Origin of the sequence: Acinetobacter sp. XS-4 (assembly GCF_023920705.1) — a bacterium.
Classification (GTDB): Bacteria; Pseudomonadota; Gammaproteobacteria; order Pseudomonadales; family Moraxellaceae; genus Acinetobacter.
Genome location: NZ_CP094657.1, coordinates 1,556,557 through 1,614,227, shown reverse-complemented (window position 1 = coordinate 1,614,227; position 57,671 = coordinate 1,556,557). Strand labels below are relative to the sequence as shown.

General features: G+C 37.8%; 60 protein-coding genes, 1 other RNA gene and 1 riboswitch (2 of these 62 only partly in view). Of the genes, 21 read left to right on the top strand and 40 right to left on the bottom strand.

The window, feature by feature from the left end; translation table 11 throughout:
• Window positions 1-151: the 3' end of a SulP family inorganic anion transporter gene (locus MMY79_RS07575; RefSeq protein WP_252612763.1), read on the top strand. 1,304 nt of this gene lie to the left of the window's left edge; only the last 151 of its 1,455 coding nucleotides appear in the window; the start codon falls outside the window, past its left edge; it ends in the stop codon at window positions 149-151.
• A gap of 280 nt (window positions 152-431) precedes the next feature.
• On the opposite strand, the gene MMY79_RS07570 is transcribed toward MMY79_RS07575, so the two are convergent.
• The 5 genes from MMY79_RS07570 to kynU all read right to left on the bottom strand — a co-directional run bounded on the left by MMY79_RS07570 (window position 432) and on the right by kynU (window position 5,060).
• On the bottom strand, window positions 432-545 hold the full coding sequence (locus MMY79_RS07570) for a hypothetical protein (protein WP_252612762.1): 114 nt from the start codon (window positions 543-545) through the stop codon (window positions 432-434).
• Window positions 546-736: 191 nt separating this feature from the next.
• The gene (locus tag MMY79_RS07565) at window positions 737-1,003 is read right to left on the bottom strand and encodes a DUF6527 family protein (RefSeq protein ID WP_252612761.1); all 267 of its coding nucleotides are present in this window, start codon (window positions 1,001-1,003) and stop codon (window positions 737-739) included.
• A 607-nt stretch (window positions 1,004-1,610) separates the two neighbouring features.
• Entirely contained in the window at window positions 1,611-2,357 is a 747-nt protein-coding gene (locus tag MMY79_RS07560; RefSeq protein WP_252612760.1) for an alpha/beta hydrolase, read from the bottom strand.
• A 7-nt stretch (window positions 2,358-2,364) separates the two neighbouring features.
• A complete protein-coding gene (locus MMY79_RS07555; RefSeq protein ID WP_252612759.1) occupies window positions 2,365-3,771 on the bottom strand; it encodes an amino acid permease in 1,407 nt (468 codons plus the stop codon).
• A gap of 38 nt (window positions 3,772-3,809) precedes the next feature.
• Entirely contained in the window at window positions 3,810-5,060 is a 1,251-nt protein-coding gene (gene kynU / locus MMY79_RS07550) for a kynureninase (RefSeq protein ID WP_252612758.1), read from the bottom strand.
• 147 nt (window positions 5,061-5,207) lie between these two features.
• Here kynU and gigD point away from each other — a divergent pair, with 147 nt between their 5' ends.
• Window positions 5,208-5,657, top strand: a complete 450-nt coding sequence (gene gigD, locus MMY79_RS07545; protein WP_238611544.1) for an Lrp/AsnC family transcriptional regulator GigD — start codon at window positions 5,208-5,210, stop codon at window positions 5,655-5,657.
• A gap of 29 nt (window positions 5,658-5,686) precedes the next feature.
• Window positions 5,687-6,223 (top strand): GNAT family N-acetyltransferase, encoded by a 537-nt coding sequence (locus MMY79_RS07540; RefSeq protein ID WP_252612757.1) that lies wholly within the window; start codon window positions 5,687-5,689, stop codon window positions 6,221-6,223.
• Here MMY79_RS07540 and MMY79_RS07535 read toward each other — a convergent pair.
• Window positions 6,205-6,498 carry a hypothetical protein gene (locus MMY79_RS07535; RefSeq protein ID WP_252612756.1) on the bottom strand — a complete coding sequence of 98 codons (294 nt, stop codon included), beginning with the start codon at window positions 6,496-6,498 and terminating at the stop codon, window positions 6,205-6,207. The two genes, MMY79_RS07540 and MMY79_RS07535, sit on opposite strands and share 19 nt — an antisense overlap.
• 402 nt (window positions 6,499-6,900) lie before the next feature.
• On the opposite strand from MMY79_RS07535, the gene MMY79_RS07530 reads away from it, so the two are divergent.
• From MMY79_RS07530 to MMY79_RS07515, 4 genes are all read left to right on the top strand, one after another.
• Window positions 6,901-7,587 (top strand): HAD-IA family hydrolase, encoded by a 687-nt coding sequence (locus MMY79_RS07530; protein ID WP_252612755.1) that lies wholly within the window; start codon window positions 6,901-6,903, stop codon window positions 7,585-7,587.
• Window positions 7,571-7,999 carry a S4 domain-containing protein gene (locus MMY79_RS07525; protein ID WP_252613473.1) on the top strand — a complete coding sequence of 143 codons (429 nt, stop codon included), beginning with the start codon at window positions 7,571-7,573 and terminating at the stop codon, window positions 7,997-7,999. The genes MMY79_RS07530 and MMY79_RS07525 overlap by 17 nt, the downstream gene beginning before the upstream one ends.
• 145 nt (window positions 8,000-8,144) lie before the next feature.
• Entirely contained in the window at window positions 8,145-9,191 is a 1,047-nt protein-coding gene (recA, locus tag MMY79_RS07520) for a recombinase RecA (RefSeq protein WP_252612754.1), read from the top strand.
• 59 nt (window positions 9,192-9,250) lie between these two features.
• A complete protein-coding gene (locus tag MMY79_RS07515; protein ID WP_252612753.1) occupies window positions 9,251-9,733 on the top strand; it encodes a regulatory protein RecX in 483 nt (160 codons plus the stop codon).
• Between the two features lie 15 nt (window positions 9,734-9,748).
• Here the strand turns inward: MMY79_RS07515 and ffs are convergent.
• An RNA gene (ffs, locus tag MMY79_RS07510) (signal recognition particle sRNA small type) lies at window positions 9,749-9,845 on the bottom strand.
• A 314-nt stretch (window positions 9,846-10,159) separates the two neighbouring features.
• Between ffs and MMY79_RS07505 the strand changes: the two genes are divergently transcribed.
• Window positions 10,160-11,020 carry a YbgF trimerization domain-containing protein gene (locus tag MMY79_RS07505; RefSeq protein ID WP_252612752.1) on the top strand — a complete coding sequence of 287 codons (861 nt, stop codon included), beginning with the start codon at window positions 10,160-10,162 and terminating at the stop codon, window positions 11,018-11,020.
• A 58-nt stretch (window positions 11,021-11,078) separates the two neighbouring features.
• On the opposite strand, the gene lpxA is transcribed toward MMY79_RS07505, so the two are convergent.
• The 12 genes from lpxA to rimO all read right to left on the bottom strand — a co-directional run bounded on the left by lpxA (window position 11,079) and on the right by rimO (window position 23,430).
• Complete coding sequence (gene lpxA / locus MMY79_RS07500) at window positions 11,079-11,867, bottom strand: acyl-ACP--UDP-N-acetylglucosamine O-acyltransferase (RefSeq protein ID WP_252612751.1); 789 nt, start codon at window positions 11,865-11,867, stop codon at window positions 11,079-11,081.
• Window positions 11,864-12,349: a 3-hydroxyacyl-ACP dehydratase FabZ gene (gene fabZ / locus MMY79_RS07495; RefSeq protein WP_003652176.1), complete on the bottom strand. Its 486-nt coding sequence runs from the start codon at window positions 12,347-12,349 to the stop codon at window positions 11,864-11,866. Before fabZ ends, lpxA begins: the two co-directional genes overlap by 4 nt.
• Window positions 12,350-12,355: 6 nt before the next feature.
• Window positions 12,356-13,426 carry a UDP-3-O-(3-hydroxymyristoyl)glucosamine N-acyltransferase gene (gene lpxD / locus MMY79_RS07490; protein WP_252612750.1) on the bottom strand — a complete coding sequence of 357 codons (1,071 nt, stop codon included), beginning with the start codon at window positions 13,424-13,426 and terminating at the stop codon, window positions 12,356-12,358.
• 4 nt (window positions 13,427-13,430) lie between these two features.
• On the bottom strand, window positions 13,431-13,931 hold the full coding sequence (locus tag MMY79_RS07485) for an OmpH family outer membrane protein (RefSeq protein ID WP_003652178.1): 501 nt from the start codon (window positions 13,929-13,931) through the stop codon (window positions 13,431-13,433).
• A gap of 40 nt (window positions 13,932-13,971) precedes the next feature.
• Window positions 13,972-16,494: an outer membrane protein assembly factor BamA gene (bamA, locus tag MMY79_RS07480; RefSeq protein WP_252612749.1), complete on the bottom strand. Its 2,523-nt coding sequence runs from the start codon at window positions 16,492-16,494 to the stop codon at window positions 13,972-13,974.
• A 37-nt stretch (window positions 16,495-16,531) separates the two neighbouring features.
• Window positions 16,532-17,887 carry an RIP metalloprotease RseP gene (rseP, locus tag MMY79_RS07475; protein WP_252612748.1) on the bottom strand — a complete coding sequence of 452 codons (1,356 nt, stop codon included), beginning with the start codon at window positions 17,885-17,887 and terminating at the stop codon, window positions 16,532-16,534.
• Between the two features lies 1 nt (window position 17,888).
• Window positions 17,889-19,085 (bottom strand): 1-deoxy-D-xylulose-5-phosphate reductoisomerase, encoded by a 1,197-nt coding sequence (gene ispC / locus MMY79_RS07470; protein ID WP_252612747.1) that lies wholly within the window; start codon window positions 19,083-19,085, stop codon window positions 17,889-17,891.
• On the bottom strand, window positions 19,086-19,910 hold the full coding sequence (locus MMY79_RS07465; protein WP_252612746.1) for a phosphatidate cytidylyltransferase: 825 nt from the start codon (window positions 19,908-19,910) through the stop codon (window positions 19,086-19,088).
• Window positions 19,910-20,662 carry a polyprenyl diphosphate synthase gene (gene uppS / locus MMY79_RS07460; protein WP_004791854.1) on the bottom strand — a complete coding sequence of 251 codons (753 nt, stop codon included), beginning with the start codon at window positions 20,660-20,662 and terminating at the stop codon, window positions 19,910-19,912. Before uppS ends, MMY79_RS07465 begins: the two co-directional genes overlap by 1 nt.
• Before the next feature lie 5 nt (window positions 20,663-20,667).
• Window positions 20,668-21,222, bottom strand: a complete 555-nt coding sequence (gene frr / locus MMY79_RS07455) for a ribosome recycling factor (RefSeq protein WP_252612745.1) — start codon at window positions 21,220-21,222, stop codon at window positions 20,668-20,670.
• Between the two features lie 85 nt (window positions 21,223-21,307).
• Window positions 21,308-22,036, bottom strand: a complete 729-nt coding sequence (gene pyrH / locus MMY79_RS07450) for a UMP kinase (RefSeq protein ID WP_004791851.1) — start codon at window positions 22,034-22,036, stop codon at window positions 21,308-21,310.
• 50 nt (window positions 22,037-22,086) lie between these two features.
• Complete coding sequence (gene rimO / locus MMY79_RS07445) at window positions 22,087-23,430, bottom strand: 30S ribosomal protein S12 methylthiotransferase RimO (protein ID WP_252612744.1); 1,344 nt, start codon at window positions 23,428-23,430, stop codon at window positions 22,087-22,089.
• A gap of 342 nt (window positions 23,431-23,772) precedes the next feature.
• On the opposite strand from rimO, the gene glnL reads away from it, so the two are divergent.
• The 5 genes from glnL (at window position 23,773) to MMY79_RS07415 (ending at window position 29,015) form a co-directional block, all read left to right on the top strand.
• A complete protein-coding gene (gene glnL, locus MMY79_RS07435) occupies window positions 23,773-24,882 on the top strand; it encodes a nitrogen regulation protein NR(II) (RefSeq protein WP_004791847.1) in 1,110 nt (369 codons plus the stop codon).
• Complete coding sequence (gene glnG, locus MMY79_RS07430) at window positions 24,869-26,362, top strand: nitrogen regulation protein NR(I) (protein WP_252612743.1); 1,494 nt, start codon at window positions 24,869-24,871, stop codon at window positions 26,360-26,362. The genes glnL and glnG overlap by 14 nt, the downstream gene beginning before the upstream one ends.
• Before the next feature lie 252 nt (window positions 26,363-26,614).
• Entirely contained in the window at window positions 26,615-27,268 is a 654-nt protein-coding gene (locus MMY79_RS07425) for a TetR/AcrR family transcriptional regulator (RefSeq protein ID WP_252612742.1), read from the top strand.
• Window positions 27,269-27,380: 112 nt separating this feature from the next.
• Complete coding sequence (argF, locus tag MMY79_RS07420; RefSeq protein ID WP_252612741.1) at window positions 27,381-28,298, top strand: ornithine carbamoyltransferase; 918 nt, start codon at window positions 27,381-27,383, stop codon at window positions 28,296-28,298.
• Window positions 28,299-28,490: 192 nt separating this feature from the next.
• Window positions 28,491-29,015 (top strand): protein tyrosine phosphatase family protein, encoded by a 525-nt coding sequence (locus tag MMY79_RS07415; RefSeq protein WP_252612740.1) that lies wholly within the window; start codon window positions 28,491-28,493, stop codon window positions 29,013-29,015.
• Here MMY79_RS07415 and ispF read toward each other — a convergent pair.
• Window positions 29,003-29,494: a 2-C-methyl-D-erythritol 2,4-cyclodiphosphate synthase gene (gene ispF / locus MMY79_RS07410; protein WP_004791837.1), complete on the bottom strand. Its 492-nt coding sequence runs from the start codon at window positions 29,492-29,494 to the stop codon at window positions 29,003-29,005. The genes MMY79_RS07415 and ispF overlap by 13 nt on opposite strands.
• A gap of 99 nt (window positions 29,495-29,593) precedes the next feature.
• Between ispF and MMY79_RS07405 the strand changes: the two genes are divergently transcribed.
• A complete protein-coding gene (locus MMY79_RS07405) occupies window positions 29,594-30,238 on the top strand; it encodes a hypothetical protein (protein ID WP_252612739.1) in 645 nt (214 codons plus the stop codon).
• Window positions 30,239-30,282: 44 nt separating this feature from the next.
• Here MMY79_RS07405 and MMY79_RS07400 read toward each other — a convergent pair whose 3' ends face one another.
• The 7 genes from MMY79_RS07400 to galE form a co-directional block, all read right to left on the bottom strand.
• On the bottom strand, window positions 30,283-31,527 hold the full coding sequence (locus MMY79_RS07400; RefSeq protein ID WP_252612738.1) for a D-amino acid dehydrogenase: 1,245 nt from the start codon (window positions 31,525-31,527) through the stop codon (window positions 30,283-30,285).
• 175 nt (window positions 31,528-31,702) lie between these two features.
• Window positions 31,703-31,790: riboswitch (glycine riboswitch) on the bottom strand.
• Between the two features lie 150 nt (window positions 31,791-31,940).
• Complete coding sequence (locus MMY79_RS07395; RefSeq protein WP_252612737.1) at window positions 31,941-32,432, bottom strand: hypothetical protein; 492 nt, start codon at window positions 32,430-32,432, stop codon at window positions 31,941-31,943.
• Window positions 32,433-32,751: 319 nt separating this feature from the next.
• Window positions 32,752-33,297 carry a cysteine hydrolase family protein gene (locus tag MMY79_RS07390; RefSeq protein ID WP_252612736.1) on the bottom strand — a complete coding sequence of 182 codons (546 nt, stop codon included), beginning with the start codon at window positions 33,295-33,297 and terminating at the stop codon, window positions 32,752-32,754.
• Between the two features lie 299 nt (window positions 33,298-33,596).
• The gene (locus tag MMY79_RS07385) at window positions 33,597-33,827 is read right to left on the bottom strand and encodes a hypothetical protein (protein WP_005306296.1); all 231 of its coding nucleotides are present in this window, start codon (window positions 33,825-33,827) and stop codon (window positions 33,597-33,599) included.
• A gap of 409 nt (window positions 33,828-34,236) precedes the next feature.
• Window positions 34,237-34,554, bottom strand: coding sequence for a hypothetical protein (locus tag MMY79_RS07380; protein WP_252612735.1), 318 nt, complete (start codon window positions 34,552-34,554; stop codon window positions 34,237-34,239).
• Window positions 34,555-34,757: 203 nt separating this feature from the next.
• Window positions 34,758-36,152, bottom strand: coding sequence for a class II fumarate hydratase (fumC, locus tag MMY79_RS07375; RefSeq protein WP_004643127.1), 1,395 nt, complete (start codon window positions 36,150-36,152; stop codon window positions 34,758-34,760).
• A gap of 116 nt (window positions 36,153-36,268) precedes the next feature.
• Window positions 36,269-37,276: a UDP-glucose 4-epimerase GalE gene (gene galE / locus MMY79_RS07370; protein WP_252612734.1), complete on the bottom strand. Its 1,008-nt coding sequence runs from the start codon at window positions 37,274-37,276 to the stop codon at window positions 36,269-36,271.
• Window positions 37,277-37,341: 65 nt separating this feature from the next.
• Here galE and tusD point away from each other — a divergent pair, with 65 nt between their 5' ends.
• From tusD to MMY79_RS07350, 4 genes are read left to right on the top strand one after another with little or no spacing between them, the layout of a single operon-like run.
• The gene (tusD, locus tag MMY79_RS07365; protein ID WP_004791822.1) at window positions 37,342-37,710 is read left to right on the top strand and encodes a sulfurtransferase complex subunit TusD; all 369 of its coding nucleotides are present in this window, start codon (window positions 37,342-37,344) and stop codon (window positions 37,708-37,710) included.
• A 44-nt stretch (window positions 37,711-37,754) separates the two neighbouring features.
• Window positions 37,755-38,105: a hypothetical protein gene (locus MMY79_RS07360; protein WP_016137867.1), complete on the top strand. Its 351-nt coding sequence runs from the start codon at window positions 37,755-37,757 to the stop codon at window positions 38,103-38,105.
• A gap of 17 nt (window positions 38,106-38,122) precedes the next feature.
• Window positions 38,123-38,407: a DsrH/TusB family sulfur relay protein gene (locus MMY79_RS07355; protein ID WP_252612733.1), complete on the top strand. Its 285-nt coding sequence runs from the start codon at window positions 38,123-38,125 to the stop codon at window positions 38,405-38,407.
• 18 nt (window positions 38,408-38,425) lie between these two features.
• The gene (locus tag MMY79_RS07350) at window positions 38,426-38,737 is read left to right on the top strand and encodes a TusE/DsrC/DsvC family sulfur relay protein (RefSeq protein WP_005306315.1); all 312 of its coding nucleotides are present in this window, start codon (window positions 38,426-38,428) and stop codon (window positions 38,735-38,737) included.
• Window positions 38,738-38,739: 2 nt separating this feature from the next.
• Here the strand turns inward: MMY79_RS07350 and MMY79_RS07345 are convergent, their stop codons facing one another.
• Window positions 38,740-39,603: a DMT family transporter gene (locus MMY79_RS07345; protein WP_252612732.1), complete on the bottom strand. Its 864-nt coding sequence runs from the start codon at window positions 39,601-39,603 to the stop codon at window positions 38,740-38,742.
• Window positions 39,604-39,726: 123 nt separating this feature from the next.
• Between MMY79_RS07345 and MMY79_RS07340 the strand changes: the two genes are divergently transcribed.
• Window positions 39,727-41,118, top strand: coding sequence for a PLP-dependent aminotransferase family protein (locus MMY79_RS07340; protein WP_252612731.1), 1,392 nt, complete (start codon window positions 39,727-39,729; stop codon window positions 41,116-41,118).
• A 16-nt stretch (window positions 41,119-41,134) separates the two neighbouring features.
• Here the strand turns inward: MMY79_RS07340 and MMY79_RS07335 are convergent, their stop codons facing one another.
• From MMY79_RS07335 to MMY79_RS07280, 12 genes are all read right to left on the bottom strand, one after another.
• Window positions 41,135-41,617, bottom strand: a complete 483-nt coding sequence (locus MMY79_RS07335) for a helix-turn-helix domain-containing protein (RefSeq protein WP_252612730.1) — start codon at window positions 41,615-41,617, stop codon at window positions 41,135-41,137.
• Window positions 41,618-41,833: 216 nt separating this feature from the next.
• On the bottom strand, window positions 41,834-43,069 hold the full coding sequence (locus MMY79_RS07330) for a molybdopterin molybdotransferase MoeA (protein ID WP_252612729.1): 1,236 nt from the start codon (window positions 43,067-43,069) through the stop codon (window positions 41,834-41,836).
• Entirely contained in the window at window positions 43,069-43,992 is a 924-nt protein-coding gene (gene moaCB, locus MMY79_RS07325) for a bifunctional molybdenum cofactor biosynthesis protein MoaC/MoaB (RefSeq protein WP_000799986.1), read from the bottom strand. Before moaCB ends, MMY79_RS07330 begins: the two co-directional genes overlap by 1 nt.
• A gap of 23 nt (window positions 43,993-44,015) precedes the next feature.
• Window positions 44,016-44,501, bottom strand: a complete 486-nt coding sequence (locus tag MMY79_RS07320; RefSeq protein ID WP_252612728.1) for a molybdenum cofactor biosynthesis protein MoaE — start codon at window positions 44,499-44,501, stop codon at window positions 44,016-44,018.
• Window positions 44,502-44,504: 3 nt separating this feature from the next.
• Window positions 44,505-44,759, bottom strand: coding sequence for a MoaD/ThiS family protein (locus MMY79_RS07315; protein WP_252612727.1), 255 nt, complete (start codon window positions 44,757-44,759; stop codon window positions 44,505-44,507).
• Window positions 44,760-45,800 (bottom strand): GTP 3',8-cyclase MoaA, encoded by a 1,041-nt coding sequence (gene moaA / locus MMY79_RS07310; RefSeq protein ID WP_252613471.1) that lies wholly within the window; start codon window positions 45,798-45,800, stop codon window positions 44,760-44,762.
• Between the two features lie 227 nt (window positions 45,801-46,027).
• The gene (locus tag MMY79_RS07305; protein WP_252612726.1) at window positions 46,028-48,301 is read right to left on the bottom strand and encodes a molybdopterin-dependent oxidoreductase; all 2,274 of its coding nucleotides are present in this window, start codon (window positions 48,299-48,301) and stop codon (window positions 46,028-46,030) included.
• Window positions 48,302-48,429: 128 nt separating this feature from the next.
• Window positions 48,430-49,059 carry an NTP transferase domain-containing protein gene (locus MMY79_RS07300; protein ID WP_252612725.1) on the bottom strand — a complete coding sequence of 210 codons (630 nt, stop codon included), beginning with the start codon at window positions 49,057-49,059 and terminating at the stop codon, window positions 48,430-48,432.
• Window positions 49,056-51,839: a nitrate reductase gene (locus MMY79_RS07295; protein ID WP_252612724.1), complete on the bottom strand. Its 2,784-nt coding sequence runs from the start codon at window positions 51,837-51,839 to the stop codon at window positions 49,056-49,058. Before MMY79_RS07295 ends, MMY79_RS07300 begins: the two co-directional genes overlap by 4 nt.
• An 18-nt stretch (window positions 51,840-51,857) precedes the next feature.
• On the bottom strand, window positions 51,858-53,480 hold the full coding sequence (gene nirD / locus MMY79_RS07290; RefSeq protein WP_252612723.1) for a nitrite reductase small subunit NirD: 1,623 nt from the start codon (window positions 53,478-53,480) through the stop codon (window positions 51,858-51,860).
• 14 nt (window positions 53,481-53,494) lie between these two features.
• Window positions 53,495-56,041: a nitrite reductase large subunit NirB gene (gene nirB, locus MMY79_RS07285; RefSeq protein WP_252612722.1), complete on the bottom strand. Its 2,547-nt coding sequence runs from the start codon at window positions 56,039-56,041 to the stop codon at window positions 53,495-53,497.
• An 11-nt stretch (window positions 56,042-56,052) separates the two neighbouring features.
• Window positions 56,053-56,394, bottom strand: coding sequence for a hypothetical protein (locus tag MMY79_RS07280; protein ID WP_252612721.1), 342 nt, complete (start codon window positions 56,392-56,394; stop codon window positions 56,053-56,055).
• Window positions 56,395-56,779: 385 nt separating this feature from the next.
• On the opposite strand from MMY79_RS07280, the gene MMY79_RS07275 reads away from it, so the two are divergent.
• Window positions 56,780-57,370: an ANTAR domain-containing protein gene (locus tag MMY79_RS07275; RefSeq protein ID WP_252612720.1), complete on the top strand. Its 591-nt coding sequence runs from the start codon at window positions 56,780-56,782 to the stop codon at window positions 57,368-57,370.
• Window positions 57,371-57,671 carry the 5' portion of an ABC transporter substrate-binding protein gene (locus MMY79_RS07270; protein ID WP_252612719.1) on the top strand. Its footprint extends 722 nt past the window's final position, so only the first 301 of its 1,023 coding nucleotides appear in the window; it begins with the start codon at window positions 57,371-57,373; its stop codon lies off the right edge, out of view.

Here is a 57,671-nt window from a genome sequence, read left to right as displayed (position 1 = left end):
CCATTCTCATATTTGGGATGTCACTTCAGTTGCCATGCTAGATTCAGTAGTGAATAAATTTCAAAAGAACGGTATTGAGGTAACGGTTCGCGGTTTAAATGAAGCCAGCTCAATCATGATTGATAAATATGGTACTCATGCAAAAATTTAAGAAAGGTCCTTCGGGACCTTTTCCTAATTTTAAAAGTGAATTTTCCATTAAATAGACTTTTCTTCTTTTTACTTATTATTTTTGGAAAAGTCTTCATAAAGTTCATCGATCCAGTATTTAATAGATTAGCCAATTTACAAATATTATTAAGTAAAAATTAGGAGAGATTTATAAAATCTACATACTTTACGTCAAAGTTTTTCCATTAGCATAAATACATTAAAATTAAAATATCAAAAAACTTACCAATTAATAAAATTTCATAATAATTAAAATAAAATTATGCAGGCTTAATAATGTAAAAATATATAATAATTAAAAATAACATAGAAGTAGAAACAACAAGATATGTTTCAACAGTGTTAAAGCTTTTTAAAAATTTCCAGATATCCATACTTATATAACAAAAAAATTAGCTATTAAAATTATTTCAATTTTCCATTTAATCTGCAACATCAAGATTTTTACAATTTTTTAAACTATAAAAGTTCAGTATCAAATACGTAAAGATATATTTCAAAAAGCCCATTACTTAACGATCTAATAATTTTTTAAAAACTATGAATCTAGTAAATAGCTTATAAATTATGATTTTAAATCTGGCAACTCGATCTTGCATCCTGCCAAGTGATGTCTACAATCAGAACTATACTCAATGAAGCCATCTTTAATAAAATAATTGCAATAACCGTTCATACTTATGCTTGGATCAAATGTTGGTTTTTCAAAGTTACCATTAAAAATCCACTGACTCCCATTCGAGAACGGATAATGTACAGGAATATAATGAAGGTATCCGCAACCTGGGCACATATGTTCATACATACCACCTTCAAAATATTGTACTTTCATAAAGACTCCTTTATAAAAAACAATTTATAGAAGCTGAACAAATCCAATTACTTAAAAATTCTATATATTATTTAATTATTTTCTATAGCTCTCTGTTTTTTATTCTTTGAATGTATCTAACGTATATGACAAATTGATGAAGAATAGAAATTAACGTCTGCACTATCTTAATTTTCAATCAATCCAACTATTAAACCAGATAAAATACAAATAATTACCACCCTCTAGATAATTATATATTTTAAAAATAGCATTTAATTTAGAATTTTTTTATTTTAAAAATCTTCATTAGAGATAAAGCGATTATAAAAGCATATTTAAAATAAAAATATTGTGAACCACATCACACTTCCCCTTAAAAAAGAAGTAAAAAAGCCCGTATCTTGGGAAGCTACGGACTTAAAAACTCAACTAAACAACAGCTAAACAATTTATTGTCTAGTGAGAAAGCACTATCTTTTTAATCTAATTAAATTCAGTAGTCAGGTCAACAATAATAAATAATTTCTATAAAAAAACAGCTTAAGATGTGATTCATCTCACACTTTATATTTTTATATAATTAATTACCTATACAATCACATTGCATATATTATCATTCAACTTCTTAAACTAATATCGACTTAAAATAGCACTCTAAAATAGAATAATGATTAGTTTTAGAAATAAGCTTAAAAGAAACAAAATCCTGATTTTGCTCCTTTTTACTTTTAAAATAATTTTGGCTCTGCCACCTTAATTCTTCAAGCTCAAGTTCGCCACATAAAATTGAACATGGAACAGTAATTCGATCGCTGTAATGAATAGGACTATATTTTAAAATATCTTCGTTTGAAAGATTAAGAGCATGGTTTAAATGAGTCCTCTGTATAGGTTGTAAATCATAAATTCCACTTAACAAAACCATCTCTGATATGAGTGGATGACCTAGGGATAAACCAGCCAGATGCGCTCCCGCTGAATGCCCAACCAAAACAACCTCATCGGTTCTCCAGCCTTGCTCTTGAATATAATCGAGAGCTTGATTAACTTGAGAAGCAATATCTGAAATTTTGCTTTGTGGGGCTAGATCATATTCTAAAAGAACACACTGGGCTCCTTTTGCTAGAACATATGGTACGACAAATGCAAAATCTGATTTATCACACCATTGCCAATAACCACCATGAATAAAAACAATAGTTTTATTAGCTTTCTCTAAAGGAAAGAAATCTAAGGTTGATCTTGAGTGTATGCCATATTGGATATCTCTAATATGAGTATATTCTTGGTACGCTGCTAAGCTTTTTCTTTGAAATTCTGTCAATATTTCATGTTCATTCGCCACAGTTCTAGCATTGTCATATGGTCTCATAAGTCTCTCATTTCAACGATTCTTCATGAGTATTTAAAGCAAGCTTGGCTGACGAACGCTTTAAATAGTAGAAAACTGTAAGAACAACAACTAGTGGGATTCCAAATTGTAAGGTTGACTTAAATTCATTTGTAAACCAAGTTGTGATCGTGATGCTTAAAATTGCGATTAATCCTAAGAATGAAATTAACTGACTCGCTGGCACCTTAAACTTTAACTGCTCTCCTTTTCGCGCCATATTCCTTCTAAAAAACATATGGGTAATGAAAATACTGCCCCAAGTGAACAATGCGCCAAACATAGATAAAGCAATCATGATCGGAAAAGCAGAAGCTGGGTTAATCGTGTAAACAATACTCGCAATACCAATACCGACCGCTGACAATAACAACGCGTTAATTGGTACACCATTATGACTAATACGACCAAATAGTTTCGGTGCGTCACCTGCGCGTGACAAACTAAATAGCATACGTGTTGAGATATACAACATACTATTCATGGCGGATAAGGCCGCGACAATTACAATAAAATTTAAAATACTGTCCGCATATGGAATACCTACAATTTTCATCACCATCACAAAAGGGCTAGTTGCATCGGCTCCAATTAAAGTTGTCCATGGAACAAGCGCCACAATGAGAAATAAAGACAGTAAATAAAATAGGATTAAGCGAATTGCAGTACTTTTAAAAGCTTTTTTTACAGCTCTTTCTGGATCTTTAGCTTCACCTGCCGCAACAGCGATCATTTCAATACTTAAATAACTAAAGATTGAAATGATGACCCCGATCCAGACCCCACTAAAACCATGAGGAAAAAAGCCCCCATGCTCGGTTAAATTGGATAGAATCTGATCTGTTCCTCCATGACTTTGAGTCAAAATACCAATTGCTAAAAGAATAAATACAATAATTGCAAAGACTTTTATCGTAGAGAACCAATATTCAACTAATCCAAAAGCTTTAACGCTATAGGCATTAACCACGAGTAAAGTCAGCGAAAAAAAAGCAATCCAGATCCATGACCCTACATGTGGAAACCATAGCTTCATGTAGTCGGCAACTGCTGTAATTTCCGTACCGACTGCTAATACAATACATGCCCAATAACAATAACGGACTAAAAACCCAGCAAGAGGACTTACATAATGCTCTGCATATGCTCCGAAAGAGCCTGATGTAGGATGCTGAACTGTCATTTCAGCCAAACAAGCCATAATAGCAAAGGCAATTAGTCCACCAATCGCGTAACTCACAATGACAGCAGGGCCAGCAAAGCTGATTGCAAACTTGCTTCCCATAAACAGTCCTGTACCTATCGCTCCACCAATTGCAATCATTCCCATCTGTTTTGCGGATAATTTTTTATGTAAACCCGCTTCTCGATTTTGTATTTCATCAAAACTGCTCATAGGCCCTCCTAGCCATTCTTCTGATATAGACCTAAATATCAGGTCACTTCACTACGCACCAAATAACGCTCATTCTTCCATTCACTATTCAGCATAATCTGCTTAAGTTGCTGTACAGCATTCCAGATATCTTCAAAACCTAGATATAAAGGTGTAATTCCGAAACGTAGTACTTCTGGCTCTCGGTAATCCCCAATCACACCACGAGCAATAAGAGCCTGAATAATTTCATAGCCAAATTCATGTCTATAACTGACATGGCTGCCACGATATTTATGGTTTAGAGGTGTAATCAGTTCAAAATCAAACTGAGCACATTCCTGTTGAACAAGTTGAATAAACAAATCGGTTAATTTGAGTGATTTCTCACGTATTTGTTGCATATCGACTTCTAAGAAAATATCGACGCCACATTCGATTAGACTCATAGAAATGATAGGCTGAGTTCCACATAAATAACGACGAATGCTGTTTGCTGGCTCATAGTGCTGGGACATATCAAATGGTTTTTTGTGGCCCCACCAGCCTGATAAAGGTTGCCAGAATTGATCACGATGCTTTCGATTTACCCATAGCAACGCAGGAGAACCTGGACCGCCATTTAAATATTTATAAGTACAACCAATCGCAAAGTCACTATTACTCTGATTAAGATCCATAGGTACCGCACCAACTGAGTGACATAAATCCCAAATAATCAAAGCATTTTTAGCGTGAATTTGTTGATTAATAGATTCCATATCATAGAAATATCCAGTCCGATAATTCACATGAGAAAGAACAACTACAGCTACATCTTTTGCCAAAACACGAGACAAATCATCGGCACCATTAATCAACTCAATTTGATAACCTTGATTAATCAAGTCGATAAAGCCTTCAATAATATAAATATCGGTTGGGAAGGCATCTTTTTCTGCAACAATAATTTTATGTTCTGGGAATTTTTCAGCTTGAATTTTTACCGCTGCTGATAAAACTTTAAATAAATTTAGAGTCGTTGAGTCTGAAATAATGACTTCCTCTTTTTCGGCACCGATAAGCTTCGCAACTTTATCTCCGAGTCTAGTCGGTAGCCCCCACCAATCTGCTTTATTCCAACTATTAATGAGGTCCTCACCCCACTCTTTGGCAATAATATGCTGGGCAACTTCTAATGATTTCTTTGGTCTTGCACCTAAAGAATTACCATCTAAATAAATGACATTTTCTGGCAGCTCAAATTCATCTTTAAACTTTTTGAGTTCATCTTCCTGATCCCAATAGAGGCATTGTTCGCGAGTAATCATTTGTTATTTCACCTATTTTCAACATTTCCTTTGTATTTGAATTTTATCATGCCAATTCTTTCGATTTATTCGATAATATTTGATTAAAATTAGCTATTTTCGTATAAAATTCGAATTAAAATTAAAAAACATGGATGGAATTCGAAAATGAATATAGATGCAATAGACCTAAAAATTCTGAAGTATTTACAAGATAATGCTCGGTTAAGTAACCAAGAACTGGCCGATCTCGTTAACCTTTCGGCTTCAGCTTGTCATCGGCGAGTTAAAATCCTAGAAAGCAATGGTGTAATTGAAAAATATCAAGCGAAAGTTAATTATGAAAAACTAGGCATAAAAATTGAGGCAATCGTCGAAATAAAACTTGCCCAACTCACAGAAAATGATCACAACTTCTTTTTAAGTCAGATCAAAAATTTTGATGAAGTCATTAATGCATATATTATTACTGGCGAATCTAATTATGTTTTACACGTTGCAACCAAAGATTTGAGTTCTTTTTCTCATTTCGTCATTAATACCTTAAATAAAATAAAAGGTGTAGTGAGCATCAATTCCAAGATCATTTTACAGAAGATTGTGCAAAAACCACTTTAACTTCTCATTTTCAATTAAAGAGCCATCTCATGATCGAAACAAAGCGTTTAATTTTAAGACAGTGGAAAGAAAGTGATTTTGAGCCTTTTATAAAAATGGGCTTAGATCAAGAGGTTATGCAATTTTTCCCAAATGTCTTAACGCCCCAAGAAAGTGTTAATTTAATCCAAAAAATCTCATCTCTCATTCATGAAAATGGTTGGGGCTTTTGGGCAGTAGAATTAAAAGAAACCCATCAGTTTATCGGGTTTATTGGTTTACACAGTCAACCTGAACAATTTGACTTCTCTCCATGTGTGGAAATTGGATGGCGACTTGCAAAAGAATTTTGGAAACAAGGTTATGCAACAGAAGGAGCAAATGCAGCTTTAGATTATGGTTTTAATATACTGAATTTAGATAAAATCGTTTCATTTACCGCTACCATTAATACCCCCTCTCAAGCTGTAATGGAGCGAATAGGAATGCACAAAGTTAAAAACTTTGATCATCCTAAAGTTCCTCTTCATCACGAATTAAGAGCACATGTGTTATATGAAATCACAGCTTACTCATCAAAATCATAGCCGACGGAGGTCGAGCATTCCCAGTATTCATGGAGTTTATCTGCTATTTCTTCTTTCTCCATAGTAGTGAGCACATAGAAAAGTTTAGCCTCTTTATTTTTTCTTAGAATTAATAAATTGTAATAATCATACTCAGGTCCATTCAACCCTAAAGTAAGTTGTGAGTCACAGTGTTTTTCTGCTTTGTAGTGCCATTCAAGTTTATAAGTATCGAGGCCATCGGCGGCATTGATTACGATACCGTCATTGGTTCCACCAATAAATCCAATTTTCATTGCTTTCTCTAAGTTCTTATAGGAATAATTTTAAATATAACTTTAAATAAGTATCCTTCAATTTATAAAATGTTTGTCAATACGTATCCTATGTAAGCAAACTTAATCATAAGGGCAAAAAACCTTAAATAAATTCTAAATATTTTTCATTTAAGGGAAGAATTTTCTACTAAAACTGCCTCATTATTATTTTTTGTTTTACAAAATTCCACGTTATAATTTTAAATCATTTATCTCCCCTATCCATCCTATGAATCTGCACACATTTTAGAAAAATTATTGGATGGAGCTTTAAATTAGTTTGAGTATTTATAAGTTTATTTAATTTATGATTTTAAAAGGATATAAGGTAGATGTGTTTTAAAAATTTTGCTTTGAATGATTTTGGAGATATTCAAAAAAATGTCTAAAATCATAATGTTTGATATGGATGGTACACTCTTAGATCTCGCTTTTGATGATTTCATTTGGAATGAATGTCTTCCAAAAAGACATGCGAAAACACATCAAATTCTCCTCACTGAGAGCAAAGAAAAGCTATATCAATTTTATCAATCACATCGCCATACGCTTGTTTGGTATTCATCAACTTATTGGACTAAAACTGTAGGAGTTGATGTCCTCAAACTACAACAAGAATTTCAATCTAAGATCCAAGCTCGTTCTGGCTGTATTGAGCTTTTGCAACAACTTAAAGAACAGGAATACACGTGTTGGCTAGTGACTAATGCTGACCGCGCGAGCTTACGCTTAAAACTCGATAATATTGCAATTGAACATTACTTTGATGTCATCATATCAAGTGAACAAGTGGGATATGCCAAAGAAGATATTAATTTTTGGCAAGAACTTCAAAGATTACATCCTTTCAATCCTGATGAAACGATTTTTATTGACGATACGGCCCCTGTATTAAAAACAGCAGAAAAATTTGGTATTCAACACTTGTTTACTATCTCACAGCCCTCAAGTCTAAAGGATATAAAACAGCATCAAGATTTAGAATATAAAGCACTAAATCGACTTACAGAATTACTGTCTATATTGAATCAAATTGATAGAAAGGATAATGATGTCAAAATTGCATGAAAACGATGCTGTAGAGACCATGCGTGTCGACAAGTGGTTATGGGTTGCTCGTTTTTTTAAAACTCGTTCAATTGCTAAAGCAGCGATTGAAGGAGGTAAAGTACATCACAATAATGAGCGTGTAAAAGTTTCCAAAGAAATTCGAGTTGGAATGGAACTGATTATTCAGCAAGGTTTTGATAAAAAAACTGTTGTGATAAAAGCTCTTTCGAACACACGCGGTCCAGCTCCAGTCGCACAACAACTTTATGAAGAAACCGAAGTGAGTATTGCTAGACGGGAGTTGATTGCATCCCAACGAAAATTGCATAATCTAGCTCGGCCTGACCATAGACCGGGTAAAAAGGATCGTCGACAAATTATTCGGTTTAAACAGGAGAATGATCAAAATTGGTCATACGGTGATGAATAAAAACGTCGAGTTGTGTCGCACACACACATACAACACATAGAAGCTATAGAAAAAATCTGTCACTATTAACCCAGTGAAACAAGTTGAGATTCAATGCATCCACTTGGGTTAAACGTGATGAACATAGAGTATTGAGGTTTTTGAGATGGATGAGAATAAAAGCAAAGCATTACAAGCCGCGCTAAGTCAAATTGAGAAACAATTTGGCAAAAATACGGTGATGCGTCTCGGTGACAACACTGTTCAAGCTGTTGAAGCTGTATCTACAGGCTCTTTGACTTTAGATATTGCATTGGGGATTGGCGGTTTACCAAAAGGTCGTATTGTCGAGATTTATGGTCCAGAATCTTCTGGTAAAACCACAATGACTCTACAAGCGATTGCACAATGTCAAAAAACTGGCGGCACTTGTGCATTTATCGATGCAGAGCACGCTTTAGATCCACAATATGCACGTAAGCTTGGTGTAGACATTGATAACCTGCTTGTATCACAGCCTGATAACGGTGAACAAGCACTTGAAATTGCAGATATGTTAGTTCGCTCTGGCGCAATTGACTTAATCGTTGTCGATTCAGTCGCAGCACTTACCCCTAAAGCAGAAATTGAAGGCGAGATGGGTGACTCTCATATGGGCTTACAAGCTCGTCTAATGAGTCAGGCACTTCGTAAAATTACTGGTAATGCTAAGCGCTCAAACTGTATGGTTATTTTCATTAACCAGATCCGTATGAAGATTGGGGTAATGTTTGGTAGCCCTGAGACCACAACTGGTGGTAACGCATTGAAGTTCTACGCTTCTGTACGTTTAGATATCCGCCGTATTGGTCAAGTAAAAGAAGGCGATGAAATCGTCGGCTCTGAAACTCGTGTTAAAGTTGTTAAAAACAAAATGGCTCCTCCTTTCAGAGAAGCTCTTTTCCAAATCCTATATGGTAAAGGCACAAACCAACTAGGCGAACTTGTAGATTTAGCTGTACAGCAAGATATCGTACAAAAAGCAGGTGCTTGGTACTCATATCAAGGTAATAAAATTGGTCAAGGTAAGAACAATGTTATTCGCCACTTTGAAGAGAACCCTCAAATGGCAGGAGAGATTGAACGCAATATCCGTGAGCAACTGTTAACAACAGGCACGACTACTGAGCAAATTGAAGATGAAGAAGAAGCTGATCTTTTATTAGAATCTTAATTATTCATGCGCTTTAAAACGCCCTTCGGGGCGTTTTTTTACAAGGGAATCCTAATACTATGTTCAAAAGAACTGAAGAACAATCTCAACAACGAGCTTTGCTTACAGGTCAGCGTTTACGGTCTTATGCTTTTGCTTTATTGACTCGTCGAGATTATTCCAAAGCAGAGCTTATTGAAAAATTAACTCGTTATGCACAAAACCCTGAAGAGGTTCATCAACTTGTTGAAGAATTATCTGAAAAAAACTATCAAAGTGATCAACGCGTTGCTGAACAGATGCTTGCTAGCCAGATTCGTAAAGGCAAAGGGCCAAAACGTATTAAGCAAGCTTTAAAAATAAAACAAATCGAAAATGATTTAATCGCAGAGGATATTCACAATATTGACTGGATAGAACAAGCGTATCAACTGAAAGTGAAAAAATTTGGCGAAGAAGTAGAAAAAGATCCAAAACTTAAAGCAAAACAGATTAGATTTTTACAATATAGAGGATTTGACTTAGATGTAATTATAAAAGCAGTCCAACGGAGAATGGACTAAGAGCAATGGTGGCAGCCCCACTAGCAAAACTTCGGCACATCATAGATCTGCTACCGTTGCTACCTTCCGGTCCTGGCGGGGTTCACAGAGTACAATTGCGAAGCCACCAGCGGGGCTACCATTGCAAAACAGAGTATAGAGATTTTTTAAATAGTTGCAAGCCTTCTTGACCGTTTTAAGCAAGTTTATGTTTCAATTGATTAATTCATCAGCAAAAACCTATAAATTTTTATACATCTCATTTCTATATTCTTTCTTGTATCTTCTTTTGAATAAAATATGCTTGAAGATTGTAAACTATTCTTGCATTTATATTGTTAGCTGTTTTAATTGCATTGACCAATTAAAATCTTAGATAGTTAAGTGAATAGTTTATATATTCCTTTTTTTAAGTTGGCTTTTACATAAAATTATGGACCTATACTCATGCGATTGATGAAGCATTCTTTCTTATTTATTGCCTTAATGAGCACCACCTCTCTCTATGCCAACATTCCAATTGAGTCTCGCGGTTTAAGCCAAAGTGGTGGTAGCTCAACTAACACTTCTTCTAATAATGTTTCGGTACCTAGTAATTTAAACTGGGAATTAATGCAAAAAAACCAACAATTAGAAAATGATGTACGTACCTTACGTGGGCAGTTAGAAGAACAATCAAATGATATTGAGCAATTGAAAAAAGATCTATCTAATCGCTATACGGATCTAGATCAACGTTTAGAGCTACTCAATCAGAAGGTCGATCCAGAAAGTGCACCATCAGATAATTCTGGGAACAGTGATACTCCTGCTACAGCAAGCACAGAAACTTCTGCTGAAAATAAAGTAGTGAATGCTGCTCCAACAAACACTCCTTCCGCTAGTCCCCCACCACAGTCGGAAACGTCTCAACCACCTTCACAAAACCAATCAAACCCTGTAGAGCTTGAAAAGGCAGCTTACACTGTAGCTTTAGATGCCTATAAGCAAGGTGGCGCAAAAAAAGCGATTGCTCCAATGCAAAACTTTATCAAAAATCATCCAAATAGCGTCTATACAGGGAATGCTTATTTTTGGTTAGCTGAATTTAATTTAGCAACTGATCCAGTAAACTATAATGAAGCTAAAAAGAACTACAATGTAGTAGCAACTCGATATCCAAATTCGAGTAAAGCTCCTCGTGCTCTTTATCAACTCTATAGCATTGCTAAAGATGTTGATAAAAATACAGCTTCAGCAAACCAATATAAAACTAAAATCTTAAGTCAGTATCCAAAATCGGAAGAAGCTAAATTTTTTAATAAATAATAATTTTAAGAAAAAAAAAGACACTGCAATATGCAGTGTCTTTTTTTAATAAATTTTCTTAGCGAACAATACCACGCTCTGACTTTTCAACAGAGTCAATTAATAATTGAGCTTCTGGAACATTCGGAAGAATATCGCTTTTAATCTGTGCAACAGCTTGAACAGAGGTAAGTCCTGATTTAAAAATTAATTTATAAGCCTCTCTGAGGCCTTGAATTGTATTTTTAGACCAACCCTTTCTACGCATTCCTTCGGTATTAATACCAAATGCATGGGCTGGGTTACCAGAAGCCATAACGTAGGCTGGTACATCCTTTAAAATTAGTGATGCTCCACCCACCATACTGTAAGAATCGATTTTACAGAATTGATGAATGCCAGAATTACCACCAATAATCGTGTGATCACCTATGTGTACATGTCCAGCAACACCAACATTATTCGCGAAAATATTATGGTCACCAACAATACAATCATGTGCAATATGTGTATTAACCATCAATAGGTTATGACTTCCTATTTTAGTTAAAGCATTATCTTGCACAGTTCCTCTATGTAAACTGCAATGTTCACGAATTAAATTATGATCACCAATCTCTAACCAGGTTTCTTCACCTTGATATTTCAAGTCTTGACAAACTTCACCAACACTTGCGAACTGGAAAATCTCATTATTTTGACCAATTTTGGTAAAACCACCCACCACTACATGTGAATGTAGCTTAGTACCCGCGCCAATCGTCACATTTGGACCGATAACGCAATAAGGTCCTATCTGGACATCTGGAGCAATCACTGCAGATGGATCAATAATGGCCGTAGAATGAATTAAGTCGTGATTGCTCATGCCTGCTCTGTTTTTTGGTGTGAAATCATAATTTCAGCGGTTGTTGCTACAATACCGTCCACGGTAGCTGTACAATTATATTTGTAGATACCGCGTTTTTGCATTACTAATTCAGATTTTAATACAAGTTGGTCACCAGCAACTACTTGTTTTTTAAATCTAACCCTTTCCGCACCAGCAAAGAGGAATAAAGAACCTGGTTTTGGCGTTTCATTGTTCATAATAAACCCTAGAACACCTGAAACTTGAGCTAATGCTTCTACAATTAGAACACCAGGCATAATTGGATATTCTGGGAAATGTCCCTGTAGGAACTCTTCATTGATAGAAACATTTTTATAACCAACAATACTATTGTCAGTAACTTCAGTCACACGATCAACCAATAAGAAAGGATAACGATGCGGCAAATATTGACGAATCGTTTGAATCTGCATTGGTAATTCAGGGATGGCAAATTTAGGTGTAGTTGACTCGGTCATAATATTCTATTTACGCAAATTAAAGGTTGATTCAAGAGACTCTATTTGAGCTTGTATATGATCAAGTCGTTTAGTGATTTGGGTCAATGGCACATCTGCTAATTGTCGTAAGCGTACAATTGTCTTTTTCCAATGGCTATTTTCAAATAATCCAATCCCTGAAGAGTAAGTACCAGCTTCAGAAATATTTTTTGTGACCATTGACATTCCGGTCAAAGTCACATTATCAGCAATAGAAAGGTGCCCTGATACACCGCAAGCCCCTGCTAGAATACAGTTTTTGCCAATTTTAACACTGCCAGCAATTCCACATTTAGCAGCGATAGCTGTATTCGAACCAATATGAACGTTATGTGCGATTTGCACAAGGTTATCAATAATGACCCCATCTTCCAAAATTGTGTTATCGAGTGCACCTCGATCAATACTACAATTTGAACCAATGCGAACATCATTACCAATAATAACTGAACCCAATTGAGCAATGCGATGCCACTTTCCTTGATATGGTGCAAAGCCAAAGCCCTCACTACCAATTACAGTACTTGCATGAACTCGCACACGATCAAATAATTTAGATCCACCAGTAATAGTGACATGAGCATCAATAAAACAATCTTTTCCAACTTCCACATTATCATCCAGTCGAGTATGAGACTGAATAATTGTGTTATCACCTACCACACAATTTTCGCCAATTACGACATAATGACCAATATATGCTGTTTCAGAAACGATCGCAGAAGGATGAATTTGAGCAGTACTTTCTATACCTACCGATGTAATTTTTTTATCAAAAACATGTGTAAGTATTGCAAAAGCTAAATAAGGATTATCAACAATAATAAAATTTTGTTTGTCAGGAAGCTGTTCTTTAATAGGGCTTGTAACAATGTACGCACCCGCACGGCTAGCCTTTGCTTGATCAATATACTTTTCGCCATTCACGAAAGCAATTTGATGAGTTTCAGCATTTTCTAAACTTGCTAAGTTTATAAATTGAAGACTACCCGTACCTACTAGCTCACCATTTACCAGGTGAGCTAGTTCATCTAAACGATAATGTTGCACTTTCATTAATTTATTTCATTGAATTAACCTTTTGTATCATTTTATCAGTTAAATCATATTTAGCGTCATAGGCAACAGTTGAATTTTTATTCAAAATGAAGTCAAGATTATTTTCTTTTCGTAATTGTTCAGCTGCTTGCTTCACACGAGTCTCAAAAGTTGAGTTCATTCCTTGCAAACTAGTTTGAACTTTTGACTGCAAACCTTGTTGAGTAGAATTAAATTCATTGAGTTTTGTCTGATATTGCGCCTGAAGCTTTTTAATATCATCTTCTTTCATTTTTTGCCCTTGAGTTTGGGCTTGACGCTGAAGACCTTCCAATTCTTTACCCAACTGCTCAAGACGAGTTGTAGTTGGCTTAACTGATTGATTTAAACTTGCGTTTTGTTGCTTTAAATAAGCACTATTTTCAACAACTTTAGCAAGATCAATAACGCCATAACCAGCAGCGTTAGTCATAGCAGAAACTGTCAAACCTAGTCCCAACATTAATATATTTAATTTTTTCATTTAAATTTGTGTCCTTATTTCATGTTTAGTCAAGTCGTACTTAGAAAGTACGACCGATTTCAAACTGGATCTCTTTAGTTTCATCACCAGGCTTATCATTTAGAGGGAATGCATAGCTAAGAGATAATGGTCCGATCATGGTGATCCATGTGAAGCCAACACCTACGCTATAACGCATATTACCTAAGTCGAAACCATAGTTATCTTCACAGTATTTTTTAGCATCTGCAATTTGCTGACCATTCATAATCATAGAATAAGAACCAACGTCACACTTGGTATCGAATACCTGACCACCTTCAGCAAAAAGAACTGGTCGTACTTGACGAGTCCAATCTCCCTTGAATGGCAATGGCAAAGCCAACTCTGTGCCAAACTGCACTAGAGCATTACCACCGACTTCTTCTGGAGAAGAGTCATCTTTACCTTCTTCTTGTAAATTTACACTTGAATATTTCGGACCCAAGGTACTGTTATCATAACCACGAACTGAGCCATAACCACCGGCATAGAAGTTTTTATAGAATGGTAAATCATTACCATAGCCTAACTTACCATAGCCACGCAGTACAAAGCCTGTAGTACCAATAGGGAAAAATGCCTGAGCATCATAAGTTGCTTTTTGATAGTCAACATCACTACCTGGTAAACCAATTTCCAAACCTACACGATGTGACATACCTGAAGTTGGGAAAATTGGGCGGTTTAATGTGTTATATGACCAACCTAAATTCAGATTATAGGTAAAGAACTCACCTTCAAATGCATTTTCATAAGTTCTTTGGCCACCCTCTTTACATTCAGTGCCAGTGATAACACCATTTTCATCTTTTATAGGAATTTGATTATCAATTGGGCAATAAGTTTCTGTACCTGTTGCTTTACCACCATTTGCCTTCAAGTAGTCACGGACATAGGTAGAAACAAAGGGACCTGTGGTTACTTTAGTATTATCAATACCAACTGAGGCACTTAAACTTTGATTTTCATCAATTGGATAACCAAAACTTAAACTACCACCGAAACTATCGGTAACGTAGTTATTAACGTTATAATCATCATTTAGCTTTGTTTTACGATAGTAAACGTTATAACCTCGGCTTACCCCATCAATTGTAAAGTAAGGGTCGGTAACACTTAAGTTATAGTAATCTTGAGTTTCAGAACGAGATAAATCGATCGCAACACGGTTACCCGTTCCCATAAAGTTAGTTTGGCTCAAACCTGCCTGGAATGTAATACCACCACTTTGTGAGTAACCTACCGCTAATGTTGTAGTTCCCGAGTGTTGTTCTTCAACATTTACGTTTAAATCCACCTGATCTGGTGAGTTTGGAATACGTGCTGGTTTAATATCAACAGTTTTAAAGAATCCTGTGCGCTCTAAACGAACTTTAGACAAGTCAATTTTTTCATTACTCGCTAAAGCACCTTCCATTTGACGCATTTCACGACGCAATACTTCATCGGCAGTTTTACTGTTACCTGTAAAGTTAATACGACGCACAGTAACTTGCTGACCTGGATTTACATAGTAATTTAAGTCAACAAGACCTGTATCATTATTAATTTGTGGAACAATATTCACATCTGCAAAGTAATAACCAGCATTACCGTATTTACGCAATAATAATTGCTTAACAGCATTTACTTTTTCTTGCGAATAAGTGTCACCGTCTTTATAGATTTTTAAAGCTTGTAACTCTTGTGGCTTATAAAGTGCATCACCCAAAAATTTGGTTTGTCCAAATTTAAATTGACTGCCTTCCTCTACAGCAACTTCAATAAAGATATTCTTTTTATCTTCACTAATATTAAGCTGCGAGTTATTGATATGGAAATTAATATAACCCTTATTCAGATACATCGCACGCAAAGCTTCAAGACTCGCTGCCATTTTCTCTCTAGCATAACGGTCATTACGAGTTACAACTGAAGCCCAACCGCTTTCTTTAACTGCGAAAGCTTGCTTAATTTCACTGTCTTTAAAAACAGTATTACCAATAATATTGATATTAAAAACTTTAGCGGCTGTACCTTCATTAAAATTTAATTTAAGTTCAACACGGTTATTTGGACGAGCTATCGTATCAACCGTTACATCAGCATCGTAACGACCTTGCTGGGTATATTGCTGTTCTAATTCAGTTTCAATTGTTTGTAAAGCTGACTTCTTAAAAACTTCGCCTTCAGCAATGCCCATTTTTTTAAGGCCTTGCTCTAAAGCCTCTTTAGGAATAAGTTTGTTACCCTTAAATTCAAGTTTTGAAATAATTGGGCGCTCTACGACATTAAAAACTAAAGTATCGTTGTCTCTTGAGGCTTTAATATCGTCAAAAAGTCCAGTGGCATACAATATTCGAATTGCTTCTGCGATCATCGGTTCATTAACGCGATCACCACTGTTGATTGGCAACATGGTAGAAACATTTGCAGGAGTAAGACGGACTAAACCATCTACACGAATATCTCGAACAACGAAATCATCAGCTGCATATGCTTGTTGTACCGCTGCCATAGCGCTAACAAGTGCCAAAGGCATTAAAAAATGTGTGTGCCGCATGCCAGTTTTTTCCAGTAAGTTATAAATCCATATACGTTTACAAACGCATAAAATCGTTAAATAAAGCCAAAAGCATCATACTACCGAGCAGTACCATACCAATTTTTAGACCAAACATTTGTATTTGTTCAGAAACAGGCTTCCCACGAATAGCCTCAATAATGTAATAAACCAGATGTCCGCCATCTAGCATTGGAATTGGTAATAAATTTAAAATTCCAAGACTTACACTCATTAAAGCCATAAATGAGATAAAAGTCTGCCATCCCATTTCTGCACTTTGTCCCGCTACTTTTGCGATTGTAATTGGACCAGAAAGATTCTCTAAACCGATTAAACCCTTAACCATTTTTACTATTGAACTCAATATCATGCTAGAAATTTGACCAGTTTTATCTAGTGACATCTCGAAAGCTTGTATTGGAGTATATTGAATTGTTTGCTTATATTCGTCAGGAATTGTAATTTTTCCCGCATCACTTTTCACACCCAAAACACCACTCACTTGCCCCATGTTATCTCGTTTTCCTTGAGGCATGACTTGCAAATGAACTAACTGACTATTACGCAACACATCAATATTGAGTAATTTTTCTGGAGAATGTTGTACTACCTCAACAACATCAAACCAGTCTTTCATAGCTTGACCATTAATTGAAACAATACGATCGCCTACTTTCATTCCTTGACGAATTGCAGCTCCATCTTGAGTTAATTCAGTGACAATAGCAGGAATAACAGGACGGTATGGTAAAAAACCTAACACATCTAAAGCTGATTCATTCTGGTTTTTTAGGAAGTCTTTAATTGGTAAAACAATATTTTTTTCAGTACCTGCACGGTCTACATCAACATTTACACTACCAGTTTCGCCTACACGATCAATCAAAGCAAAGTTAAGTTTTTCCCAAGTTTGCGTTTCTTTCCCATCAATCGCAATAATCTTGTCACCAACTTGCATTTGTGCAGTTGCTGCTGGTGAGTTCGGTATAACTTTACCGACTCTAGTATTCAATTGTTCTTGGGCTGGTAAAAATAAAATCCAGAAAAGTAAGACAGCAAAAATCAGGTTAATTAATGGGCCAGCTACAACAATTGCTATACGTTTCCATGGTTTTTGACGGTTAAATGCATAAGGTAAATCATGCTCTGCAACATTACCTTCACGCTCATCGAGCATTTTTACATAGCCGCCCAATGGAAGAGCTGAAAGTTGATATTTAATTCCAGATTTTTTTGATGTCCACTTGAGTAATGTAGGTCCAAAACCAATGGAATACACTAAAACTTTAACACCTAATTTTCGTGCCACCCAATAATGACCGAACTCATGAATTGCAATTAAAGGACCAAGTAAAAGAGCCGCTGCTGCAATCATAAATAATGCACTCATTTCAGCCTCCTATACTTGATATATATTGCTGTGCTACACGTCGTGCTATTTCATCTTTAGCTAAAATGCACTCAATATTTTCAGCAACTGAATTTTCCAATTTTTGCAAAGTATGCTCTACCACTTGTGGGATATTTGTAAATCCAATCTGTTCCTTTAAAAATGCAGCAACAGCAACTTCATTTGCAGCATTTAAAATAGTAGGCGCCAAACCTCCCGCACGCATTGCTTGACGAGCCAAATCAAGTGCTGGGAATTTTTGAATATCTGGCGCTTGAAAATTAAGCTGAGAATATTCAAATAAATTTAAAGCAGGAACACTTGTCTGTAAACGCTCAGGCCATGCTAAAGCATGTGCAATTGGCGTACACATATCTGGATTACCCATTTGTGCCAATGTTGAACCATCCACGTATTGCACCATAGAATGAATAATACTTTGTGGGTGGACAACAACTGTAACAAAATGTTCAGATATTGAAAACAAATGGCACGCCTCAATCAACTCCAATCCTTTGTTCATCAAAGTAGCTGAGTCAACTGAAATTTTCTGCCCCATAGACCAATTGGGATGTTTACAAGCTTGCTGAGGTGTAACTTCTTTTAATTGCTCTAAAGAATGATTTAAAAAAGGGCCGCCAGAGGCTGTTAACAAAATTCTAGATACGCCCTGCTGTGGTTGCCCATTTCTTTCGGCTTCTAAATAATTATGAGGTAATGACTGAAAAATAGCGTTATGTTCTGAATCGACTGGCAATAACAATGCCTGATGATCACGTGCTGCTTGCATCATGATTTCACCAGACATAACCAAAGCTTCTTTATTTGCTAATAATACGCGTTTACCAGCTTTCACAGCAGCCAGAGTTGGTAACAAACCTGCAGCGCCAACAATTGCAGCCATAACAACATCAACATCTGGATGTGAAGCAATGCTTATCAGACCTTGCTCGCCAACCAAAATTTCAATATTTTGTAATTTATTATGTGCAAATAGAGTTGTTAATTCGGCAACTTTCTGCTCAGGAACAACCACAACTTTTGGTTGGAAATGTTTGCAAATTTCAACTAACTCAGAAATTCGACTATGAGCTGAAACTGCAAACACTGAATACTTATCAGGATGTTGATTTAAAATTTTTAAGGTACTTTGACCAATGGAACCGGTTACACCTAATATGCAAACAGATTGTGTCATCTATAAATCTACACCAATAAGTTTTAATATATACATTCCCGTTGCAAAGATCGGGGCTGCAGCAAGTAAAGAATCAATACGATCTAACACACCACCATGACCAGGCAGAACACGACCCGAATCTTTAATACCGGCACGACGTTTAATCATTGACTCAAATAAGTCACCTAAAACTGAACCAAATACTGTAATTAATGACAATATAAGAAACAGAATTTGCTGAATTAAAGTTAAATTTAGATAATGATATTGCACAACTACCATTATTACTACGGTCGTAATAAGACCACCGTACAAACCTTCTACTGATTTATTAGGGCTTACAGTTGGAGCTAGTTTTCTTTTTCCAAATTTACGACCAACAAAGTAAGCACCACTATCTGCACCCCATACAAGCAAGAACAGATACATTAACCACCATGGTGAACTTTGCCATACTACAAAAATTGATGTTACCGCAGCGCAGACTAGAATTATGCCAATCACATACAAGGTCGCATTATACCAACCATCAAATTCAGGAAATGACTTAACCCAATATACACTAACAATCCAAGTCAAAATTGAAGCAGACCACAAAAGCAATGCAATATCGTGGAAAAATAGGGCGACACCTGAAACAAATGCAACAAGCAGACCGTAACACCAAGCTTTAGGTTTTACAGCATTTGCAGTTTCGCGAGGCATTAATTTATACCACTCATACCCCGCTACCCCTGCTGCAACAATCATAAGAACCAACATTGGATAATGTGATTGCGTAGCAAACATACAGCCTAAAACAACTGCAACAAGTACCAATGCGGTAACAATCCGCTCTAACATTATAAATTCTCTATTTTCTCTTGCTGAATTTGTTCAGATGTTTTGCCAAAACGACGTTCACGCCCTGAAAAAACATTCAATGCATGATCGAACTCTTTTACTGTAAATTCTGGCCATAAAGCTTCGGTAAAATACAGTTCCGCATAAGCTGCTTGCCACAACAAGAAATTAGATATGCGATAATCTCCGCCTGTGCGGATTAATAAGTCCACAGCTGGCAGATCGTTTAGACTGACATATTTTTCGAACAAATCAACATTTATTTGATCAGCACTAAATTCACCACGGGAGACGGCCTCTGCAACCTGTTTTGCTGCATTAGCAATGTCCCACATCCCACCATAGCTTATTGCAATGGTTAGGGTCATGGTGTCATGGTGTGCTGTCTGTTGCTCTGCATCTTCCATTAAGGCAACTAAGTGTGAGGATAATCGAGAACGATCACCGATAAAACGCAAAGCAATATTAAATTTCTTCATGCGAGGTATTTGCTCATGAATGCTTTCTTCCAGAAGCTTCATAAGCAGATCGACTTCATACTGCGGTCGATTCCAATTTTCACTTGAAAATGCAAAAACAGTTAAAGCACGAATACCAGTTTTTTTACAATGTTCAACGATAGGATCAAGAACATTTTTACCTTCCCTATGCCCATCACCTTTTTGCATTTGATTTTTTTTTGCAAAGCGGTTGTTGCCATCCATAATGATGGCAACATGCTTGGGAAGATGATACTCTTCAGAATCGGTCATAAAAATTAGACCTTCATCAATTCTGCTTCTTTCGCTGCAAGACGCTTGTCTACTTCTGCAACATATTTGTCAGTAATTTTCTGAATATCATCACCTGCACGGCGTTCATCATCTTCAGAAATCTCTTTTTCTTTCAACAATGCTTTGATATCACCTAATACATCACGACGAATATTACGAATCGCAACTTTTGCATTTTCAGCTTCGTTACGCGCAACTTTTTGCATATCACGACGTGTTTCTTCAGTTAATGCTGGTAAAGGTACACGAATTGCATCTGCTGTAATCGGGTTTAAACCAAGATCACTTTCACGGATTGCCTTATCAATAGCTGAAACCATTGTACGCTCAAATGGCTGAACAATAAGTGTACGAGAGTCTTCAATACCCACGTTTGCTACTTGATTTAATGGCACATCAGAACCGTAGTAAGGAACCATCACACCATTTAAGATTGATGGGTGTGCACGGCCAGTACGAACTTTAGCAAACCCGAGTTCTAAAGACTCTAGAGTTTTTGACATACGCTGTTCGCCGTCTTTTTTCAGATCGTTAATCATATGATCTACCTTACTTATTTATTCAAAGATATATTTAACAAATTTAATTTAGCGCTAGTATAAAGAGCTTTCGGTAACACGTACATTACTTAGTAACGCGCGTTCCTTCTTTTTCACCCATTACTACTGACAATAACGCACCTGATTTATTCATATCAAAAACTTGCAATGGCACGTTATGGTCACGACATAAGCAAATAGCAGTCAAATCCATAACACCAAGTTTTTCATCTAATACTTGGTCAAAAGTTAAATGATCGTATTTAACAGCATCATCATATTTACTTGGATCTTTATTATAAACGCCATCAACTTTAGTCGCTTTTAAAATCAAATTCGCTTCAATTTCAATGCCGCGTAGACATGCTGCTGTATCTGTTGTGAAAAATGGATTTCCTGTACCCGCAACAAAAACACAAACCTCACCTTGACTCAAATGACGAATCGCATCACGACTTGAGTAAGACTCTACCACTGTACCAATTGGCAATGCAGACATAAGACGAGTTCTGATGTTACGACGAACTAGAGCATCACGCATAGCTAAGCCATTCATTACAGTTGCAAGCATACCCATTTGATCGCCTGTTACACGACCAACTAGGCCATCTTTTTGCAACTGACTACCACGGTACAAATTACCGCCACCCACAACGATACCCACTTGCACACCCAAACCAACCAAATGTGCAATTGAAAGTGACATATGATCTAAAACTTGGGCATCGATACCCATATCTTTATTACCTGACAATGCCTCACCAGATAATTTTAATAGAATACGTGAATAACGTGGGCTAATTGTTTCCGCCATGACTTTGCTCCAAAACCTCTTAAACTGAATGCTCTTTAAATATATTTCGATTAAACCGATTTAATTTTAATTAACTTTGCAAATAAATCGTATTCATCTGCATCGGTAATTTCGACTTCCAATATATCGCCCGGTTGAATAGTGTTCTTATCGATATCTTCTACAAACACATTACCGTCAATTTCCGGAGCATCGGCATAAGAACGTGCAACGGCAACAGGATATTCGTCTTCTAAACCATCGACTAATACAGTCATCGTTTGACCAATGCGTTTTTGTAATTTGGCAGCAGATATTTGCTGCTGCACTTGCATAAAGCGCTCGTAACGCTCTTGCTTAATTTCTTCTGGCACATGATCGGGTAAATCATTTGCCGTAGCGCCTTCTACTGGTGAATAGGTAAAGCAGCCTACACGATCAAGTTGAGCTTCGACTAACCAATCTAACAAAATCTGGAAGTCTTCTTCAGTTTCGCCAGGAAAACCAACCACAAAAGTAGAACGGATCACAAGATCAGGGCATTTTTGACGCCATAACTTAATTTTTTCTAGTGTATTTTCACTATGTGCCGGACGCTTCATTAATTTAAGAACGCGTGGGCTTGCATGTTGGAAAGGAATATCAAGATATGGCAGGATTTTACCTTGAGCCATTAAATCGATAACTGCGTCAACATGTGGATATGGATAAACATAGTGTAAACGCACCCAGATACCCAATTGGCCGAGTGCTTCACACATGTCGAAGAATTTTGTCTTAACAGGCTGACCATTCCAGAAGTCAAGTTTGTACTTGGTATCTACACCATAAGCTGATGTATCTTGAGAAATAACCAAGATTTCTTTAACACCGGCTCTTTTAAGTGCCGCAGCTTCTTCCAATACACTACCAACTGGACGAGAAACCAAGTCACCACGCATACTTGGGATAATACAGAAGGTACAACGATGGTTACATCCTTCAGATATTTTTAAGTAAGCATAATGCTTTGGTGTTAAGCGAATTCCTTGTTCAGGAACCAAATCAATAAACGGATTATGTTTAGGTGGTGCTGGTACATATTCATGTACAGCTTCCATCACATCTTGATAAGCTGCCGCACCAGTAACCTTTAAAACGTTCGGATGCATTTGACGAATTTTATCTTCGTCTTTACCTAAGCATCCCGTAACGATTACTCGACCATTTTCACTCATGGCCTCGCCAATTGCATCTAGCGACTCTTGTACCGCAGATTCAATAAAACCACAGGTATTAACAACTACTAAATCAGCACCATCATAATCTGATGCAACTTGATAACCTTCAGTCTTTAACTGAGTTAAAATTCGTTCAGAATCTACCAATGCCTTAGGACAACCTAAAGAAACAAAACCGACTTTGGGGGTCTTCATGAATCTGCGCTCCACTTGAATGCGCGTATTGTATGTCTTTTCTTGTCTCAAGCATAGGTGGAAAGCCTACTCTTTGTGTAATGCACCAAAATACAACCAACATTTGCACCAAAACTCATCTTTGCACCAATTTAGATCATGTTATTATCTTGGCTAAAGCTATTTGTTTTGATCAAAAGATATAAAGAACGATTTCAGCGCGTTTTTAAGTACCTTAAAACTTTAAAATAACCCATAAACAAAGTTGGCGTATATTTTGCATCGTTCATGTTCTATAACGGTGAAAATCCGATAACCAATGAAGATGCCATTGCGCTATTTTAAGACAGGAACGATTCGCTAATGGATCAACACAACCCTATCGACTATCGCCTATTGGTAGACAACTTAACTACTGCGATTTTATTAATCGATAGTAACTTGAATATTTTTTATTTAAATTCTGCCTGCGAAGCACTATTTGATATTAGTTTGCTCCGTGCTTCAGGACAGCCCGTTTTAAACTTACTTCATGCCCCTGATGATACTTTCAATACACATGAAGCTTTATTAAACACTATAAAAACCGGACAACCTTATACGCGTCGAGAAGCTGTCATTAATGTCAACTTTAAAGACCTCCATGTGGATTACACAGTTTCTCAATTAAATGCAGGTAAAAGCTACCATCCATTATTGTTGATCGAACTCAACCCAATTGACCGCATGTTAAAGATTTCAAAAGAAGAAAATCTGGTTCAACAACATCAGGTCGCTAGGCAGCTTGTACGCGGCGTTGCACATGAAATTAAAAACCCACTTGCAGGTATCCGAGGAGCAACCCAGTTACTCGCTCGCAGTTTAAATGATAAGACTTATGCGGAATTCACCGATGTCATCATTAATGAAGTAGATCGTTTAACCAATTTGGCTGACACCATGTTAGGTTCTAGACAACTACCAAGCTATGAAAATGTTAACGTACACGAACCTTTAGAACGAGTACGCTCTCTTATTGCAAACCAAACAAAGAAAAAAATTAAAATTATACGTGACTATGATTTGTCTTTACCCGATGTGAATGCCGATCGCGATCAGTTAATCCAAGTCATGCTCAACATTAGTGTAAATGCAATTCAAGCCATAACAGAAAACAAAGCATTCTTTATCGATCATGAACCAGAACTAATTCTACGTACCCGCATACAACGCCTTGTCACAATCAATGGTGTGCTGAATCGATCTACGGTGCGAGTTGACATTGAGGACAATGGGCCGGGTATACCTGAGAGTATTTTAGAGTCAGTGTTTTATCCATTGGTTACCGGACGAGCAAAAGGTACTGGGCTTGGCCTGAGTATTGCACAGAATATTATGCATCAACATAATGGAATGATTGAATGCCAATCTGTTCCTGGAAAAACTATTTTTAGCTTATATTTACCTTGGGAGTCAGACCGTGTCGCGAAATAAAATATGGGTTATTGATGATGATCGCGCCATGCGATGGGTATTGGAAAAGACCTTTAAAGAAGAAGGTTTTGACGTTACCAATTTTGAAGAAGCTCAAACTGCGCTTGAACGTTTGCATCATGATGCTCCCGATGTCATCCTAACTGACATTCGAATGCCTGGAATTGATGGTTTAACTTTCTTATCCAAAGTCAAAAACTCTCATCCCGATTTACCTGTCATTATTATGACTGCACACTCTGATTTAGAGTCTGCTGTTTCAAGCTATCAAACAGGCGCTTTTGAATATTTACCGAAGCCATTTGATATTGATGAAGCTTTAGCCTTGGTCAATCGTGCAATCCTGCATATCAACAAGCTACAACAACAAGAAGCCACAAAAACAGCTTCACCTCTTCAATCAACAGAAATTATTGGCGAATCTCCAGCAATGCAGGAGGTTTTCCGTGCTATTGGTCGTTTATCTCAGTCTCATATTACCGTTTTAATTAATGGTGAATCAGGTACAGGTAAAGAACTAGTTGCGCATGCCTTACACAAGCATTCTCCACGCCGCGCTAAGCCTTTTATTGCTTTAAATATGGCGGCTATTCCAAAAGACTTGATTGAAACCGAGTTATTTGGTCATGAAAAAGGTGCATTTACAGGCGCAAACACTCAACATCAAGGTCGCTTTGAACAAGCAAATGGTGGAACACTATTCCTTGATGAAATTGGTGACATGCCATTTGAAACACAGACTCGACTCCTTCGTGTACTCGCTGACGGTGAATTTTATCGTGTAGGCGGACATATTCCAGTTAAAGTTGATGTTCGAATTGTGGCAGCAACACATCAGGATTTAGAAAAACTGGTAAATGAAGGTCGCTTTCGTGAAGACTTATATCACCGCTTAAATGTAATTCGTATTCACATTCCTAAACTTGCTCATCGCAGTGAAGATATACCAATGCTGGCTCAGCATTTTCTTGCACGTGCAGGTAAAGAACTTGGCGTAAGTCCAAAAATCTTACGTACCGAGACAACAGACTATATGCAACAGTTGCCATGGCCCGGTAACGTTCGACAACTTGAGAACACGTGTCGCTGGTTAACTGTAATGATTACTGGACGTGAAGTTTATCCAGAAGATTTACCTTCCGAACTCAAACAGGTTCCATTACAAAAGAATAGCGACTCTGGACAACCTGCCCCTTCATTTGAACGCATTTCCTTACACCATTGGGATGAATTACTAAATCAATGGGCAATTCAAAAGCTTAAGAATGGCGAAATGAAGATTTTAGATATCGCTACGCCAATGTTTGAACGCACCTTAATTAATGCAGCTTTACAACAAACGCGTGGACGAAAACGTCATGCAGCAGAATTACTGGGTTGGGGTCGCAATACTTTAACTCGCAAGTTAAAAGAACTTGGAATGGAATCTGCTGACGATGATGAAGAAGATGAACATAAGGTTTCTCAAACTGAAGCTTAAAAAACTTATCCTTTAAATTAAAAGCGGCTAAGACATTCCTAGCCGCTTTATTTTTATTAAACTTAAAAATGAACATCAAGTTACATCATTAAATCTTTTCAGAACTCACTCTAAACTTATATTTTCTATTCATTTATTTTTTTAATTTCGTGATTACTGTTCAGCAGATGACCTAAAAAAATAGTGATGACCATCCTTAAAGATAGTTTTGCTATACTAAACAAGCAAAGTTAACCGTTGTTATAAAATTTTATGCATGATTCAGTCCTTGAGTCACATCATTCAGTATGTGAAAAACCCCAAACACGCAGAGGTATAGAACGTCGCTTAGCACTATTGCTAAGTGCGACCGAGCTGTTTCTGGATAAAGGATATGATGCCGTTTCTCTTGATGACATTGTTAATCATGCTGGGGGTTCAAAAGCTTCTATCTATAAATATTTTGGCAATAAAGATGGCTTATTCACCGCAATTTGCGACTATCGCCGTGAAATGTTCTTTAAAGATATTTCTATGCCCTTTCAACCATCCCAAACATCTTTACGCAACTATTTAATTCAAACACTCATTCGCTTTTATAATCATATTATTCAACCTGAACATATCGCTTTTTTACGTTTAATTATTGAACAAACACAATGCAATGCAACTTTGAGCAAATATCTATATGAAAAATGCGCTCAAAATATACAAAACACAATTGCTCAGGCGCTTCTAATTTCCCATCAGGCTGAAGAAATTCTTTGCACATCTCCCGATCATTCTTCGTTAATGTATTTTGGAATTTTACGCGATATAGAATGGCGTGTAATTATGGGGATGCCTTTACCGACTGATGAGAAAGAAGTAATTGATTATATTAACTATTGTGTTGATATTTTCTTAAGAGGCCATCATAAAGTCTAATTCTTTTGCATTTTAAAATCCTTATAGTATAGTAGACTTCTTTTTTTCCACATCCACCCAGCCAACAACAGATAATTGTTGTATTTCATAGCAATTATTATGGAGTAGCTACATGGCTCTAAGACATTTCCTGACTTTACGTGATCTATCCACTCTAGAACTTAATCGCATTTTAGAACGCGCAAGCGAGCTTAAAAAAATGCAGCATGGCAATAAGGTATATCAACCTTTTGTTGGTAAAGTATTGGGAATGATTTTTGAGAAATCAAGCACGCGCACACGTATCTCTTTTGAAGCAGGCATTAACCAATTTGGTGGTAGCGCAATATTCCTATCGCCTCGCGACACTCAATTAGGCCGTGGTGAACCGATTGAAGACTCAGCACGTGTAATTTCAAGTATGCTTGATATCGTGATGATTCGTACTTTTGGTCATGACATTGTTGAACGTTTTGCATCATATTCAAAAGTTCCTGTGATTAACGGTTTGACAGATGATCATCATCCTTGCCAGTTACTTGCAGATTTACAAACTTATAATGAACACCGCGGTAGCATCAAAGGCAAAACTGTTGCTTGGATTGGTGATGGCAACAACATGTGTAACTCATATATTGAAGCTGCACACATGATGGGCTTTAAACTCAAAATTGCATCACCGAAAGGATATGAACCTAAACCTGAATTTTTAGCAGAGTTTGGTCATTGTGTGGAAGTTTTTGACAATGCAGAAGATGCTGCTGTAAATGCTGACCTCATTGTGACAGATGTATGGGCAAGCATGGGACAAGAAGAAGAACAGAAGCTTCGTGAAAGAGCCTTTGCTGCTTTTCAAGTCAATGAAAAATTAATGGGCCTTGCTCATCCTGAATGTTTATTCATGCACTGCTTACCTGCTCATCGTGGCGAAGAAATTTCTGAAACTATGCTTGATCATAAAAATGCAGTGGTATGGGATGAAGCAGAAAATCGTCTTCATGCTCAAAAAGCTTTAGTCGAATTTTTATTGAATGAAAATCTAAAATTTTAATTATTTAGAAAAAAACAGCATCTTTATGATGCTGTTTTTTTTATTTTATAAAACTTGTACTTTTCCAGTTAATTATTTTTAAAGTTTTGATAACGTTGTCGAATATATAAGCAGGCTGTATTTCAACTATTCCCTAGAATCGTGTATAACATTCTACACAATAAGCTAAGCCTACTCTCGTAGAGTGCGATCATGACTACCCTTGAACAATCATTATCTCAAATTCCCGCATTTTCAATTATTCATGAACATTTATTTAGTTCAGCACAGCCTTCTGCTGAACAACTGAAACTGATTAAAGAATATGGTTGCAGTACAATCATTAATCTCGCTTTAAGTAACGCACCAAATCATATTGAAAATGAAGATCGTATTTGTTTAGACCTCGGTTTAAATTACATTCATATTCCAATTGGCTGGGAAACTCCATCTGCTGAGCAATGTTTATTGGTACTCGATCTTATTGATCATTTAGTCCAGAATGAAATTGTCTGGATTCACTGTACTAAAAATGATCGCTCTAGTTGCCTGATGTATGTTTATAGACAGTTTTATATGAATATGGACATGCCCACTTCCCAAGATTTACTTCATGAAATTTGGGAGCCTAATGAAACTTGGACAGGGCTTATTCATAGTATTACCTTACAGCTACAAGGCCGTAAGGCAACTCTTGAGCTTCAGCAGTCTTTACAACAAGCCGATCACTTGGTGTGATGAGAGACTAGAACAGTTGCTGTAGCTAAAATACCTTCTTGACGACCGGTAAACCCAAGTTTTTCGGTTGTCGTTGCTTTAATACTGATTTGATTAACATCTACATTTAAAACATCAGCAATGCTTTGACGCATTTCCAAATTATGTTTAGCTAATTTTGGACGCTCACAAGCCACTGTAATATCCGCATTATTCAACTGATAACCACGGTCTAAGATTAACTGGTAAACATGCTTTAATAGTACTCGGCTGTCCGCACCCTTAAATTCTGGATCAGTGTCAGGAAAATGTTGCCCTATATCTCCAAGTGCCAAAGTACCTAACAAAGCATCACACAAAGCATGGAGCACAACATCACCATCAGAGTGAGCTTTCAAGCCATGCGTATGTGGAATTTGAATGCCAGCCAATGTAACGAAGTTCCCCTCTTCAAAGGCATGCACATCCATTCCTTGTCCAATGCGAATTTGAGCAACCATATAACTATTACCTTCCATAAAAACTTAAGAAATCTTGTATTCAGCCTTTCTGTTTCGCTATAGTACACCTAGCAAAGTAGACTGAAAGTATAAGCGATCATGCTGTCTAATACTGATATGAATCAATTGAAAAGATTAAGTTTTGCCGTGACACTGAGTTGTTTATGTTCATCTCTTGTCTTTGCAGAATCCACAGACTGCCCCAATTCTGGAGCTGAGCTTAAAATCTGCTCAAAAAAATTTGGTGAATCGAGAAAGGAACTCAATAATAAATATCTTTCTGCATATTTAGTTACTGATGCCCCCTTACAGCTTTTACAGGATACACAAAAGTTATGGTCTAAGCATACTCAGCAATGTAAGAGCAATACATGCATTCAACAACAGTTTGACTTACGTACTGATGACCTAAATTTTTATGCATCACTTAAGCAAACGCTTACCCAACATTATCTTAAGTTTGAAAATGGACGTCTAGCAACACAGCCTGTTCACATTCAAGTCCATCAGCTCGCAAAAGATAAAATTAAGATTGAAGGAATAGCATATCGCAATCCAAATAACCGCAAAGAAACTCAAACGATTTCTTTGATGGCCTATAGTTCGCCTGAACAAAAAAGTGAAATTTTAGATAATGAACATAACTGTAAATATCAGTTTAATTTTCAAAAAGCATTACTTAATGTGAAAACCCAGCAAAAAGGCTGTGAGCGTTTTAGCGGAATCTACCGATTATATGATTAGTACGTTAAATAAAAGCCAGTGTTTGAACACTGGCTTTTTACTTTCTAGATCGGATATTTTTGAGCAATATCCTGACCAACTAAAACTGCGGTTGCCGCAGACAAAGTCCACCCTAAGTGCCCATGTCCTGTATTGTAGAAAATACGAGGTTGTTTAGATTGCTTCACTACAGGCAACATATTAGGCATCATCGGTCTTAGCCCAGCCCAAGGCACCACGTGCTCAGTTGAAATATCAAAGTTACGGTTTACCCAATTTACTAAAGGTTGAATACGATCAGCCCGTATATCGCGGTTGTAACCATTAAATTCAGCAGTTCCCGCCACACGCAACCGATCTTTACCTAAACGAGAAGTCACAATTTTAGCACTCTCGTCTAGTAAGCTGACCCACGGTGCATTCTTTACACTTTGCTCATCTTTTAATTGCACGGTAATTGAATAACCTTTTACTGGGTAGACATTTACTCTCTCTCCAATCATATCGGCGAGTTGATAACTTCCCACACCACCGCACACTACAAGCACATCACCTTCGATTTGGATGCTATCGGATTCAACAAGATAAGGATGCTCTGCACTTGGCTGACAACTTACAATCACTTTGTCTGGATGACACTTAATATCTGTAACTTCCAGACCGAACTTATACTCAACACCGTATTGTTTAGTCTTTTCAGCCAAAGAGGTTGAATATTTATGAATATCCCCCGTTGCATCACTTGGTGTGTAATAACCACCAAAATATTCACCGGTTAACGATGGCTCTATCGTTTTCATTTCATCAGGTGAAACCGAATAACGCTCCAATTTACCTTTATTCAAGACATCATTGACTTGCTTAGCAACCTCGTAATCAGCCTTACTATGATACATATGAAGAATGCCACGTTTCTCCAAATCAAACTGAAGCTGCTCTTTTTCTGCAACTTCAAACAAGCGTTTACGAGCGAGTAACGCCAATCGGACCGTCTCAATCGTATTCGCTTCATAGTGTTTAATATGGGATAAAAACTCAACCAGCCAGCTATACTTATGCAAACTAAATGAAGGGTTCAGCAATAGCGGTGCATCTTTTTGTCTCATCCATTTAAAGCCCTTAACTACAGTGGCTTTTTGGTTCCATACTTCGGCATTACAAGCCGATAATTGCCCTCCATTGGCAAATGATGTTTCCATTGCAGGATATAGATGTCGATCAATCACTGTGACTTGATAACCCAGTTGTGATAATTCATAGGCAGAGGTAACCCCTGTGATTCCCGCACCTATCACAATAACATGTGGCATAACAGACTCCTCAGAAATGCAAAACATTTCATCAGTACAGCCCATCTGTCATTGGTACCTGAGAGTTTCGACCCCAACGTTACCTTTTAACGTTTAGATCTTCCCCTTCGGTGAGTTTATAATTTATAAGTTATTATTTTCAATTCTTATAAATCTAAGCTTCTCTCCAGATTTTTTAATTATTACAGTCCTTCTGCCTGAGAGTTTCCGGGCTTGTTGCTCCTTCGGCGGGTTCTTTCGAACCTCTCTCCCGCAATAATTTTGTATTTATATAAGCAATGTATCTGCCACTTTAAAAAAAACGCATTCTTTTCTTGTAAACTTTTGTACCAGCAATTCTTAAGTTATAAATCATTAATTTAATTATAAAAATAAAAAAGGTGAATTTTCGTAAATTCACCTTTTGTGTTTAATTAGAGTTTTCCATTGAGCACTGGGTCTGAAACTGTACCCTTCCATTGCTCACGCAAGGTTGGTAAATAAAATTTCTCACCAATAGTGACCAATTCCGCATCAATCAATGCGTGAACTTCGTGCATAAAAATATAATCAAGTGCAACCAAAGAGAGTTGATGATTTTTTTGTGCTGTTTTCTTACGTTTCGCTTGAGCTTGTTTCACTAACTCATTCGCAAAGTTTTTATCTTTATAAGCCGTAATTGCATTTAAACGAAGTTCAATAACACCCCATCCAGCCAATAGCTTTTTAAACACATCAAAGTCTTCTGAAGTTGATTCCCATGTTACATTTTCTAGATCATTATCATCAGGTAAAACTGGCAATAACAGGTCACCTGTACTTGGGAAAATCTTTTTAAGATTTAACAGAAACTTAACAGGCTGATCACCGGGATAATCATTAAATTGCACATGTTGTTGGGTATCTGTTAAATAAATAGAGAGCATTCAAAAATCCTTAGCTAAGCTTCTGTTTTCAATTACTTTATCTTTAATCTCGCAAAATAAATGCAAAATAAAAACAGGACAAGGTGGGCATTTTAACAATTATGACAGCTTATTCAACGCTAATTCGCCATTAATTAGTGAAACTTATCCCGTCTTGATAAAAAGCCCTCCCAAAAGAGCTTTTTGTTGATACAGATTCAATTCTTGTTACTGCTAAAAACCTACCAATCACTATGCTTCAACAGAGGCTGTTATGTCTTAATAGAGACAACTAATAAAACTTTTGAATAAAATTGTTCGGCTTACTTCTAAATTAAATTTAAGAAATGAACTCTTCTGCCGTTTTTAACTTAGCAAAAGCATTACTTAAAACTTCGTTATGATGCTCAATTATTTGCTGAGCATTTAAAGCTGCTGAATCAGTTGTTGTATGTGCATCTGAAATTAATATCAATTTATATCCGTACTCAGAAGCAGCCCTAACAGTTGTATCAATACAATACTCAGTTTTCATCCCAGTAATGATGATTTCATCAACATCAAGCTTCTCTAACACTTCTTTTAAAACAGTATTTTTAAAGCCACTAGGATACATTTTTTCAATGACTGTATCCGCATTTAGATTAACGGATAACTCTTTAATCAGTTGAGTGTTCGGCCCACTTGGATCTAATGGTGTGCCTTTTTCACCAACATGCCGAATGAAGATAATTGGTCTCTCATTCAAGCGGCAATATTCAATAAGGCTAAGAATATTTGAAAGTACGAGTTGAGCATTATGCGGCTTAGACTGGCCGTTAAATAGGCCATTTTGCATATCAATGACCAATAAAGCCGATTTTGAGTTACTACTGAGGTTTTCCATAATTTCTCTCTGCAAAAACCAATAATGAACAGAGAAAAATTAACCCAGCCATTATTGGCTGGGTTTAGTTATCTTATTAAGTCACTTTAATAAAAATCACACACAGCCTTCTTTAGAGGTCGTGGTGGTGGTGATTTTATTTAATAAACAGTTCATTTGTTTTAACTGCCCAAAATTAAAGCGTAAATAACCATACCATAGCTTTTTCAATAAAAACAAAACTTTTTAACTTTTATTGTATGAAATATCTTTTAAGCATACCTATTTCTGAAAGAAATAAGTCATCATAAAAAACTAATTTATTTAACTGAAAGTAAGTATTCGTATGCTGTTTTTTCATTACTCTCTAATTTAATGACTGCATCAGTTTCATCATTCAAAGTAAGGTTAAACACCTTCTCACCATCATAAGAAATTTGATGGCCCATACGAAATTCTGAATCCATTGATTCAAGAATAATAAAATTTCCTTCGATATTCGAAGCGATATAGTAAGTATTGTTCCGATGAACATATCTAATTGTATACATCACTGTTTAAATTCCATCTAAAAAATTATGTTTTTTCTTAATTAATAAAAAAAGCTGGTTCCTCTTTCCAACCAAAAATAAGCCAAAAGAAAAAGTTGCTTAAAACCAGAATTGGAAAGATACATACCGTCATTTTCCAATTTATTAACACCCAAACTCCACAAATACAAATACAAATACAAATACAAATTAATTCAAACGTTTAAAACCAAAAAATATATACTTATTTAAAAAGATCCACCCCTTCTTTTGATTTCTAACACTAATCATTCAGCGCTAAACTTATATACAGATATTACAGAAATACTTAACAATAAAAAACCCCGCCATTAGTCGATATCTAGTCAGTTTTTTATACTGCCAGATGTCTAACAAAATTAAGTCTCGAATGACTTAACTACTATTTAAATTAATCTTTACACTTAACTTTCAAAACGGCTGCTTTGGTATTCACTGGAATAAGCATTCCTGAATTATAGACAGTATGATGATTTACGATTTTGTTATTACTATCCAACTCATCAAAACCCTTATCTTTACATATTTCTTCTGCTTTACCGATTAACTTTGCCCTCAAAGCTTCTCTTGAACCAAATGCATTACTTTGAGCATGAAGTTGATAAACCCCTGGATTCAGCTCAGCTACAGTAGGTGGAAACATTTGTAGACAACCCGACAAGGCACAAGTTATTACTGCTAAAACAGCTATTGATTTAGTCTTTTTCATTTATTTGAACTTAAAATAAAATAACGTAGCAAAAATAAAGTCTAGATATGACATCTATATTTCAAGGTATAAAAAAAGCCTACTTTTTCAAGCAGGCCTTCCCCTTATGATTTTTTGCGCTGATCATTCAGGACTTTTGTTGTACTTAGCAACTCACGGATATTACAGAAGTATTTGCTAAGAAAAAAGCCCATTAGGAGAGATTATTTACTATTTGGTGAAACCATTTTTTCAGGTTTAACCACTTCATCAAATTGTTCTGCTGTAACTAAACCAAGCTCAACAGCAACCTGCTTCAAAGTTTTATTTTCCTTGTAGGCAGTCTTGGCAACTTTTGCAGAATTTTCATAACCAATCACTGGGTTTAAAGCAGTGACCAACATGAGAGAGTTATGTAAGAAGTGATCAATTTTATCCTGATTAGGTTCAATTCCTACCGCACAATGATCATTAAAACTATTACATGCATCACCAAGTAATTGAATAGACTGCAATAAGTTGTAGGCAATCACAGGCATAAATACGTTTAATTCAAAGTTACCTGAAGCACCAGCCACATTAATGGTCGTATCATTTCCAAGCACTTGCGCAACAACCATGGTCATTGCTTCACTTTGTGTTGGGTTTACTTTACCCGGCATAATGCTTGAACCAGGTTCATTTTCTGGAATGCGGATTTCACCGAAACCACAACGTGGACCACTGGCCAACCAACGAATATCGTTTGCAATTTTATTTAAACTGACTGCAAGCGTTTTTAATGCACCAGAAGCAAAAACAGCAGCATCACGTCCTGCAAGTGCTTCAAATTTGTTTGGAGCAGTCACAAATGGTAAGCCTGTGAGCAAAGCAAGTTGATCGGCTGCTTTCACTGCATAATCAGGATGTGCATTTAACCCCGTACCTACCGCAGTACCACCCAATGGTAACTCATATAAACCTGTCAATGCCTGTTGCAACCGAACTAATCCATGCTCAAGCTGAGAGACATAACCACTAAATTCTTGACCCAATGTTAATGGAGTTGCGTCTTGTAAATGGGTACGACCAATTTTAACAATAGACTGAAACTCATCTGATTTTTTTTGCAAAGTCGCTTTAAGCTGCTCTACGGCAGGAATAAGTAATTCATTAATTTGCAAACTTGCTGCCACGTGAATAGCAGTTGGAAATGAATCGTTCGTTGATTGAGCACGGTTGACATGATCATTTGGATGTACTGGTTTTTGTGCACCCAACACTTGACCTAATTTTTGGTTGGCAATATTGGCAATCACTTCATTACAGTTCATGTTACTTTGCGTACCAGAACCTGTCTGCCAGACCACTAAAGGAAACTGTGAATCCCATTTACCATCAATTACTTCTTCAGCTGCACCCACAATATATTGGCTCAAATCTTGCGGTAACTGTTCAAGTTCAGCATTAGTTATCGCAGCAGCTTTTTTCACCAGCCCCATTGCTCGAATCATGGCACGGGGTAATCGTTCCTGCCCGATTTTAAAGTTCTGTAAGCTGCGTTGAGTCTGTGCCCCCCACAATGCTTCATTTGGAACTTCAATCTCACCCATAGTGTCATGTTCAATTCGTGTTTGCATAGAAACCTCAGTTGTCTGGTTAAAGAACTTACGGGCTGAAGCAAGTATTTGCTCTGGCTAGTTAATTTCTAATATCGTACTCAAGCATTCCGTTATTGTAAATAAGAATCATTATCTTATCTTCCATTTAATGTATTTTGATAAAAGCGCCATTCATCTTCAATCATTTGTTTTAACGGGCGCTTAGGTGTCCAGTTCAATAATGTTTTTGCTTTGGTTATGTCTGCCCCAACTTGACTTAACTCAACATGTTTGTAAATCGCAGGTTGAGTCGCAATTTCAGCTTGGGTTACTTGCGAAATTTCATCTAGTAATTGACGAACAGAGTGAACTTGGTCATGGGCAATATTAAACGCCTCACAACAATGTGTTTGATCACGTAGCCAATGTAAGCTTGCAGTTACAGCTTCACACACATCTAAAACGTGTAGAAAACTACGTTCAGTCGTATGATCTGATGTTTCAGCTTGATCTTGTAATTCAATCAAATCACGTTGCATTGCTGCAACTTGCATGGCAAGCGGTACAATATTTTTAGGGAGCTGTGCGACATACTCTCCGAGCACCCCATGTTCAAATGCACCTACAATATTAGATAAGCGCAAGATCGCAATTTTCCACTCATGATCAATTTTATAAGTATCACGGATAATTTCTTCAATCATCTGTTGAGACTTAATATAAGGGTTAGGATAAGCATAGTTGAATTCGTCTGTTTCGCTTAATTGCAGACCAGATTTTCCATAAGCTGCAAGGCTAGACAAATGAATAAAGTGACGAACACCTGTGCGTTGCATGGCACGTAGTAAACTCATGATGCAACTTACATTATCATTATAATATTCAAGAGGTTTAAGATTAGATTCTTCAATTGATTTAAATCCAGCAGTATGAATAACCGCATCGATTGAATATTGTTCGAAGACCTTATTCAATGCTGGTGTATTACGTACATCAAGTTTAACAAATGGAACGTACATCCCAGAAATAAACTCTAGGCGTTCCAGCGTTTGCAAGGTCGAATTAGCCAAATTATCGACAATGACCACTTCTTGACCCTGAGCCATGAGACTCAAAGCAATGTGTGAACCGATAAAGCCTAAACCACCTGTCACTAAAATCATTGTATACTTACCTTTCTCTTAATGCATCTACGCCCATTTAGACGTATGACCATAGTGAATTCTCAATGAGTACATTACTACTAATTACCTCTGCTCCTACTTCCATTCATGCTTGGCATGCGTTAGGACTTGCTCAGGCACTCAAAAGTAAAAATGAAGACTTTCGTGTATTCTTTTACCAAGATGGCGTGCAGGTTGCTAATGATTTTCAATGGGTTCCTGACGACCAGCGTAATTTAACGCATGAATGGCAAAAGCTTGCGATTCGACTTCCTGTATGTGTGAGTGCTGCCCTCGCTCGTGGTATTACCGATGCAGAAAATGCCAGTCGCCATCACCTTACTCATCACAACCTTGCCAAAGACTTTCAACTGGTCGGGTTAGGTGAACTTGCTGATGCGGTACAGTCAGCATCTCGTCTTATTCAATTTTAAGTTACTTTGTTTGCTTAGATTGTTGCTTTTAAAAGGTATATTGTGTGAAATCTGTACTCGTCATTTTAAGCCAAGCCAACTTAACCAGTCTGCAAATCAATGAAAGCCTCTCTGCTACTATGGTTTTAGCAACCTTTGGCTCACCAGTCAAAGTATTATTGAAAGATGCTGCGCTTAGTCTTTTACAAAATGACTTAAGCTTTAGCCAACTTCATCATGCTTTCAAAGTCGCATCAAATATGGTCGAAAGCTTTGAATTTTATGACTTAAGCCCAATTCTTATTGAAAGCAAAAATCAGCAAAATCCTTTTGTTCAGCAAACAGAACAAGAGCTCGAATTCATTCAGTTGAATAATGAGTTCATTCAGTCTTTTGACCATGTCTTATATTGGTAGATGAAGGTGTAATTTTAATGAATCCATCAACACTTTATCTCGTGCAATCTGCTTATCACAATACAGCAAATGTTATTGATGAATTAGGTAACCTTTATCAAGAAGGTGACCAGATTATTTTTATGGGTGATTCTGTTGCGCGGCTTTCAGCTGAAATGATTCAACCGTTTAAATCTGTTTCATGCTTAAGTATCGAAAAAGATTTAATCGATACGGATACTTTAGCTCAGATAAATGTATTGGACTATGATCAATTTGCAGATCTTGTTTTAACATTTAATCGCTGTATTTCTTTTAAATAATATATTTAGGCTGGTTTCATGAATTTAGAATTAGACCAAGATGGTCATTTGGTTGATTATACAATCTGGAATCCTGAAGTTGCACAAGAGCTTGCCAAGTCACTTGATATTGAATTAACCGAATGGCATTTCGAAGTTTTAGCTGCTGTGCGTCAGTTTTATCAACAGTTTGGGCACTCTCCAGCAACCCGCCCTCTCATTAAGTTTTTAATGAAAACGGTAAGTCCAGAGATTAATAACGCTGTTTTACAGCAACAATTTAATACTGGTTTAGTTGCCCGTCATTTAAGTCGTTTGGCAGGTGTTCCTAAACCAGCAAATTGTTTATAAAGTTAAGTAAACTTTTTAGCAGCAGCGACACATAAAATAGTTGCTGCTGTGACCACTAACATTGACCAGCTCACATGTTCGTGTAATAAAGCCGCTGCAATAGCAAGCCCCATTAAAGGCTGTAAAAGTTGTAGTTGGCTTATGGCAGCAATACCGCCTTGTGCCAGTCCTTTGTACCAAAAGAAAAAGCCAATGAGCATACTAAACAAAGACACATAAATAAGACCGACTAGAGCTGATGTAGACACACTCTGGAATGAAGCTGGCATATAGAAAATAGTAAGTAACAACATAAAAGGTAATGACAAAATAAGTGCCCAACAAATGACTTGCCACCCGCCTATTTTTCTTGAAAGTACGCCACCTTCTGCGTAGCCAAAGCCACAAAAAATAATTGCCATCAACATATAAAAGTCCCCTATTCCAAGTGATGTATCACCAGAAAGGAAGAACATATAGGCGAAAACAACAGCACTTCCCAAAACTGCAAATATCCAGAAAAATTGATTAGGTTTTTCTCCACCTCTGAGTACAGCAAATATTGCAGTTGCAAGTGGCAAAAGACTAACAAAGACAATTGAATGAGCTGCATTCATGTGCTGTAGAGCAAGTGCTGTAAACAACGGAAAACCGATCACAACCCCTAAAGCAACAATGGCTAGAGGCCACCAATCTTGTTTGGCTGGCTTTTTTTGTTTTAAAACCAATATAAGAATAAGCCCTAAAATACCAGCTATCGCAGCTCGTGCTGCTGTTAAAAAACCGGGTTCAAACCCCATTACCGCTACACGTGTTGCTGGTAGTGACCCTGCAAAAATAGCCACGCCAATAAAACCATTCACCCAGCCATTCATAAACCTATTCATAATTTTCTCCGTCACTATACGGAGAATTTAAGCTGTGCTAAGGTGATAAAACCAGATACAAAGCAGTACAATTTAAAAGAACTGTTATGTATTAACAGCCAGTACAGTTGAGATTTTAAGCCCGTGAACCAGAACAAAACAAAAATTGAAATTGTCATTTCAGAGATTGAACAACAAATAAAAAATCGATCTTTATTGCCGGGGGCACGCTTGCCTTCTGTTCGTAAGTTAGCAAATGATCTTGGTTTTTCAGTCTCAACGGTTGTTGAAGCGTATGAAAGATTAATTGCTTTAGGCAAGATCGAATCAAGAACTGGATCTGGTTTTTATATTGTTGGCCCGCTCGCGCCTCTTTCTTTAAGTGAATTAGGCCCTAAATTAGATCGTTCAGTCGATCCATTATGGATTTCACGTCAATCTTTGGAAGCTAAAGCAGATGTTTTTAAGCCCGGTTGCGGTTGGCTACCTGATGACTGGATGCCATTAGACAGTATTCGTAAAGCTTTAAGGACGGCCGCGAAAAGCCCTGATGATTGTTTAATGGGTTATTCAACACCATTGGGATTACCAGCTCTACGCGATTTACTGGCAAGGCGTGCTCAAGCAAAAGGTATTGAGGCGAATCTGAACCAAGTACTTTTAACTGATTCGGGAACTCAAGCGATTGATTTGGTTTGCCGATTTTTACTAAAGCCCGATGATGTCATTTTGATTGATGATCCTTGTTATTTCAACTTTCATGCATTACTTAAAGTCCATCAAGTCAAAGTTATTGGTATTCCCTACACCCCAACAGGCCCTGACTTAGAGGCATTTAAAGAAGCAATTGAGACTTATAATCCACGTCTTTATATCACCAACTCAGGAATTCACAATCCAACTGGAGCAGTACTTTCTCTTTCTACGGCACATCAATTATTAAAGCTTATTGAGCAATCTAATTTGATTGTCGTTGAAGATGATATTTTTTCAGATTTTGAATATAACGCTGCTCCTCGGCTTGCTGCGTTGGATAATCTTTCACGTGTAATTTTTATTGGAAGTTTTTCTAAAACGTTATCAGCATCTATTCGCTGTGGTTATATTATTGCGAAACCAGAATGGATTGATCAGCTCACTGACCTAAAAATTGCCACAAGCTTTTCTCACAATGGCGTGTCTGCTGAAGTTTTATTAAGTGCTTTAACTGATGGATCTTATCGTAAACATATAGAATTACTAAAAGTTCGTTTAACAAAAGCGATGCACGACACCATTACCAAACTAGAACCTTTGGGCATAAAGCCATGGATTAAGCCTCAAGCGGGAATTTTTGTTTGGTGTCATTTACCAGAGGGTGTTGAAGCTTCAAAAATTGCGAAATATTGTATTAACCATCAAGTTATTCTTGCACCAGGCAATGCATTTAGCCAAGCCTCCAATGCTGGTCAATTCATACGTTTTAATGTGACACAGTCAAATCATGATTACATTTATAAGACTCTAGCTGATGCAATTCAACCAGAGTCTTCATAATGGGTAACAAGGAAAATTAAGCTTGTTTCTGTTTTTGTTCAATATATGCAAAATAACCTGGCCCAGCTGAAACTTGAACTTGTTTTGCATGTAAAGGTTCACGGCAAACCGAACATACCATGACTGGCTCAAATTTATGGCCACAAGTTTTATGACGATACTCTAAAGGTTTACCTAAACCTTGATCCATCCATTTATCTGCCCAATTCGCCATAGACAAAATAATCGGATAAAGTTCAAACCCCTTATCAGTAAGTCGATATTCAAAGCGTTCTTGACGATCAAAATAAGGAGCTTTGGCTAAAATTTCATATTCAACCAAACGCTTTAAACGATCTGAAAGGACATGACGAGTTACGCCTAATGATTTTTGAAAATCGTCAAAACGGCGTATTCCCATAAAAGCATTACGTAATATTAGCATCGTCCATCGATCGCCAATCACTGATAGCATACGAGCAACCGAACAAGGTTGATCACCGATGTCATCCCATTTCATCTTTATGCGTTCCTCGATATTTCCTAGCCTAACGGCCCTATTGTTTATACCCTAAACCACTTAACACGATTTATGCAAGATTCATTATAAAAATAACTTCTTATCAATCTTATAAAAGAATTTTTATTATAAAAAAAAGAAAGTTATTATATAAATTCACTTAACAAATATAACTCACCCAATTGTATAGTGAGTTATATCTATCATTTCTCATCATTAATTTGAAATGAATACACCCTTCAATATATGGTCTGCTTCTAGTTTCACAATTGCTGGAATTCGCACCAGACAATTGGCCTGCATTAAATTACTGAGCATGTGTGATTGCTGTTTTGCCAGACTTTTAACTTTAAGTTGTCCATTGTCAAAATAAGCATGCATTCGTAGAAAACGTTCACGCGCATCTTCTTTTAAATCATGATCTAAAATTGCACTAAACCATTCTGGCCCTGTTTGATTTCCCTGCAAAGTGTCGAGCAATGCTTTCCCGTAAACTTGCATTGATACATAGACCGCAGCCGGATTACCCGGTAACCCCAACAAATAACAACGATGATCTTTTTCGGTGTGAGAATATTCAGCAAAAAAGAGTGGCTTACCCGGCTTTTGTTTTACTTTCCAAAAGACCTGTTCAAAGCCAGCCTCAAAAGCACATGGTCGAACAAAGTCATAATCACCTACTGACACTCCACCTGTGGTTATGATGACATCATGACTATCTTTTAACTGATTAAAGTAATACGTGACTTGCTCTGCCTCATCTGCCACATGAATGAGTTCAACCTCTAAGCCATAATCTTCAAACCATGCTTTTAGTAATGGACCATTTGCATCAAAGATTTTGCCTTCTGCAAGATCTTCTGCTTTTTCGGCAACTTCATCACCCGTGACTAAAACAGCGACTTTAGGTGCACGATAAACGTCAACCGTTTGTACACCTGCCATACTTAAGGCGGCTAAACTTCCAATATTTAGAAACTGTCCAACTTGGGCAAGTAGTTGTCCGTTCTGGATTTCTTCGCCCGTAAAACGAATATCAGCTTGAGGGCGAATATGTTCAGTTAACGAAATTTCTTGTGCTGAAACGACCTCTACTATTTCTTGCCTCGCAACATGCGTTGTGCCTTCAGGAATTTTGCCACCAGTAAATATACGAACTGCCTGACCCTCACTCAGAATGTCATGACTCTCGCTTCCAGCACGAATCTCGCCAGTAACCTGAAATTTTTGATTATTTAAATCTTGTGCATGACTACAAAGCGCGTAACCATCTACAGCACTTTGAGAAAAACTTGGCAAATTAATTTCTGAGTAGATTTCTTTAGCAAGATATCTACTTAGGCTATTTTGTAAAATTTGCTGAATTGAGCCTAACTTTTTAGGTCTATTACTAATCAGCGCAATTGCTTCATCTACACTGATTAATCCACGTTCTGTACCACAACCTGACATTATTCATAGCCTCCCGGATGTGGTAAATCACGGCAAACATCAAAAATATGGACTAATGCAGGTAAAATAGCAGCCATTGATTCACTTGCTCCACCACGGCTTCCCGGTAAAGTCACCACTAGAGAACGGTCGATAAAACCAGCTACTCCACGCGACATTGCAGCATATGGCGTGCGTTTTTGCCCAAATGAACGCGCAGCTTCCATTAAACCATCTAGCTTACGCTCAAGAAGTGGCTCTAGCGTATCAACCGTAATATCACGCTTACCAATTCCAGTACCGCCGACGGTCATAATGCAAGCATATGATTTGCTCAACTCAAGCACTAAGTTTTTTAAAGTATCCGCTTCATCTGGCAAAATCTGGTAGTGAATCGGATCGAATCCTGCCTCGGTTAAAGTTTCAACCACAGATTTTCCAGCAGTATCTGGCTTTCTACCAGCAGCTACGGTATCGGACAGCACAATAACAGCCGCCGAAACAGGCTGACGAAGAACTCGCTTAAAGTGTGATTTTCCACCTTTTTTCTTAAGCAATTTACATTGATCCATCCAGAGCTCTTCTGGTTCACAATGCGGTTTTAACATGTCATAAATGGTTAACCCTGCAAGACTTGCAGCCGTTAAGGCTTCCATTTCTACGCCAGTTGGACCAATGGTTTCGACCACGGTAATAATCTTTACAAAATCATGTTCTAATTCATATTCAACATCTGCACGATAAATCGGCAGTGGATGACACAAAGGAATCAGCTCATCAGTTCGTTTTGCTGCCAAAATTCCTGCAACACGTGCGGTTTTTAATGCATCCCCTTTTTCAGTATTTCCTTGTCTTAATAACTCAATACAGTGTGGTGGTGCATATAAAATTGCTTGCGCTTCAGCAACACGATAACTTTCCGGCTTCATTCCTACGTTTTTCATTATTTATCCTAGTCTTGCTTATTTCAGTGTGAGTGTTCATGGCCGGCATGATGGTGATGCTTATGTTCTTGCGGTGCATCCTTACGAATACAGCAACCTTCTACATAGTGACTTGTACCATCTGTAAAGAACTCCTCTTTGAAAACAGGCACTTCATGTTTTACCCGCTCAACCGCTTCTTCGCATGCTTGAAAAGCTTCACGGCGATGGGCTGCATAAGCAATTGCAATGATTGCTGTTTCGCCAACATCTAGATATCCAATCCGATGAACCACCCGCACATAAGATACCTGATACTTTTTCTCAATTTCCAGTTCAATTTCACGTATCATTTTTTCAGAAAGCGGTTTATACGAGGTATATTTTAGCGCCTGAACAGCCTTACCTTCATGATGATTGCGAACCGTTCCCATAAAAATATCGATTCCACCGCATTCAGGAAATGATTCAATAGGATCAAAGCTATCTAGGCTTAAAGCCTGCTCTTGTATACGTGCAAAATCTCGCATGGCTTATCCTCCTGCAACTGGTGATAATAAAACCAAAGTACATGGCTGGCTTAAGGCAGATTGCCTCGTTATGACATTATCGCCAATAGCACATGCACACTTTTCCATAGCCTGTGTACATTCTGGATGCAACGAAACAATTTCATCTAAGACATCTTTAACTAAAATAGGGTTGAGACAAACTAACGAAAGATTCTGAGGAAGCAATTTTTCAATTGCACCAAATGATTCGATTTTAATTTGGATAGATTGCTGCATTTATCCCCCAAGCATATGCATACTGATTTTACGGGTTTGTTGATGTTGTAAGGCATGAAAGCCTTTGGCTTTATTCCAGATATACGGCATAACCTGATCTTTCAATTGCTGACTATACAGCACATGATCGGTTGAGTTCTGTGCGCGTGATAATGCTTGAAGCTGCGGCTTAATATTTAAACCCTGCGGGGCAAAGAGACAGTTATAAAGCTCACCTTGCGCCGTTAGTCGTATGCGGTCACATTGGTGGCAAAATGAATGAGTAATGGTAGAAATAATGCCGAGAGCATAGCTATTATTAAGCAAATATTGGCGCGCTGGCTCATGTTGTTGCTCAACAACCTGTACCGAATAATGTTGTTGCAACGCCTGTAAAATTTCAGCTTCACTCACCACATCTTTATTTGACCAGAGTGCATCACCATCAAGTGGCATAAATTCAATAAAACGTAGCGGAATGTGGTTGGCGATTGACCATCTCACCATGGGTAAGATTTGATCGTCATTTTTGTCTTTCATTAACACACAGTTTATCTTAAAAGGTAGTCCTGCATCTTTCGCAGCTTGAATACCCCCAAGAACTGGTTCTAATTTTTTCTTGGTAAGTTCTTTGAATTGAATCGGATCAAGACTATCTAAACTAATATTTAGGTCATCTAACCCAGCATCTTTTAATTGCTGAGCGTATTTGGCAAGATAATGTCCATTGGTGGTCATTGAAATGCGTTTTAAACCTAATGCTTTTAAGGCTTGCAAATCACGAACAAAATGAACAATGCCTTGACGCATTAATGGTTCACCACCCGTAATACGAATACTTTCAACACCATGTTGCACCATAAAACGGCAAAATTGAAAAAGTGCCTCAAAACTAAGCAAGTCTTGTTTATTTAACCATTCAGGGTGCTCAGGCATGCAATATACACACTTAAAATTACAGCGATCGGTTACCGAAATACGTAACTTACGCTTGATGCGCCCATATTGATCTTGCAGAAGCATTGGCGCAGTTTCAGAGTGATATTGTTTCATCATTTGCACTCGTGTCGAGAACAGTTCAAATATTGCTGGCACTTTTTATGGGCAATTAAAATAGAAAATTGCTCTTCAATAGTGCTCTGATCTTTATGCAAAATTTGTTCCAATTCTATTTATCATCCATAACTTCTTAGGTTTTCTAATAGACTTTTGGCTGCACCACTTAACTGTAATTTTAAAACTGTATAAAGTTAGTGCAGCATTAATCTCTTATTTGCCTTACATTATTTCTAGCACTTTTCTAAGCGGATGGGTACATATTTATGGTACGGCGTTTTAGATAATGGATCACAATGTTCAGCGGAAATTAGTCGATTTAATTGTGGCCCAATTGGTTCACTACCTTGAAAGCGCATGCCATAACCATGTGGAAGTGATACCACACCTTTTCGCATTCCTTCATCAAAATCTACAGTAACCTGAATTTCTCCATGTTGTGAAATACATTTAAGCTGACCGCCTGCATCTACATTTAGGTGCCTTGCATCTTCAGGATGAATTCGTAAGGCCCCTTCAGCATCTACTTTTCGCCAAGCAGGATCACGGTAAATTTGATTGGCGTTATAACTACGTCGTTCACCTGATAAAAGTATGAATGGAAAATCTTTTGCATTAACCTGATGATTTTTTAAACTTGCCAGCTCGGTTAACATCTCTGGAATAGCAAGACGTACTTTCTTATCTTTATAAGCAACCAACTTCCAGATTTCATCATATTCATGTTCTGATAACACGACACCTGATCGCTGCTTTAAAATTTGCTCGAATAAACGAACGCCCAATGTTAAAGGGTTACCTTTGTAACCTGCACGGCGCACCGCTTTGGTGTGTAAGACAGCATATTGAATCGACAGCGGCAATAAAAAAGCAACCGAACCTGCTGATTTTTCTAACTGTTTACCTAAAGTACGATAGAGAATTGAGGCTGCAAAAGGGATATATTTTTTATGCCGCGCAAAAGTAAGCCCTAATGCAGATAAGTAAGGTAAATAGGCTGTTTTTTTCGAATCGACTGAAGCTATTTTTTCTAAAATTGGAAACCTTTTTGGAATTACCTGCATGGCTTCAAGTAATCGTGTATAAATTTCTGCTTCCGGCAAAGTATTGGCTTGAGCAGCTAATACAGGATGTCTTAAGTGAAAACCATTTTTAGGAAATTCCAAGTTAAAACCTGTAAATTCCCATTTTTCAAACTGGGTGTGTGCTGGCAAAATATAATCTGCCAACCTCGCGGTTTCTGTCATGGCAATATCGACCACAACCAATAAATCCAATGCTTTAAACGCTTTTTCGTAAGCTGGTGTATCGGGATAGGTTAATAGTGGATTACAGCTATCTACAAACACAGCACGGATTCGTTTTTCCCCTGCTTTTAAGATTTCATCGGGTAAAATATTAGGCGGGAAGAACCCGGAAATTGGGAACATTTTATGGTAAACACTACGTCTATATTTCGGCTTTCTTTCATCTGTATCGCTTAAGATTGGAATAAACATGGTATGCAAATTATTGGTGCCCTGCTTTCCAAAGTTTCCAGTCACTAAGTACAGTAGTTTTTCTAAATATCCGTTTAATGTCGTGTTTAAAGTATGCTGAATACCTAAATCAATACGTACACAGCCTCTTTTAGCTTTAGCAAAATCTCGAACCACTTGGTAAATCAAATCGACCGGAACATCTGCTTTGGCAATATAGTCTTCAATCGGCACACGACTAAATGCTGTTTTTACATCTTCAAAACCTTGTGTATGCTGCTCAATAAACGCTACATCATAAAGCTTTTCTTTAATAATGATTGCAATCATCGCCGACATTAAAAAAGCATCTGTTCCGGGTTTTAGCTGTACATGAATATCTGCTTGTTTGGCTGTTTCGGTAACTCGCGGGTCAAACACCACCATGGTTCGATTCGGATCTTTCTTAATATGTTTTAGCGTATCTCGCGCGTTGGGAATGCCATGGGCCTGAAAAGGATTTGTCCCAATAAAAAGAACATAGTCTGCATACTCCACATCTTCTGTCGTATGGCATGCCTGACTACCGAACAAACGTCCATTGAGCCAAAAATCACCCGTTTTTTCTTGAGCAAGAGAGTTGTAAGAATAATAACTTTTCATGGCCAGTAAGAGTTGTCGGCCATATGCTGCACCTAGATGATTACCTTGACCACCTCCCCCAACAGAAGCAAAAGCCGTCCCACCAAAATTATCTCTAATCTGTACTAATCGATCAGCTATTTCTTGTATGGCCACATCCCAGCTCACTTCTTGAAATGAACCATCTGGCTGGCGTTTTAAAGGTGTAGTCAAACGGTCTGCATGTTGTTGATAGTGTTGTAATCTGGCAGCTTTTTGGCAAATGTAGCCCTGTGAAAATGGATGCTCAGGATTACCTTTAATTTTGACAAACTGATTATCTTTAATTTCGACACTTAAACCGCAGTTTCTAGAACACAAAATACATGCGGTCACATCCGTTTTGTTTTGCTTCAGCACTTCGACCATTCCGATTGACTCCCTTTATTTTTATGCATATGGATGGAACTAAAACAACAAGTTCCAAAATAGAACTTATATAATCAATAGTCAAGAACACATCATTTAAAAATTTGTTTAGGTCATCAATCTAATTTTTAACTTGCTGTAAATATCTCTTTAAAGGCATTGATTTGTTTGTATTGCTGAAGCTCATCCAATGAATTAATGCTATGAAAAAAAAGATTCTGTTTTTGAAATATAGCGACTTGTGCATGTAAAAGCTTAAAGCACTCTTTCAAACTTAATCGTTGTTTTTCAATTTGCTCTGTTACGGTGATTAGGCTTTCACGTTTTAATAAGCAAAATGGATACAACGAATCTCCATTAATTGAAACATAAGCTGCTTGAGCCTGTTTATTTTTCCGAAGTGCACTGTGTAATTTGGCAACGACTTGTGTCGGCACATACGTCACATCACAAGGAATAAATAAAACATAATCTGCTTCTACATGAGACCACGCACTTTTCATTCCCATAAGCGGGCCGAAAAAGCCAGAAGCATCATCTTGAAAACATTTAATATCTGGCACAATACTTTGATAGATTGAATAGTCACGATGACTATTGACCCAAATTTTAGACACAGATGGTTTTAATTTTTGATGAATTTTAAGAAGTTGGGGTTCACCATCAAATTGCTGCAACAACTTATTTAAACCATTCATACGACGGGCTTGTCCACCCGCCAGAATGACCAGATCAGTTACGGGATATCCCTTATTCACACTTCCACCTCCTGTTGGCAAGCTTTAATCAGGCCACGGATTTCAGGTAAACATGAACCACAGTTACCACCTGCTTTTAAACAAGCTGTCACTTGTTTTTCATGAGTTATATTTTGAGTTTTAATTGCGTCTATAATTTTATTCTTACCTACTTTAAAACAACTACAGACTAAAGGTCCGTCATTATTTGTAGCAGACATTGGCATGCCAGCCAGTAATGCTTTTCGATGTAAAGCACTTAAACGCTCGCGTTTAAATAGACTTGCTACCCAATCACGGTCTGGCAATAGATCTGACGGAGCAATATATAAACTAGCAATCACCACGCCTTCTTTCAAAATAATACTATGACTTAATTGTGATGAAATATCTTCAATACTCAACCACTCAAAAGTTTCATCTGCAAACGGCAAGAAGCTTTTTAAGTTTTTTTGAGTGTCATGAAAAGTTTGACGATCTGCGAGTTCATAACGGTTGGTTTTAACCATTTTGACCTTAGTCCACCATGCACAATGATGTAGCGATTCTTGAATATGTGAATCATATCCTTCACGTACATAAAGCACACCTTGCCAAGTGGTATAGAATGGTTGAATCGTGACAGGTGTATGTTTGAACTCAGGTTCACCTGAGATCGCATCGACCTCTGGGTTAACGACTTTACCAATACGAGCATCGGATGCAACTTGTTCAGTCCAGTGAATTGGCGCAAAAATTTGCCCACGACGCACACCCGACGAGAATGTCACGCGTAGTACACAACTACCCCATTTCGAACGAACTTCTACTAAGCCTTGATCACGTACACCAAACTTTAAGGCATCACTCGGATGAATCTCGCAAAATGGTTCAGCGCGGTGACTGGTTAAATTTGGTGACAAACCCGTACGCGTCATGGTGTGCCATTGGTCACGAATACGTCCAGTGTTCAAAATGAGTGGATAGTCTTCTGAAACCGCATGAACCGGGTCAATTGCAACCGTCGGAATCAATTTCGCCTTGGCATTTTTATGACTAAACTGCCCTTTGCCAAACAGTTGTTGAACGGCTTTAGCATTTTGGTTTTTATTCCACACGGGCCATTGAATTGGTTGCAGAGCATCGTACTCAGCAGTGCTCAGATTCATTAACCCTTTCAAGTTAAAATAACGGAAATTATTACTTTCTGCACGAGTATTTATGTCTGCATTATCTTGTGCTGATAAAGCTGCATGCTCATTAAAGATGTCACTTGCACTCGCGAAGTCAAAACCATTAAAGCCTAATTTTTTCGCGACTTGGCTAACAGACCACCAGTCTGCTTTTGCTTCACCCGGTGCAGGTAAAAATGCGCGTTGACGTGAAATACGACGCTCAGAGTTAGTAACAGTTCCATCTTTTTCGCCCCAACCTAAAGCGGGAAGCAAAACATCAGCATAAGCAGTAGTGTCCGTATCTGCGCAGATATCTGACACGACAACTAACTCACATTTCTCTAATGCCCGTTTAACTTGATCGGCATCTGGCAAACTCACGACTGGATTTGTCGCCATAATCCAAATGGCTTTAATTTTTCCAGCTTCAACGGCACGGAACAAATCAACCGCTTTTAAGCCAGCTTGAGTCGCAATAAATGGACTATCCCAAAAGGTTTGTACTACTTTTTGATGTAGTGGATTATCCAGATCCATATGCGCAGCCAGCATATTGGCTAAGCCACCCACTTCTCGACCACCCATCGCATTTGGCTGACCTGTCATCGAAAATGGTGCAGCGCCGAGCTTACCAATTTTTCCAGTCAGTAAATGACAGTTAATAATGCTATTGGCTTTATTTACACCCTGACTTGATTGATTCACTCCCATTGAAAATAGGGTGATTACTTTTTCAGTTTGAGCGAATTTTTCAAAAAACTGCTGTAATTTGTCTAAAGAAATACCACTACGTTTTGCCACATATTCAACATCAGTTTCTTGCTGACTGCTTGCCAAGACCTCTTCAAGACCTTCGGTATAAGCATCTACAAAAGCCTGATCAGCATGACCATTTCGATATAAATATTGAAATAAGCCATTAAATAAAGCGACATCTTGACCCGGTAAAATCGGTAAATGTAAATCAGCTTGCTCACAAGTACTGGTAAAACGTGGGTCAATCACCACAACAAACATATCTGGATTTTGGCTTTTAGCCTGCATGATCCGTTGATAAAGCACAGGATGGCACCATGCGGTATTAGAACCGACTAATACCACCATATCTGCATGTTCAAAATCTTCATAACTTGCAGGAACAATATCTTCACCAAAGCTACGTTTATGACCCGCAACCGCAGATGACATGCAAAGGCGTGAATTGGTGTCGATATTTGCAGTACCCAAATAACCTTTTACAAACTTGTTCACCACATAATAATCTTCAGTCAAAAGCTGACCTGAAACATAAAATGCAATGCTGTCACGACCATATTGATCGATACAAGATTGGAATTTATCAGCAATCTTATTGATTGCCGCATCCCATGTGGTTACTACCCGATCAGCTTTTCGTCCCATCATTGGTTGTAAAGCACGTGTTTCTAACCCCAAAGTATCCGCAAGTCGGCTACCTTTAATACATAAACGTCCAAAGTTGGAAGGATGCTCAGCATCCCCCTCAACTTCTACCAGAGGTCCTTGAGGTTTTTGTTGGACGTTTACGCTAACACCGCATCCTACCCCACAATATGGACATGTTGTTTTGGTTATAGTTGTTGCAACATGGTCGGAGCTATCGATTTCAACGCTTGGAATACTATTCATAACTGCTCCTTTCCCTATTTAGCCTGCATTTTTTAATGCAAAATCTCGACCAAATAGCAGTTTATTTCTAAATGATGAGACTGGGGTTTGATCTGCAATTAACTCTGCATACCACATGCCATCTTCAGTATCGCCAAATAAAACTGCGCCAATCACTCGATCACTTTGGATAATAATACGTTTATAGATATGACGTTTTTCATCATTCAAGATAATGTCTTCATAATCATCTTTAGGCTCAAAATTACCCGCAGAGAATACATCGACACCACTTACTTTTAACTGAGTCGGTACAGTCGGTGCTTTAAAAGTTAAGCTGCCGTGTTCTGCCAAATGTGTCGCACAAATAAATGCTTGACCCCATAATGGTTCAACCAAGCCGAAAGTTTGACCGCGATGTTCAATACACTCACCTACGGCATAAATACTTGGGTCAAACGTTTGCATGGTGTCATTGACCAACACACCACGGTTACAACGTAAACCCGCACTTTGTGCCAAGCTAATATTTGGACGAATACCCACTGCAAAGACCACAAGGTCAGCGTCTAAAACAGTGCCATCTTTCAAGCGTATTTGCTTCACATGACCGTTTTCATCACCAATTAACGCTTCTGTATTAGCTTCGGTAATAATATTAATACCTTTTTGATCAATGCTATGGCGCAGTAACTGGCTCGCACGGCTGTCAAGTTGACGCTCCATAATACGGTCCATCAAATGCAATACTGTCACATTCATACCGCGTTGTTTTAAACCGTAGGCTGCTTCTAAACCGAGTAAACCACCACCAATCACGACTGCATTGGTTTTTGAACCGCAGTACTCAATCATGGTGTTAACGTCATAAATATCACGGAAAGTTAAGACACCTTTTAAGTCAACACCTTGAACTGGTGGAATAAACGGAGCCGAACCTGTTGCCAAAATCAAACGATCATAATCAACTGTTTGCTCTTTTTCGGTGTAAACCACTTTACGAGGACGATCAATTTTTACCGCTTTATCGCCTGCAATAAATTTAATGCCTTTATCGCTATACCACTTTGGCGGGTGCAACATAATATCTTCAATGGTTTTTTCACCCGATAAAACCGGAGATAACATGATACGGTTATAGTTACCCCAAGGTTCTTCACCAATTACCGTGACTTCATAACGGTCTGGGGCCATATCAAGTAAATCTTCTAGGCAACGCATTCCTGCTAAACCATTACCAATCAGTACCAGTTTAAGTTTGTCTTGAGATACACCTGTATTGGTAATATAAGTTTTTTGCGGCACAGGGTTAACAAAAACACGGCCATCAACAATTTTGCTTGGATAAACTGAAAGTTTTTGGTCTTTATCTTCTAAACAGCGCCCCGTTGCTAAGCTGAAATGTTGTTTATAGATTGGTGATGCAATAACACGTTCGCCTTGTAAATCACCAATAATTCCTCGGCTCATGACATTGGCTTGGCTAAACGGATCTTTATTGCTGAGCACATAAACACGTTTTTCATGTCCCACACGGAAGATAGCCACTGCTTGACCATCCACTAGCGCACCTGCGCCAGTGTTGGGAATTAAGTCATCAAGTGCACACACATCAATCCATTGACCATCAGGAAGCATATTTTTGTCTTGTACAATATTCATAGAAATTCTCCTGCTTATGCTTCAACCATTGGAATACGGTCTTCTGAACGCTCAACATCTGATAATGGACGGATTTGACCGCGTTCAGTTGTAAATTGAATGTGTGGATCGGCCTGCTCACTTGCGCCTGCATTGATATAAGTCTGGAAGCGCTTACGAACTTCAGGATTTTCTACCGCAGTACGCCATTCGTCTTGGTATGTTCCAATGATGTGTTCCATACGGCGCTCAAGCTCAGCAGCTAAACCAAGAGAATCATCAACAACCACAGATTTAAGGTAATCTAGACCACCTTCCATGTTGTCGCGCCATACGCTCGTACGTTGTAAACGGTCTGCGGTTTGAATGTAGAACATATAGAAACGGTCGATATAACGAATGAGCGTTGCTTTATCGAGGTCAGAGGCAAGTAACTCCGCATGGCGTGGTTTCATACCACCGTTACCACAAACATAAAGGTTCCAACCTTTTTCAGTCGCGATAATACCCACATCTTTACCTTGTGCTTCAGCACACTCACGTGTACAACCAGACACAGCCATTTTTAATTTATGTGGTGAGCGCAAACCCTTGTAGCGATTTTCAAGCTCAATCGCTAAACCAACCGAGTTATCTACACCGTAACGACACCATGTGCTACCTACACAAGACTTCACAGTACGCAAAGATTTACCGTAAGCATGGCCAGACTCAAAACCTGCAGCATTTAACTCTTCCCAAATGAATGGAAGCTCATGAACTTGTGCACCGAACATGTCAACGCGTTGACCGCCAGTAATTTTGGTATACAGATTATATTTCTTCGCGATTTGACCAATAGCAATCAAACCATCTGGAGTCACTTCACCGCCAGCCATACGCGGTACAACTGAGTAAGAACCATCTTTTTGGATATTCCCCAAGTAGTAGTCATTACTGTCTTGCAGACCTGCATGACTTGGTTCAAGTACGAAATCGTTCCAGCAAGAAGCCAAGATATTTGCCGCAGTCGGTTTACAGATATCACAACCCAAACCATGTCCGTGTTGGTGAATCAAGTCATCAAAAGTTTTGATTTCATTGACACGAACCAAGTGATGTAGCTCTTGACGCGAGTACGGGAAGTGTTCACAAATGTGGTTATTTACAGTCACACCTTGACGTTGTAACTCTGACTTTAAAACTTGAGTCACTAATGGTGCACAGCCACCACATGCGGTTGCTGCTTTGGTGCATTTCTTTAATGCACCTAAAGAGGTCGAACCATCGCTAATTGCTTGGCAGATGTCCGCTTTTGATACGTTGTTACATGAACAAATCGTTGCGCTGTCCGGCAGTAAATCTACACCGCTACCACCAGATTTTCCTGCCGACTGTTCAAAGCCCGGCATGATCAAGCTTTCAGGCACTTCCGGTAAAGCCAGACCGTTTAACATCATTTGTAAAAGGTCGCTGTATTCTGTTGCATCGCCAACCAAAACTGCACCAAGCAATTTGGTTTTGTCCGCATCTACAACAATCTTTTTATAAACCAGTGCATGCTCATCTGCATAGAAATAGCTTAATGCACCAGGGGTCATAGCATGAGCATCACCAACAGAAGCAACGTCCACCCCCATTAATTTCAACTTGGTGCTCATGTCCGCGCCAGCAAAGCAGTTACATTCTTCATCTGAAATGTGTTTTGCTGCAATACGCGCCATGTCATAGCCTGGTGCAACCAAACCATAAATTTTGTTTTGCCAAAGCGCACATTCACCAATGGCATAAACGTTCTTGTCTGAAGTTTGGCAGTAATCATTAATGACGATACCGCCGCGCTCACCAATCGCAAGACCACTATTACGTGCAAGCTCATCACGAGGACGAATACCCGCAGAGAATAAAATCACATCAGCTTCAAGCTCGCTACCATCAGCAAACTTCATCACATGCGTTGTGCTGTCACCACATTCAATAGATTGAGTCGCTTTTTGTGTATGAACTTTTACGCCAAGATCTTCAATTTTGCGACGTAAAACCTTACCACCCAAGTCATCAATTTGAACTGCCATTAAACGTGGTGCAAATTCAACAACATGTGTTTCTAATTCTAGGTCACGTAAGGCTTTCGCTGCTTCAAGACCGAGTAAACCACCGCCAATCACAACACCTGTTTTTGCATTTAAACTCGCTGCACGAATGGCATCTAAGTCTTCAATGGTACGGTAAACAAAACAATTTTCACGGTCATTCCCCGGAATTGGCGGAACGAATGCATACGAACCCGTTGCCAACACCAATTTGTCATAGCTAATGACATCACCATGGTTGGTTGTGACTGTTTGTGCCGCGGTATCAATTGCAGTTGCTTTTGTATTAAGACGTAAGTCAATGCCATGAGCATCAGCAAAGTCAAAACGTGCCAAAGATAAATCTTTTGCTGACTTCCCTGAAAAATATTCTGTCAAATGTACGCGGTCATACGCGATACGAGGTTCTTCCGCGAGGATAGTGATTTCTAGTTCATCATCTGCTTTTTCTAAAATGGCTTCGATGAATTTGTGGCCCACCATACCATGACCAATCATTACCAATTTCATAGTGTTTCTCCTCAAATCACGTTGCTTTTAAGCTGCGTTATTCCATTCTCAAATAGACGTTGTTCTTTTGCTTTGTGCTCTATCGAGAAGCGAATTAAGCTCACAAGGCATCTAACTGCTTGAAACCAATTTTTTTCACTCGTTGATGACACCCAATGCACAGCAAAGTCATAAAAAGAAATAAAAAAAGCGAGCCCCCTCATAGAGAAGGCTCGCATCGCTGGAACTGAAAACTTAAATAATTCAGATGTAACTTTTTTATGCAATAAAAATAAAGACATGACCTTCACTCCGACTGAACGTAACTTCTTTGTGTGTACGGTTGCACTCACAAACTCGATCAGAACGGACATCGTTGGCCGTCTTTAAAAACTCATGGTCGTCTTCGACCTGTAATTAAGTAAGCATTTTGCATGCCAACATTTAAAAAGCTTAAGCTAATAATATTTTTTATATTTAATTTCATATAGATATAACTTTTTAATATGTAGGTAAAGAATAAAGCCTTATTTTGCTCGCTCTATCACTGCACATTTATATGGTTTAAATAAAAATACGTCTTGCTACAAAATGAATCGTATTTTTGCACCAAGATTGATCAGTAGCGTCATTAAGCATGCTAATTTATCGTTAAAGCCCGATTTTTTCTTTAGTTTTCGATGGCACTAATCTTGCTTTAAAATTGATAACAAAAACGCGTCGAATTGGCGCATTTTCTTAGCCTGATTTTCTGAACTTATGCCAAAACTCAAAATAGCCCTTATTGATGATGATCATGCGCGAGCCGACTATATAAGAAAAAGTTTGCTTGAAAATGATTTTGAAGTGGTCGCTTGCCTTACTTTGGACCACTTGAATATCTTTCGTCTGGAACATTTACAAGCTGATGTGATCTTGCTTGATATGGACCATCCACACCGCGACATTATAGAAAGCTGTGTCAGTAGCTATGACCTACCAACCGTTCTATTCACCAAAAATTCAGATAAAGACACAATCAAACAAGCCATAGATGCGGGAGTAACTGCTTATATTGTCGATGGAATTGATCCTGCCCGCTTACATACCATTTTAGAAATCTCAATTGAGCAATATAAAAAGCACAAAAAACTTGAAGGTGATTTAAAAGAAGCTCAAACCAAACTTGCCGACCGTAAGGATGTTGAAAAAGCCAAAGTTTTACTGATGCAACTGCATGGCCTACCTGAAGAAACTGCATTCCAGCTTCTTAGAAAAAATGCGATGAGCCACCGGATTACGATTGGAGAAATGGCACGGCGTTTACTTGACGCTCAAAAATTACTTGGCAATCCACTAAAGGATGAATAAATGAGCAAACTAGAAAAGACTCAATTACAACTCGGCTATATTCCTTTGCTTGATTGTCTTGCACTACTTTGGGCTAAACAAAGAGGTTTCTTTGAAGAAGTAGGTTTAGATGTCACTTTAGTTAAAGAAGCTTCTTGGGCAAGCCTGCGCGACCGTCTTGCTTTTGGGTTATTAGATGCAGCCCACTGCTTATCTGCAATGTTACCTGCGGCCGCTGTAGGTGCAGATCAAATTGGTACGCCTCTACAAACTTCACTGGTTTTAAGTGAAAATCGTGCTTTCATTAGCTTAAGTCAAAAGC

Excerpts from the sequence above, each read along its gene's own strand:
- MMY79_RS07570 (WP_252612762.1), bottom strand. The coding sequence starts at position 545 with ATGGATATCTGGAAATTTTTAAAAAGCTTTAACACTGTTGAAACATAT.
- MMY79_RS07565 (WP_252612761.1), bottom strand. The coding sequence starts at position 1,003 with ATGAAAGTACAATATTTTGAAGGTGGTATGTATGAACATATGTGCCCA.
- MMY79_RS07560 (WP_252612760.1), bottom strand. The coding sequence starts at position 2,357 with ATGAGACCATATGACAATGCTAGAACTGTGGCGAATGAACATGAAATA.
- MMY79_RS07555 (WP_252612759.1), bottom strand. The coding sequence starts at position 3,771 with ATGAGCAGTTTTGATGAAATACAAAATCGAGAAGCGGGTTTACATAAA.
- kynU (WP_252612758.1), bottom strand. The coding sequence starts at position 5,060 with ATGATTACTCGCGAACAATGCCTCTATTGGGATCAGGAAGATGAACTC.
- gigD (WP_238611544.1), top strand. The coding sequence starts at position 5,208 with ATGAATATAGATGCAATAGACCTAAAAATTCTGAAGTATTTACAAGAT.
- MMY79_RS07540 (WP_252612757.1), top strand. The coding sequence starts at position 5,687 with ATGATCGAAACAAAGCGTTTAATTTTAAGACAGTGGAAAGAAAGTGAT.
- MMY79_RS07535 (WP_252612756.1), bottom strand. The coding sequence starts at position 6,498 with ATGAAAATTGGATTTATTGGTGGAACCAATGACGGTATCGTAATCAAT.
- MMY79_RS07530 (WP_252612755.1), top strand. The coding sequence starts at position 6,901 with ATGTCTAAAATCATAATGTTTGATATGGATGGTACACTCTTAGATCTC.
- MMY79_RS07525 (WP_252613473.1), top strand. The coding sequence starts at position 7,571 with ATGTCAAAATTGCATGAAAACGATGCTGTAGAGACCATGCGTGTCGAC.
- recA (WP_252612754.1), top strand. The coding sequence starts at position 8,145 with ATGGATGAGAATAAAAGCAAAGCATTACAAGCCGCGCTAAGTCAAATT.
- MMY79_RS07515 (WP_252612753.1), top strand. The coding sequence starts at position 9,251 with ATGTTCAAAAGAACTGAAGAACAATCTCAACAACGAGCTTTGCTTACA.
- MMY79_RS07505 (WP_252612752.1), top strand. The coding sequence starts at position 10,160 with ATGCGATTGATGAAGCATTCTTTCTTATTTATTGCCTTAATGAGCACC.
- lpxA (WP_252612751.1), bottom strand. The coding sequence starts at position 11,867 with ATGAGCAATCACGACTTAATTCATTCTACGGCCATTATTGATCCATCT.
- fabZ (WP_003652176.1), bottom strand. The coding sequence starts at position 12,349 with ATGACCGAGTCAACTACACCTAAATTTGCCATCCCTGAATTACCAATG.
- lpxD (WP_252612750.1), bottom strand. The coding sequence starts at position 13,426 with ATGAAAGTGCAACATTATCGTTTAGATGAACTAGCTCACCTGGTAAAT.
- MMY79_RS07485 (WP_003652178.1), bottom strand. The coding sequence starts at position 13,931 with ATGAAAAAATTAAATATATTAATGTTGGGACTAGGTTTGACAGTTTCT.
- bamA (WP_252612749.1), bottom strand. The coding sequence starts at position 16,494 with ATGCGGCACACACATTTTTTAATGCCTTTGGCACTTGTTAGCGCTATG.
- rseP (WP_252612748.1), bottom strand. The coding sequence starts at position 17,887 with ATGAGTGCATTATTTATGATTGCAGCAGCGGCTCTTTTACTTGGTCCT.
- ispC (WP_252612747.1), bottom strand. The coding sequence starts at position 19,085 with ATGACACAATCTGTTTGCATATTAGGTGTAACCGGTTCCATTGGTCAA.
- MMY79_RS07465 (WP_252612746.1), bottom strand. The coding sequence starts at position 19,910 with ATGTTAGAGCGGATTGTTACCGCATTGGTACTTGTTGCAGTTGTTTTA.
- uppS (WP_004791854.1), bottom strand. The coding sequence starts at position 20,662 with ATGACCGATTCTGAAGAGTATCATCTTCCCAAGCATGTTGCCATCATT.
- frr (WP_252612745.1), bottom strand. The coding sequence starts at position 21,222 with ATGATTAACGATCTGAAAAAAGACGGCGAACAGCGTATGTCAAAAACT.
- pyrH (WP_004791851.1), bottom strand. The coding sequence starts at position 22,036 with ATGGCGGAAACAATTAGCCCACGTTATTCACGTATTCTATTAAAATTA.
- rimO (WP_252612744.1), bottom strand. The coding sequence starts at position 23,430 with ATGAAGACCCCCAAAGTCGGTTTTGTTTCTTTAGGTTGTCCTAAGGCA.
- glnL (WP_004791847.1), top strand. The coding sequence starts at position 23,773 with ATGGATCAACACAACCCTATCGACTATCGCCTATTGGTAGACAACTTA.
- MMY79_RS07425 (WP_252612742.1), top strand. The coding sequence starts at position 26,615 with ATGCATGATTCAGTCCTTGAGTCACATCATTCAGTATGTGAAAAACCC.
- argF (WP_252612741.1), top strand. The coding sequence starts at position 27,381 with ATGGCTCTAAGACATTTCCTGACTTTACGTGATCTATCCACTCTAGAA.
- MMY79_RS07415 (WP_252612740.1), top strand. The coding sequence starts at position 28,491 with ATGACTACCCTTGAACAATCATTATCTCAAATTCCCGCATTTTCAATT.
- ispF (WP_004791837.1), bottom strand. The coding sequence starts at position 29,494 with ATGGTTGCTCAAATTCGCATTGGACAAGGAATGGATGTGCATGCCTTT.
- MMY79_RS07405 (WP_252612739.1), top strand. The coding sequence starts at position 29,594 with ATGCTGTCTAATACTGATATGAATCAATTGAAAAGATTAAGTTTTGCC.
- MMY79_RS07400 (WP_252612738.1), bottom strand. The coding sequence starts at position 31,527 with ATGCCACATGTTATTGTGATAGGTGCGGGAATCACAGGGGTTACCTCT.
- MMY79_RS07395 (WP_252612737.1), bottom strand. The coding sequence starts at position 32,432 with ATGCTCTCTATTTATTTAACAGATACCCAACAACATGTGCAATTTAAT.
- MMY79_RS07390 (WP_252612736.1), bottom strand. The coding sequence starts at position 33,297 with ATGGAAAACCTCAGTAGTAACTCAAAATCGGCTTTATTGGTCATTGAT.
- MMY79_RS07385 (WP_005306296.1), bottom strand. The coding sequence starts at position 33,827 with ATGTATACAATTAGATATGTTCATCGGAACAATACTTACTATATCGCT.
- MMY79_RS07380 (WP_252612735.1), bottom strand. The coding sequence starts at position 34,554 with ATGAAAAAGACTAAATCAATAGCTGTTTTAGCAGTAATAACTTGTGCC.
- fumC (WP_004643127.1), bottom strand. The coding sequence starts at position 36,152 with ATGCAAACACGAATTGAACATGACACTATGGGTGAGATTGAAGTTCCA.
- galE (WP_252612734.1), bottom strand. The coding sequence starts at position 37,276 with ATGATTTTAGTGACAGGTGGTTTAGGCTTTATCGGTTCACACATTGCT.
- tusD (WP_004791822.1), top strand. The coding sequence starts at position 37,342 with ATGAGTACATTACTACTAATTACCTCTGCTCCTACTTCCATTCATGCT.
- MMY79_RS07355 (WP_252612733.1), top strand. The coding sequence starts at position 38,123 with ATGAATCCATCAACACTTTATCTCGTGCAATCTGCTTATCACAATACA.
- MMY79_RS07350 (WP_005306315.1), top strand. The coding sequence starts at position 38,426 with ATGAATTTAGAATTAGACCAAGATGGTCATTTGGTTGATTATACAATC.
- MMY79_RS07345 (WP_252612732.1), bottom strand. The coding sequence starts at position 39,603 with ATGAATAGGTTTATGAATGGCTGGGTGAATGGTTTTATTGGCGTGGCT.
- MMY79_RS07335 (WP_252612730.1), bottom strand. The coding sequence starts at position 41,617 with ATGAAATGGGATGACATCGGTGATCAACCTTGTTCGGTTGCTCGTATG.
- MMY79_RS07330 (WP_252612729.1), bottom strand. The coding sequence starts at position 43,069 with ATGTCAGGTTGTGGTACAGAACGTGGATTAATCAGTGTAGATGAAGCA.
- moaCB (WP_000799986.1), bottom strand. The coding sequence starts at position 43,992 with ATGAAAAACGTAGGAATGAAGCCGGAAAGTTATCGTGTTGCTGAAGCG.
- MMY79_RS07320 (WP_252612728.1), bottom strand. The coding sequence starts at position 44,501 with ATGCGAGATTTTGCACGTATACAAGAGCAGGCTTTAAGCCTAGATAGC.
- MMY79_RS07315 (WP_252612727.1), bottom strand. The coding sequence starts at position 44,759 with ATGCAGCAATCTATCCAAATTAAAATCGAATCATTTGGTGCAATTGAA.
- MMY79_RS07305 (WP_252612726.1), bottom strand. The coding sequence starts at position 48,301 with ATGGTCGAAGTGCTGAAGCAAAACAAAACGGATGTGACCGCATGTATT.
- MMY79_RS07295 (WP_252612724.1), bottom strand. The coding sequence starts at position 51,839 with ATGAATAGTATTCCAAGCGTTGAAATCGATAGCTCCGACCATGTTGCA.
- nirD (WP_252612723.1), bottom strand. The coding sequence starts at position 53,480 with ATGAATATTGTACAAGACAAAAATATGCTTCCTGATGGTCAATGGATT.
- nirB (WP_252612722.1), bottom strand. The coding sequence starts at position 56,041 with ATGAAATTGGTAATGATTGGTCATGGTATGGTGGGCCACAAATTCATC.
- MMY79_RS07280 (WP_252612721.1), bottom strand. The coding sequence starts at position 56,394 with ATGTCCGTTCTGATCGAGTTTGTGAGTGCAACCGTACACACAAAGAAG.
- MMY79_RS07275 (WP_252612720.1), top strand. The coding sequence starts at position 56,780 with ATGCCAAAACTCAAAATAGCCCTTATTGATGATGATCATGCGCGAGCC.